Source organism: Vibrio sp., assembly GCF_050299255.1.
Lineage (GTDB): Bacteria > Pseudomonadota > Gammaproteobacteria > Enterobacterales > Vibrionaceae > Vibrio.
The window spans coordinates 115344-172318 of the sequence record NZ_JBNKVP010000002.1; the positions used below are offsets into that span (position 1 = coordinate 115344).

Annotated in this window: 58 protein-coding genes (2 of these 58 cut by a window edge); 14 read left to right on the plus strand and 44 right to left on the minus strand. The window is 52.0% G+C overall.

Going from position 1 to position 56975, the window contains the following annotated elements; genetic code table 11:
- From truA to fabB, 5 genes are all read right to left on the minus strand, one after another.
- Positions 1 to 230, minus strand: the beginning of a protein-coding gene (truA, locus tag ACQY6F_RS01405; protein WP_428771855.1) for a tRNA pseudouridine(38-40) synthase TruA. It extends 565 nt beyond the left edge of the window; only the first 230 of its 795 coding nucleotides appear in the window; it begins with the start codon at positions 228 to 230; the stop codon falls past the left edge of the window.
- A gap of 111 nt (positions 231 to 341) precedes the next feature.
- Positions 342 to 4502: a FimV/HubP family polar landmark protein gene (locus tag ACQY6F_RS01410; protein ID WP_428771715.1), complete on the minus strand. Its 4161-nt coding sequence runs from the start codon at positions 4500 to 4502 to the stop codon at positions 342 to 344.
- A 216-nt stretch (positions 4503 to 4718) separates the two neighbouring features.
- Positions 4719 to 5732 carry an aspartate-semialdehyde dehydrogenase gene (locus ACQY6F_RS01415; RefSeq protein ID WP_428771717.1) on the minus strand — a complete coding sequence of 338 codons (1014 nt, stop codon included), beginning with the start codon at positions 5730 to 5732 and terminating at the stop codon, positions 4719 to 4721.
- Positions 5729 to 6862: a 4-phosphoerythronate dehydrogenase gene (locus tag ACQY6F_RS01420; RefSeq protein ID WP_428771719.1), complete on the minus strand. Its 1134-nt coding sequence runs from the start codon at positions 6860 to 6862 to the stop codon at positions 5729 to 5731. The genes ACQY6F_RS01415 and ACQY6F_RS01420 overlap by 4 nt, the downstream gene beginning before the upstream one ends.
- A gap of 232 nt (positions 6863 to 7094) precedes the next feature.
- Positions 7095 to 8306, minus strand: a complete 1212-nt coding sequence (fabB, locus tag ACQY6F_RS01425; protein WP_428771721.1) for a beta-ketoacyl-ACP synthase I — start codon at positions 8304 to 8306, stop codon at positions 7095 to 7097.
- 127 nt (positions 8307 to 8433) lie between these two features.
- Between fabB and mnmC the strand changes: the two genes are divergently transcribed.
- Complete coding sequence (mnmC, locus tag ACQY6F_RS01430) at positions 8434 to 10446, plus strand: bifunctional tRNA (5-methylaminomethyl-2-thiouridine)(34)-methyltransferase MnmD/FAD-dependent 5-carboxymethylaminomethyl-2-thiouridine(34) oxidoreductase MnmC (RefSeq protein ID WP_428771723.1); 2013 nt, start codon at positions 8434 to 8436, stop codon at positions 10444 to 10446.
- Between the two features lie 125 nt (positions 10447 to 10571).
- Here the strand turns inward: mnmC and ACQY6F_RS01435 are convergent, their stop codons facing one another.
- From ACQY6F_RS01435 to prmB, 5 genes are all read right to left on the minus strand, one after another.
- Entirely contained in the window at positions 10572 to 11096 is a 525-nt protein-coding gene (locus ACQY6F_RS01435) for an NADPH-dependent FMN reductase (RefSeq protein ID WP_428771725.1), read from the minus strand.
- Positions 11097 to 11221: 125 nt separating this feature from the next.
- A complete protein-coding gene (locus tag ACQY6F_RS01440; RefSeq protein WP_428771727.1) occupies positions 11222 to 11485 on the minus strand; it encodes a YfcL family protein in 264 nt (87 codons plus the stop codon).
- A gap of 15 nt (positions 11486 to 11500) precedes the next feature.
- Positions 11501 to 12049, minus strand: coding sequence for an elongation factor P hydroxylase (locus ACQY6F_RS01445; protein ID WP_428771729.1), 549 nt, complete (start codon positions 12047 to 12049; stop codon positions 11501 to 11503).
- Between the two features lie 117 nt (positions 12050 to 12166).
- Positions 12167 to 13252, minus strand: a complete 1086-nt coding sequence (gene aroC, locus ACQY6F_RS01450) for a chorismate synthase (protein WP_428771731.1) — start codon at positions 13250 to 13252, stop codon at positions 12167 to 12169.
- Between the two features lie 221 nt (positions 13253 to 13473).
- Positions 13474 to 14406, minus strand: coding sequence for a 50S ribosomal protein L3 N(5)-glutamine methyltransferase (gene prmB / locus ACQY6F_RS01455; RefSeq protein WP_428771733.1), 933 nt, complete (start codon positions 14404 to 14406; stop codon positions 13474 to 13476).
- 62 nt (positions 14407 to 14468) lie between these two features.
- Here prmB and smrB point away from each other — a divergent pair, with 62 nt between their 5' ends.
- Positions 14469 to 14999: an endonuclease SmrB gene (gene smrB / locus ACQY6F_RS01460; RefSeq protein ID WP_428771735.1), complete on the plus strand. Its 531-nt coding sequence runs from the start codon at positions 14469 to 14471 to the stop codon at positions 14997 to 14999.
- 25 nt (positions 15000 to 15024) lie between these two features.
- On the opposite strand, the gene flhB is transcribed toward smrB, so the two are convergent.
- The 27 genes from flhB to ACQY6F_RS01595 form a co-directional block, all read right to left on the minus strand.
- Positions 15025 to 16155: a flagellar biosynthesis protein FlhB gene (flhB, locus tag ACQY6F_RS01465; RefSeq protein WP_428771737.1), complete on the minus strand. Its 1131-nt coding sequence runs from the start codon at positions 16153 to 16155 to the stop codon at positions 15025 to 15027.
- Between the two features lie 9 nt (positions 16156 to 16164).
- Positions 16165 to 16947 (minus strand): flagellar biosynthetic protein FliR, encoded by a 783-nt coding sequence (gene fliR, locus ACQY6F_RS01470; protein ID WP_428771739.1) that lies wholly within the window; start codon positions 16945 to 16947, stop codon positions 16165 to 16167.
- Positions 16948 to 16955: 8 nt separating this feature from the next.
- The gene (gene fliQ, locus ACQY6F_RS01475; RefSeq protein WP_428771741.1) at positions 16956 to 17225 is read right to left on the minus strand and encodes a flagellar biosynthesis protein FliQ; all 270 of its coding nucleotides are present in this window, start codon (positions 17223 to 17225) and stop codon (positions 16956 to 16958) included.
- Positions 17226 to 17236: 11 nt separating this feature from the next.
- A complete protein-coding gene (fliP, locus tag ACQY6F_RS01480) occupies positions 17237 to 18109 on the minus strand; it encodes a flagellar type III secretion system pore protein FliP (RefSeq protein WP_428771743.1) in 873 nt (290 codons plus the stop codon).
- Complete coding sequence (fliO, locus tag ACQY6F_RS01485; protein WP_428771745.1) at positions 18096 to 18479, minus strand: flagellar biosynthetic protein FliO; 384 nt, start codon at positions 18477 to 18479, stop codon at positions 18096 to 18098. Before fliO ends, fliP begins: the two co-directional genes overlap by 14 nt.
- A 3-nt stretch (positions 18480 to 18482) precedes the next feature.
- A complete protein-coding gene (gene fliN, locus ACQY6F_RS01490; RefSeq protein ID WP_428771747.1) occupies positions 18483 to 18893 on the minus strand; it encodes a flagellar motor switch protein FliN in 411 nt (136 codons plus the stop codon).
- Positions 18894 to 18914: 21 nt separating this feature from the next.
- The gene (gene fliM, locus ACQY6F_RS01495; RefSeq protein WP_428771749.1) at positions 18915 to 19958 is read right to left on the minus strand and encodes a flagellar motor switch protein FliM; all 1044 of its coding nucleotides are present in this window, start codon (positions 19956 to 19958) and stop codon (positions 18915 to 18917) included.
- Positions 19959 to 19965: 7 nt separating this feature from the next.
- Positions 19966 to 20460 carry a flagellar basal body-associated protein FliL gene (gene fliL / locus ACQY6F_RS01500; RefSeq protein ID WP_428771751.1) on the minus strand — a complete coding sequence of 165 codons (495 nt, stop codon included), beginning with the start codon at positions 20458 to 20460 and terminating at the stop codon, positions 19966 to 19968.
- Between the two features lie 33 nt (positions 20461 to 20493).
- Positions 20494 to 21966, minus strand: a complete 1473-nt coding sequence (locus tag ACQY6F_RS01505) for a flagellar hook-length control protein FliK (RefSeq protein ID WP_428771753.1) — start codon at positions 21964 to 21966, stop codon at positions 20494 to 20496.
- Positions 21967 to 22103: 137 nt separating this feature from the next.
- Entirely contained in the window at positions 22104 to 22547 is a 444-nt protein-coding gene (fliJ, locus tag ACQY6F_RS01510) for a flagellar export protein FliJ (protein WP_428771755.1), read from the minus strand.
- Positions 22548 to 22554: 7 nt separating this feature from the next.
- On the minus strand, positions 22555 to 23877 hold the full coding sequence (gene fliI, locus ACQY6F_RS01515; RefSeq protein ID WP_428771757.1) for a flagellar protein export ATPase FliI: 1323 nt from the start codon (positions 23875 to 23877) through the stop codon (positions 22555 to 22557).
- Positions 23871 to 24677: a flagellar assembly protein FliH gene (fliH, locus tag ACQY6F_RS01520; RefSeq protein ID WP_428771759.1), complete on the minus strand. Its 807-nt coding sequence runs from the start codon at positions 24675 to 24677 to the stop codon at positions 23871 to 23873. Before fliH ends, fliI begins: the two co-directional genes overlap by 7 nt.
- 35 nt (positions 24678 to 24712) lie before the next feature.
- Positions 24713 to 25771, minus strand: a complete 1059-nt coding sequence (gene fliG / locus ACQY6F_RS01525) for a flagellar motor switch protein FliG (protein WP_428771761.1) — start codon at positions 25769 to 25771, stop codon at positions 24713 to 24715.
- Positions 25764 to 27509, minus strand: a complete 1746-nt coding sequence (gene fliF / locus ACQY6F_RS01530; protein WP_428771763.1) for a flagellar basal-body MS-ring/collar protein FliF — start codon at positions 27507 to 27509, stop codon at positions 25764 to 25766. The genes fliG and fliF overlap by 8 nt, the downstream gene beginning before the upstream one ends.
- 14 nt (positions 27510 to 27523) lie before the next feature.
- The gene (gene fliE, locus ACQY6F_RS01535) at positions 27524 to 27835 is read right to left on the minus strand and encodes a flagellar hook-basal body complex protein FliE (RefSeq protein ID WP_428771765.1); all 312 of its coding nucleotides are present in this window, start codon (positions 27833 to 27835) and stop codon (positions 27524 to 27526) included.
- Positions 27836 to 27927: 92 nt separating this feature from the next.
- Entirely contained in the window at positions 27928 to 29331 is a 1404-nt protein-coding gene (locus tag ACQY6F_RS01540; protein WP_428771767.1) for a sigma-54-dependent transcriptional regulator, read from the minus strand.
- The gene (locus ACQY6F_RS01545) at positions 29331 to 30386 is read right to left on the minus strand and encodes a sensor histidine kinase (protein ID WP_428771769.1); all 1056 of its coding nucleotides are present in this window, start codon (positions 30384 to 30386) and stop codon (positions 29331 to 29333) included. Before ACQY6F_RS01545 ends, ACQY6F_RS01540 begins: the two co-directional genes overlap by 1 nt.
- Positions 30387 to 30508: 122 nt before the next feature.
- Positions 30509 to 31975, minus strand: coding sequence for a sigma-54 dependent transcriptional regulator (locus ACQY6F_RS01550; protein ID WP_428771771.1), 1467 nt, complete (start codon positions 31973 to 31975; stop codon positions 30509 to 30511).
- 293 nt (positions 31976 to 32268) lie between these two features.
- Entirely contained in the window at positions 32269 to 32679 is a 411-nt protein-coding gene (fliS, locus tag ACQY6F_RS01555) for a flagellar export chaperone FliS (RefSeq protein WP_428771773.1), read from the minus strand.
- A gap of 13 nt (positions 32680 to 32692) precedes the next feature.
- The gene (locus ACQY6F_RS01560; RefSeq protein ID WP_428771775.1) at positions 32693 to 33016 is read right to left on the minus strand and encodes a flagellar protein FliT; all 324 of its coding nucleotides are present in this window, start codon (positions 33014 to 33016) and stop codon (positions 32693 to 32695) included.
- Positions 33003 to 35003 (minus strand): flagellar filament capping protein FliD, encoded by a 2001-nt coding sequence (fliD, locus tag ACQY6F_RS01565; protein ID WP_428771777.1) that lies wholly within the window; start codon positions 35001 to 35003, stop codon positions 33003 to 33005. Before fliD ends, ACQY6F_RS01560 begins: the two co-directional genes overlap by 14 nt.
- Before the next feature lie 22 nt (positions 35004 to 35025).
- On the minus strand, positions 35026 to 35454 hold the full coding sequence (flaG, locus tag ACQY6F_RS01570; RefSeq protein WP_428771779.1) for a flagellar protein FlaG: 429 nt from the start codon (positions 35452 to 35454) through the stop codon (positions 35026 to 35028).
- 82 nt (positions 35455 to 35536) lie between these two features.
- A complete protein-coding gene (locus ACQY6F_RS01575) occupies positions 35537 to 36670 on the minus strand; it encodes a flagellin (protein ID WP_428771781.1) in 1134 nt (377 codons plus the stop codon).
- Positions 36671 to 36924: 254 nt separating this feature from the next.
- On the minus strand, positions 36925 to 38058 hold the full coding sequence (locus ACQY6F_RS01580) for a flagellin (RefSeq protein ID WP_428771783.1): 1134 nt from the start codon (positions 38056 to 38058) through the stop codon (positions 36925 to 36927).
- Between the two features lie 241 nt (positions 38059 to 38299).
- The gene (locus ACQY6F_RS01585; RefSeq protein ID WP_428771785.1) at positions 38300 to 39433 is read right to left on the minus strand and encodes a flagellin; all 1134 of its coding nucleotides are present in this window, start codon (positions 39431 to 39433) and stop codon (positions 38300 to 38302) included.
- 107 nt (positions 39434 to 39540) lie between these two features.
- Positions 39541 to 40443 (minus strand): Dyp-type peroxidase, encoded by a 903-nt coding sequence (locus ACQY6F_RS01590; protein ID WP_428771787.1) that lies wholly within the window; start codon positions 40441 to 40443, stop codon positions 39541 to 39543.
- 90 nt (positions 40444 to 40533) lie between these two features.
- A complete protein-coding gene (locus ACQY6F_RS01595) occupies positions 40534 to 40992 on the minus strand; it encodes a DUF2919 domain-containing protein (RefSeq protein WP_428771857.1) in 459 nt (152 codons plus the stop codon).
- Positions 40993 to 41193: 201 nt separating this feature from the next.
- Between ACQY6F_RS01595 and ACQY6F_RS01600 the strand changes: the two genes are divergently transcribed.
- Positions 41194 to 41541, plus strand: coding sequence for a DUF2956 domain-containing protein (locus ACQY6F_RS01600; RefSeq protein ID WP_428771789.1), 348 nt, complete (start codon positions 41194 to 41196; stop codon positions 41539 to 41541).
- 87 nt (positions 41542 to 41628) lie between these two features.
- Here the strand turns inward: ACQY6F_RS01600 and ACQY6F_RS01605 are convergent, their stop codons facing one another.
- Positions 41629 to 41916, minus strand: coding sequence for a winged helix-turn-helix domain-containing protein (locus ACQY6F_RS01605; RefSeq protein WP_428771791.1), 288 nt, complete (start codon positions 41914 to 41916; stop codon positions 41629 to 41631).
- A gap of 199 nt (positions 41917 to 42115) precedes the next feature.
- On the opposite strand from ACQY6F_RS01605, the gene ACQY6F_RS01610 reads away from it, so the two are divergent.
- Genes ACQY6F_RS01610 through ACQY6F_RS01625 form a run of 4 tightly spaced genes read left to right on the plus strand, consistent with a single transcriptional unit; the run spans position 42116 to position 44480 of the window.
- Positions 42116 to 42463 (plus strand): ArsC family reductase, encoded by a 348-nt coding sequence (locus ACQY6F_RS01610; RefSeq protein WP_428771793.1) that lies wholly within the window; start codon positions 42116 to 42118, stop codon positions 42461 to 42463.
- 18 nt (positions 42464 to 42481) lie between these two features.
- Positions 42482 to 43615 (plus strand): succinyl-diaminopimelate desuccinylase, encoded by a 1134-nt coding sequence (gene dapE, locus ACQY6F_RS01615; protein WP_428771795.1) that lies wholly within the window; start codon positions 42482 to 42484, stop codon positions 43613 to 43615.
- 2 nt (positions 43616 to 43617) lie between these two features.
- Positions 43618 to 44301 carry a M15 family metallopeptidase gene (locus ACQY6F_RS01620; protein ID WP_428771859.1) on the plus strand — a complete coding sequence of 228 codons (684 nt, stop codon included), beginning with the start codon at positions 43618 to 43620 and terminating at the stop codon, positions 44299 to 44301.
- A complete protein-coding gene (locus ACQY6F_RS01625) occupies positions 44301 to 44480 on the plus strand; it encodes a DUF2897 family protein (RefSeq protein ID WP_428771861.1) in 180 nt (59 codons plus the stop codon). Before ACQY6F_RS01620 ends, ACQY6F_RS01625 begins: the two co-directional genes overlap by 1 nt.
- Positions 44481 to 44535: 55 nt before the next feature.
- Here ACQY6F_RS01625 and bamC read toward each other — a convergent pair whose 3' ends face one another.
- Positions 44536 to 45576, minus strand: a complete 1041-nt coding sequence (gene bamC, locus ACQY6F_RS01630; RefSeq protein ID WP_428771797.1) for an outer membrane protein assembly factor BamC — start codon at positions 45574 to 45576, stop codon at positions 44536 to 44538.
- Positions 45577 to 45623: 47 nt separating this feature from the next.
- Positions 45624 to 46502: a 4-hydroxy-tetrahydrodipicolinate synthase gene (gene dapA, locus ACQY6F_RS01635; RefSeq protein WP_428771799.1), complete on the minus strand. Its 879-nt coding sequence runs from the start codon at positions 46500 to 46502 to the stop codon at positions 45624 to 45626.
- Positions 46503 to 46787: 285 nt separating this feature from the next.
- Here dapA and ACQY6F_RS01640 point away from each other — a divergent pair, with 285 nt between their 5' ends.
- Positions 46788 to 47330 carry a glycine cleavage system protein R gene (locus ACQY6F_RS01640; RefSeq protein WP_428771801.1) on the plus strand — a complete coding sequence of 181 codons (543 nt, stop codon included), beginning with the start codon at positions 46788 to 46790 and terminating at the stop codon, positions 47328 to 47330.
- Between the two features lie 10 nt (positions 47331 to 47340).
- Positions 47341 to 47811 carry a thioredoxin-dependent thiol peroxidase gene (gene bcp / locus ACQY6F_RS01645; protein WP_428771803.1) on the plus strand — a complete coding sequence of 157 codons (471 nt, stop codon included), beginning with the start codon at positions 47341 to 47343 and terminating at the stop codon, positions 47809 to 47811.
- A gap of 55 nt (positions 47812 to 47866) precedes the next feature.
- Here bcp and ACQY6F_RS01650 read toward each other — a convergent pair whose 3' ends face one another.
- The 3 genes from ACQY6F_RS01650 to ACQY6F_RS01660 form a co-directional block, all read right to left on the minus strand.
- Positions 47867 to 49738 carry a methyl-accepting chemotaxis protein gene (locus tag ACQY6F_RS01650; RefSeq protein WP_428771805.1) on the minus strand — a complete coding sequence of 624 codons (1872 nt, stop codon included), beginning with the start codon at positions 49736 to 49738 and terminating at the stop codon, positions 47867 to 47869.
- Positions 49739 to 49964: 226 nt separating this feature from the next.
- Entirely contained in the window at positions 49965 to 51041 is a 1077-nt protein-coding gene (locus tag ACQY6F_RS01655; protein WP_428771807.1) for an AI-2E family transporter, read from the minus strand.
- Positions 51042 to 51269 (minus strand): sulfurtransferase TusA family protein, encoded by a 228-nt coding sequence (locus ACQY6F_RS01660; protein WP_428771809.1) that lies wholly within the window; start codon positions 51267 to 51269, stop codon positions 51042 to 51044.
- Between the two features lie 234 nt (positions 51270 to 51503).
- Between ACQY6F_RS01660 and ACQY6F_RS01665 the strand changes: the two genes are divergently transcribed.
- Genes ACQY6F_RS01665 through ACQY6F_RS01680 form a run of 4 tightly spaced genes read left to right on the plus strand, consistent with a single transcriptional unit; the run spans position 51504 to position 54380 of the window.
- A complete protein-coding gene (locus ACQY6F_RS01665) occupies positions 51504 to 52958 on the plus strand; it encodes a M48 family metalloprotease (RefSeq protein ID WP_428771811.1) in 1455 nt (484 codons plus the stop codon).
- Between the two features lie 21 nt (positions 52959 to 52979).
- Positions 52980 to 53324: an arsenate reductase (glutaredoxin) gene (gene arsC, locus ACQY6F_RS01670; RefSeq protein WP_428771813.1), complete on the plus strand. Its 345-nt coding sequence runs from the start codon at positions 52980 to 52982 to the stop codon at positions 53322 to 53324.
- The gene (gene wrbA / locus ACQY6F_RS01675; protein ID WP_428771863.1) at positions 53324 to 53902 is read left to right on the plus strand and encodes an NAD(P)H:quinone oxidoreductase; all 579 of its coding nucleotides are present in this window, start codon (positions 53324 to 53326) and stop codon (positions 53900 to 53902) included. Before arsC ends, wrbA begins: the two co-directional genes overlap by 1 nt.
- 52 nt (positions 53903 to 53954) lie before the next feature.
- Positions 53955 to 54380 (plus strand): DUF2069 domain-containing protein, encoded by a 426-nt coding sequence (locus ACQY6F_RS01680; RefSeq protein ID WP_428771815.1) that lies wholly within the window; start codon positions 53955 to 53957, stop codon positions 54378 to 54380.
- Between the two features lie 63 nt (positions 54381 to 54443).
- Here the strand turns inward: ACQY6F_RS01680 and ACQY6F_RS01685 are convergent, their stop codons facing one another.
- The gene (locus ACQY6F_RS01685; RefSeq protein WP_428771817.1) at positions 54444 to 55718 is read right to left on the minus strand and encodes a DUF2066 domain-containing protein; all 1275 of its coding nucleotides are present in this window, start codon (positions 55716 to 55718) and stop codon (positions 54444 to 54446) included.
- Positions 55719 to 55944: 226 nt separating this feature from the next.
- Between ACQY6F_RS01685 and ACQY6F_RS01690 the strand changes: the two genes are divergently transcribed.
- Positions 55945 to 56975 carry the 5' portion of a uracil-xanthine permease family protein gene (locus tag ACQY6F_RS01690; RefSeq protein WP_428771819.1) on the plus strand. 220 nt of this gene lie beyond the right edge of the window, so 1031 of the gene's 1251 nt are visible here — the first part of the coding sequence; the start codon lies at positions 55945 to 55947; its stop codon lies beyond the right edge, outside the window.

Here is a 56975-nt window from a genome sequence, read left to right on the forward strand (position 1 = left end):
CCCATGGTCCAGGCGACCGGTTTGCGGATCGCATCGGTATCAAAATGCACTACCTGCCCGGTACCGTGTACGCCGGCGTCGGTCCGCCCGGCACAGGCAACTTCGACAGGGTGATTGGCGACAGTGGACAGTGCTTGCTCCAGTTTGGCCTGGACGCTCACCACTTCACGCTGTCGTTGCCAGCCAAAGTAGTGGCTGCCGTTATACTCAATACCCAGTGCAATTCTCATCATCTACTCTCAAGGGGAAATCAAGCCGCGCAGTATAATATCAATTGGACCAAATGATAAGGGGAACCCTGACGAGTTCCCCCCTCTGTATGCTGCGAATAACCGCGTCAACTAATTGGCATTTATCTCATCAATCAGACGCTTGGCCTGGCGGCGGATGTCATCGCTGCCATCCACGATGGCCGATTCCAGCAATTTTTTTGCCCCGTCTGAATCGTTCATTTCCATATAGATTTTGGCCAGATCCAGCTTTCCGGCGGCCTCTGCGTTGGCGTCCACGTCGGTTTCCCCCACCTGACCAATCACATCAGGAAACTCATTTAACCCTACGTCCAGGTTAAGAATCTCCTGCTCTTCGTGATCCAAATCCTGCCCTTCCATCTCCGCCATTAGCTCTTCAATGGTACGTAGCTGATTGGACTTAGGGTCAAAATCGGCCAACAGTTCCTGATCCGCCCAGTTTTCATCCATCGCTGCCGCAATCGGATTACTTTCATCCCAGACTTTGGCTTCTTCTGCCGGAATCTCGTCTGGAATTTGCGCCTGTTGCTCCGGAGACAGAGTAAAACCGTTCCAGTCTTCCCCGCCCACATCTAACATCGCATCCAGGTCCATACCCGCACTGTCGGCGATGGTCTGGTCTAACTGGCCTTGAATATCAATGGCCGGTTTTGCATCTTCGGCCTCCTCAAGCATCGAATCAATACTCTGTTCATCAAAGCCCGAAGGTTTATCCGTATCTGCTGCAAACTGGAACGCGGCGTGCAGCGCATCCTGCTCGCTGCTCAGATCTTCCGTACCGAAGGTTTCTTCCATGGTCGGAATGTCTACAGGGCTTAGGTTAAAATCTTGCAGCTCCCCGGTTTCGGATGGCATGTCCGCCTGAGCGTCTTCTTCACCATATTCCGGCAGGTCATCAATGTCGTAGTCCAGATCATCGGACGATGCTGGCAACGCTTCACTATCCGTTGTGGCAGGCTCATTCGCCATCGCGGCTAGCGCTTCCTGCTCGTCGTATTCCGGCAACTCGGACAGGTCTATCTCTAGCTCGTCATCAGCCGCTTCTGCTGGTGAGGCCGATTGCGCTTGTGGCTCAACTTCCTCGGGTAGCTTATCGTCAACTGACTCCAACCCCATATCCGCCAGCGCATCCTGCTCGCCGTACTCCGGTAACTCGGACAGGTCTATCTCTAACTCGTCATCAGCCACTTCTGCCTGTGGCCCGGCGACCTCAACCGGTTCATTGTCTACTTCTACTGGCTCTCGTGCCAAATCCGCCAGCGCGTCCTGTTCGCTGTATTCCGGCAGCTGTGACAGATCGATATCCAGCTCATCGTCGCTCTGTTCGGCTGATACACTGGCTGCCACTGCAGCTTCATCAAGTGAAAGTTCGCTGGATTCGGCGGTTTCCGCACCGAAATCATTGCTTACCGATGCTTCACCATCGAGTAGCTGGTTAATTTGCTGTAACTGATCGTCGTCAACCAGCCAGTCGTCGTCCAGAGGCGTACCAAATTCATTTGCCGCCGGTTCAGGTTTGTTTTCCGTTGCCGGAGCCTCGTGAGCGGAATGCAGAGAATCGCTCTGCTGCTCGTCAGCCAGATCTGCAACCGTTTCCGCTGGACTCGCTCCTGTGCTGACTTCCGGATCAGACGCGAATGCATCAGCCAGGTCGGTCTCCACATCAGCGTCAGCGAAATCCTGTTCGGCGCCTTCAACCTGAGGGGCGAAGTCGAACCGCTCGTCAGACAGTTCATCTGGCTCTTGCACTGCTTGTTGAACCGAGTCTTCTGGCGACTCTTCAAACAGGCTCGTTTCATCAGCTTGTTCGATTTGAGCGATCGCCTCACTTAACCAGTCGTCATCAGACTCCTGCGCATCTGCTACTGTCTCGACATTGCCCTGCTCTGCGGACGATTCGGGTTGTGACTCACTCTGGGCTTGATCCGGCAGCGAATCACTTTCTGGAACCGAGTTGATCAGGTCATCGATAAATGCCTGACTGGAGTAAGCCTGCTGTTCATCGTCAGCTTGATCGAGCGGACTGTCAGTAGCCGCCAGCGGCTGGTCTTGTGCTTCTTCGCTGTCGATACTGAGCAACTCATCAAACAGCGCCAGACTGTCATCATCGAGCGGCTCCTGATCAAGTTGATCCGTTTCGCTAGCGTGCTGCGAATCGAACAACTCATCCAGTGACTGGGCAAACAAATCTTCGCCGTCTTGCTCTGGTTCATCGTCATCCAGCAGTTCATCCAACAACTCGGTACTATTCTCATCAACCAGCGGTTGCTCATCAAACAGCGAGTCATCAATCGACAGCTTGTCGGCGTTTTCGGTCGTGGCAGCTTGCGGCTCTTCGGCCTGAGTATCATCCAGCCCGATCAACTGTTCAAATTCATCTTCTAGCGACGCTGGCTCCCGATCGGTTTGCGTTAACTCGCGATCGATCCATTCATCCAGTAGGTCGGTACTGTTTTCATCTGGCAGCGGTTCGTCGTCCAGCATATCATCCAGCAGCGTTTCGCTTTCTGATTGCGGTTGCGTCGGTTGAGCAAATTGCTCGAACAGGTCATCGATATCCGTATTGTCGAGTTCTGATGCATTGTCCTGATCTACCGAAGCGACACTCGGTTCATTATCTGACTCATCGCTCAGGTCAAAATCAAACTCATCCAGCTCATCGGCAGCGGAAGACAAATCCAGTTCTGAGACTTGTTCAGCCGCCTGCTGGTCTTCTGCCAGCGGCTCTGAGTCTTCAAATTCACCGGCCAGTAAGCTCTCGATATCTTCCTGCGACAAAGCACCTTCATCGGACAAATCAAAATCGCCGCCGTCACTGTCATCTTCAGACACCGCCTGCTCAAGCGCCCGCTCCATTTCTTCCAGACCGAGGGCTTTCTCATCACCACTGACGCTGATATCAGTGGTTGACGTATCAAGTTCAGTTAAATCGGCTCCCAACTCGGCCAGATCAGTGTCCAAATCTCCGTCGTCACCGATACTGGCAAAAGGATCGTCTCCATTTTCGTCTTCGAGGTTGAAATCCAGTTCGCTGCTATCGAGATCGGCAAAAATATCATTCTGGTCCGCTGCTGGTTCATCATCTTCGAGATCAATCAGCTCATCGGATTCGTCATCCAGTTCACCAAACAAGTCATCATCCAGCAGCAGGTCGTCTTCGATATCGTCATCGATGGCGTGAGCCAAACCTGCCGCCATCATCGGATCGGCAACGCTCTGGGTTTCTGCTTGCGGCGCCTCTGCCGTCTCTTGCTCGCTCTTACGTGAACGGCGGCTAAATAGCCACAGACCCAATGCCACAATAAACAGACCCGGAATGCTCGCCAGTGCAGCCAGAGACCAGCCATTAGACAATATTTTATCCAGGGTGGTTGGCGCCAGTTGCTGCTCCTGAACTTGCCGCGCCCGCTCTTCGGCCAGCAGTTTTTCTACTTCGCTGCGAATACGGTTTTCGTCGCTCAGTTCACCTTTCAGAACTTCAACTTCAGACTGCACCTCTGACAACATCAGGCGTAATTTATGGTTTTTTTCTTCCAGCGCCAGTAGTTCCGTTTCCGAGTTATTCTGTGGCTCGGCCAGTTTCGGCACTTGGTTGGCCGCGTTTTCCTGCGCAGCAGGAGCGACTGGAACTGGTTTGGCAGACGGTTTGTCAGCAGTGGGCTGACTGGCTGAGCTTGCCTGGCTGTCCGCTGTTTGAGCGTCATCGACTTTAACACTTTGGCGGTTGCTTTCGACTTTCTCCGCCGTGAGCGGCTTAACTGGCGTTGCCGGCTGTAGTTTGGCAACCGGTTCTACCGGCTGCGGAGTGGCTGGCGCTTGTTGCTGATTTAGCCGCGCCTGATGCGCTTCCATGATGCGCACCGCTTCCTGGGTCGAGACGCCTCTGACCTGAGCCAGTGACGGAATACGCAGTACACTTCCCGGGATCAGGCTGTGAATATTCTGCTCTTCAAAAGCCTTAGGATTTAGGCGATAGATTGCCAGCAGGGTCTGCTGCACGGAAAGGTTGGCTGCGGGGCGTAATCGGCTGGCGATACTCCAGAGTGTATCGTTATCACTGGTTGGTCCGTAAAATCTTGAAGGCTCGGACGATTCACTGGCAGAGCGGTTGATTGGCTCAGCAAACTGTGGCGAGGTCTGTACTTCACCATTAGGGCCAATCAGGCGAATACTTTCTGCATTAACCAGTGAGGTTTGAGTCATAGCGACCATTGCTAGTGGCAACAGCAACCGTTTTAAAATTCGAAGCATAGGAGACTCAGCGAGTTGTGTTCTCGGTTTGAAGACAAAGATCCGTTAAATATATCGGATATCGTGGGCAAAACTATAGCCCGTAGGGTAAAAAATGTGTGGCAAGCATGATAATCGCAGTAAGCTCACACAAATTGCCGCCTGAGATGAGCATTTAATTAAAAGCCCCGAAAAACGGGGCTTTCTATACCGGTTAACCAGGCTAACAGGTGAACCTTAGTAGTAATCGCGGATCAGCACTTCGGCGATTTGCACGGCATTGGTCGCCGCCCCTTTGCGCACGTTGTCCGCCACCACCCACAGGTTGATACCGCTTGGGTGGCTGATGTCATTGCGAATACGCCCTACCATCACATGGTCCTTACCGCCGGCATCGCGTACCTGGGTCGGAAAATCTTCGCCGTGGAAGACTTCCACACCCTCGGTGTGTTCCAGCAGCTCTACCACCTGTTGCGCGTCAATCGGTGCGCGGGTTTCCAGGTGAATTGCCTCAGCATGACCATAGAACACCGGTACCCGAACACAGGTAGGGTTGACGGCAATGGTCTGGTCATTAAAGATTTTCTGGGTTTCCCAGACCATCTTCATCTCTTCTTTGGTGTAACCGTTGTCCATAAACTGGTCGATTTGCGGAATACAGTTAAACGCGATCTGCTGGCTAAACTGGCTCGGCTCAGCCGGAAGACCATTCAGCAGCTTAGCCGTTTGACCGGCCAGCTCATCAATACCCGATTTGCCCGCGCCGGAGACAGACTGATAAGTGGACACATTAATCCGCTCGATACCCACCGCGTCATGGATAGGTTTGAGCGCCACCAGCATCTGAATGGTTGAACAGTTTGGATTGGCAATAATATTGCGGTTACGAAACTCAGCAATCGCTTCCGGGTTCACTTCCGGTACTACCAGCGGAATGTCGTAGTCGTAACGGAAGTGTGAGGTGTTATCGATCACCACCACACCGGCATCGGCGGCGATTGGTGCCCACTGTTCCGACAATGCTCCCCCCGCTGAAAACAGGCCAATATGCGCTTGCGACCAGTCGAATTCTTCGACATTTTGTACCCGAACTGTTTTACCATTAAAGCGGTATGTTTTACCTTCACTGCGTTCACTGGCCAGCAGGAATAATTCGCCTACCGGAAACTTTCGCTCCTGCAGTACTTCTAAGATGGTTTCACCCACCGCACCGGTCGCGCCCAGCACGGCGACATTATATTGTTGGCTCATTGAGTTACCTCTACTTTAAAACCTAGTTTAGCCAGGGGAGCGAGCTGACAGTGAGCATCACCCACCAGAGTTATTGCGCTGTACTCGCGGCGATCCCAATACTGTTTACGCATCTGATCGAAGGCTCCCGGTCTGGCTATTTCACGCCGGAATAAGGCGTCATCTTTGCGCACATCATAGATGATTTGAGTCAGATTGTGCAGCGTTGCTTCATCCCAGGCACGGTCCAATAACACTCTGGGCAGCGGCGCAGTCGGCAACAGATCACTGGCCTGGGCCGAGAGGGAAATGCCCAGAAATTCGCAGTAACTATTGAAAATCATCGTCGTTCCGCGCGCCTTACCTTCCAAGCCATAACCGGCGACATGAGGAGTGGCAAAGGCCAGCAGCGGCAATAGTTCCATATCCACTTCGGGTTCAAACTCAAACACATCCAGCGCTGCACTAAAACCGTCATTCCGGGCCAGGCGCTGTTTTAATGCCTGGTTATCCACCACCGGGCCACGGGCAGCATTGATCAGAATCTGGTCAGGGCGCAGTGCAGCGAGTTCATCGGCGCCAATCAGGTGGTGGGTCGGATGCTCACCCGCACGGGTCAGCGGTGTGTGCAGGGTAATGATATCCGATTGTTCCAGCAGCGTATTCAGCGGGGTAAACTCGCGGCTGTCACCTCCGGCCTGCTTAGGTGGATCGTTAAGCAACACCCGAATACCGATCCCTGCCAGGCAGTCGGCCAGATAGCTGCCAACCTGACCGGCACCAATGATACCGACGGTTTTATCAAACACCGAAAAGCCCTGTTGCTGCGCCAGCACCATCATGACGCTGAACACGTATTCGGCCACGCCGACTTTGTTGCATCCTGGCGCTGCGGTGAAATAGATGCCCCGTTCGGCCAGCAATGGCTGGTCAACGTGGTCCATGCCTGCGGTCGCGCTGCCGACAAATTTTAGCCGGTTGGCTTTAGCGATCAACGCCTGGTCAACTTTGGTTACCGAGCGGATCATCAGCGCATCAACATCAACCAGATCATCTGCAGTCAGATTGCGCCCCGGTTTTAAGATCACTTCGCCAAGTTGGCTGAACAGCTGCTCGGCATAAGGCATATTTTCATCAATCAGAATTCTCATAGCGACAGGTAATCAAATGGTTGGTGGATTAGGGGCTAGATTGTGCAAGAAAGGGCTGGCGCTGTCGAGGGATTCCGGCTGTCCCGGCAGCAGAAAATAAAAGGCCCGGCCGAAGCCGGGCAAATATCCAGAACCTAATGGTTTTACCCCGCTCTCCATGGGATAAAACCGGCGTCTGTTCGGTCAGTAGTACTGACCCGCTCTGGAAACTGGTCGCTTAACCGCTTGGGGATTAAGCTTGATACTTTTTGATCACCAGAGTGGCGTTAGTGCCACCGAAACCAAAGCTGTTAGACATAACCGTGGTCAGCTCGGCTTCGCGAGTTTCAGTCACGATATCCAGGCCAGCAGCCGCTTCGTCAAGATTGTCCACGTTGATGCTTGGCGCGATAAAGTTGTTGTCCAGCATCAGGGTTGAGTAGATGGCTTCGTGCACACCTGCCGCACCCAGCGCGTGACCGGTCATGGCTTTAGTCGCTGAAATCGCCGGGCTGTTACCACCGAATACGTCTTGAATTGCACCCAGTTCTTTTACATCACCAACCGGTGTAGAAGTACCGTGAGTGTTAACGTAATCGACGCTGTCGACGTCCTGCATCGCCATCTTCATACAACGAATTGCGCCTTCACCTGAAGGAGCCACCATATCGTAGCCGTCAGAAGTCGCGCCGTAACCGACGATTTCGCCGTAGATTTTGGCACCGCGAGCCAGAGCGTGCTCCAGTTCTTCAACCACAACCATACCGCCGCCACCAGAGATCACGAATCCGTCACGGTCAGCGTCATAAGTACGGGAAGCTTTGTCTGGAGTGTCATTGTATTTGGTCGACAGGGCACCCATCGCATCAAACATCATAGTCAGTGACCAATCCAGTTCTTCACCGCCACCGGCGAAAACGATGTCCTGTTTACCCAGTTGGATCAGTTCCATCGCGTGGCCGATACAGTGAGCAGAAGTGGCACATGCCGAGCTCATTGAGTAGTTCACCCCACGGATTTTGAACGGCGTTGCCAGACAAGCTGAAACGGTTGACGACATGGTACGAGGCACCATGTAAGGACCAACGCGCTTAACGCCTTTTTCACGTAGGATATCGACTGCAGCAACTTGGTTCGCAGAAGAAGCGCCGCCTGAACCGGCCACAATACCGGTACGCTCGTTAGAGACCTGGTCTTCAGACAGGCCCGCATCCGCGATAGCTTGTTCCATTGACAGGTAAGCAAACGCCGCCGCATCACCCATAAAGCGCATTTTTTTACGATCAATATGGTCAGCTGGGTTCATTTTCAGATTACCCCAGACTTGAGAACGCAGACCAACTTCCTTGAACTGCTCTGAGGCTGTGATACCTGATTTCCCCGCCTTCAAAGACGCTAGAACTTCTTCGACGTTGTTACCGATACTTGAAACAATACCCATACCGGTGATTACGACTCGTTTCATGAGACCTTCCTAATAATTCACAAATCCGCTAGATAATAGCGAAGATACATTACAAAAGTGGTCAGCTTTCCCTTAAATTCGTACAATCCGTTCCAATTTATCGTCCTGAAGACAAGATACAGCCAATATGACTATTATCCGCAATGCACATCTGGACTGGAATGAAGCCGGTACCCCGGTCTCCGACCAGTTTGACGACGTCTATTTTTCCAATGTAAACGGCCTGGAGGAAACCCGTTATGTGTTCCTGACCCAAAACCAGTTGCCCGAGCGTTGGCAACAGTTTGACCAGCGTCGATTTGTGATTGCCGAAACCGGGTTTGGCACCGGCCTCAATTTTCTCGCCGCCTGGCAATGGTTTGACCATTTCCGTCAGCAGAATCCCGAGGCTACCATGCAGGAACTGCACTTTATCAGTTTCGAAAAATACCCCATCAGCCAGTCTGACCTGGTGAAAGCTCACCAGGCCTGGCCCGAATTAGCCCGCTACGCGGAAAAGCTGCAACGCCATTATCCAATAGCCGTACCTGAATGTCACCGCATAGTTCTGGACGACGGTGCCGTCACGCTGGACTTGTGGTTTGGCGATATTAAAGACTGCCTGCCCCAGGTACCTACCCAAGCTCCAGGCCTGGTCGATGCCTGGTTTTTGGACGGTTTTGCCCCGAGCAAAAACCCCGAGATGTGGAACCAGACTCTGTTTGATGGCATGGCCAGGCTGGCGAAGCCGGATTGTACCTGCGCCACTTTTACCGCCGCCGGTTTTGTGCGCCGGGGGCTGATTGACGCCGGCTTTGCGATGAAAAAAGTCAAAGGTTTTGGCACTAAGCGGGAAATGATCAGCGGCAGCTACCAAGGCGACGGAACAGCCGGGAATTTGCTTCCCTGGTATCAGCGTACTGGCAGCGCAACCTGCGATGACATTGCCATTATTGGCGGCGGGGTGGCCAGTGCGACTCTGGCCCAGAGTCTGGTCCGGCGCGGTAAAAAAGTGACCCTGTATTGCCGTGACGGTAAACCGGCCCAGGGGGCATCGGGCAACCGTCAGGGCGCGGTTTATCCGCTGCTCAATGGCAGCCACAGCGGCGTGTCGCGGGTCTTTGCACCGGCATTTCTGTTCGCCCGCCAGTTCTACCAGCAGGTAAGCCAGTCGGTTAAGTTTGACCATGACTGGTGCGGCGTCACTCAGCTGATGTGGGATGATAAATCCCAGGCCAAGCTGGAGAAAATGCTCCAGGGCGGTTTCCCTGCTGAGCTGGTTGTTGCGCTTAACCCACAACAGACCAGCGACACCATCGGCCTGCCGGTGGATATGGCCAGCGTCAGCTATCCGCTTGGTGGCTGGCTCTGCCCGGCGCAGCTTACCGAGGGCGTGCTTACCGCCCTTGCCGAGGCAGGCAAGATAAAACTTAAGTTAAACCACAGCATCGACCAGCTCGACTGGGATGAAGAACAGCAGTTGTGGATCTTGACCAGCGGTCAGGGCCAGCATCAGCACCATGCGGTGGTGGTCGCCAATGGCCATCAGTTCAGCCAGTGGCAACAGACCCAATCGATTCCATTGGGGCAAGTCAAAGGCCAGGTGAGCCATATCCCGACCACCGACACTCTGCAGCAACTGAAAACGGTCCTCTGCTATGACGGCTATATGACCCCGCATAATCCAGCGAACATGCATCACTGCATTGGCGCCAGTTACGACCGTGAGCACCTGGATACCGAGTTTGACCCGTTCGCCCAGCAAAGCAACGGTGACAAACTGGCTCACTGCGTGCCGAATCAATCCTGGCCAGGAGAAGTGGATACCAGCGGTAACCTATCACGGCAGGGGATCCGCTGCGTCAGTCGCGACCACCTGCCGTTCGTTGGCAATATCGGCGATTTCGAGCAGATTCTTCAGCAGTACGCCAACTTGCAGTCCATGACGGCCGAACAGGCGCCTCCAGTCGCCCACTACCCTAACCTGTATGCCCTATTAGGCTTGGGCTCACGCGGGCTGAGCTCAGCACCGCTGCTGGCCGAAACGCTGGCCTCACAGATTTGCGGCGATCCTCTGCCTTTACCGGTAGAGGTGTTAAACGAACTGCACCCCAGCCGGATGTGGATTCGCCGGCTGCGCAAAGGCAAGGCAATTGTCTGAGCCCAAGTGACTGGTAATATCTAGCGTCAATATTATCCGCGGCTGACAGCACGGAAATGCAGACAATAAAAAACGCCTTATCGTAATGTAAGGCGTTTTTTTAATGCTAGCGAATGAGCGGCAGATTACCCCAGTTGGCTAACCGCCTGTTTGAGCTGCTGAGCAATCTCTTGGTTGGTCACGGTGCCGGAGGCCAGGTCGAAATTGTCATAAAAGTTGGGTACCGAAAGCGACGCTTTGACGTTGCCGCCAAAAAACGATGCGGAATTCACCGCAGCAGACAGTACTGACGTCGCGCCGCCCGGGCCGGGAGAGGTCGCCAGGTAAACAGCCGGTTTATCCTGAAATACCGAACGCTCAATCCGGGTCGCCCAGTCAAACAGGTTTTTATACGCTGCCGGGTAGTGACCATTATGTTCAGCGAACGAGATCACATACGCATCCGCATCTGCCAGATCACGCAGAAAACCCTGCGCCCCTTCGGCGTGGCCGATCTCTTTTTCAGTGTCTTCACTGAACATAGGTACGTGGTAGTTGTTGATGTCCAACACCGTTACTTCAGCATTTTCGACTAAGTTCGCGGTGTAACTTGCCAACGCTTTATTGATCGACGTAGAACTGGTAGATGCACCAAAAGCGACAATTTTCATAACCTTACTCCTTACCCTTAAGTATTAACAACTAGAATAAAGATCCAGGCTAATCTCAACAACCAGAATTTTTGTACGAATTCGTTCCAAAAATTCGAACAATAATTGTACGAGATATGGAACGATTACAGTTGATTTTGCAGCTCCAGCCACAAATCCTGCACAATAGTGCGGTCCGCCGGGGTCAGTTCGCTACGGGCTTTTTCCAGGCTGGCATTCACAAGCTGTTTCAACTGAGCCACATCGTTAATGCCCTGCTCTTCACATTCCGCGGCAGAGAGGGATATATGCCCGCGCAGATAGCCTCCGGCAAACAGTTCATCATCCGAAGCGGCATGGATGCGCGCATCGATCAGCTCCAGCAATTGCTCTTCATATTCTGTAATCATAATTAACTCTGTAGGTTATCGTACGATGAAATCATCAGCCACCAGCGGGGCGGTGTGATAAAACGAACGCAGTGCATCGGACAGCTGCTGCACTCTGGGGGGAAGCCCTCGACGCAAAATGGTCAGCACTTCCTGCTGAACTTTTGTCATAAAGCCGAGCCTGTCCGGTTCAAAATCGCCGTGTAGATTGTCACAACTGACACTAAAAGGAAACCCGGCGCTGCGCGACAGGATCCATTCGTAAGCCTGAGGACGGATTTCCACCTGCTCAAATTCAGCCTGAACCGTTTCACTGCGACCGTCCGGGTGATACCAGTAACCGAAATCTTCCAGCAAACGCCGCTCTGGCCCGGCCACACACCAGTGGGCAATCTCGTGCAGTGCCGACGCATAGAAGCCACGCGCAAAAACGATCCTGTGGTACGGAACCTGGTCGTTGGCCGGTAAGTAGATCGGCTCCTCGCCGCCTAACACCAGCTCGGTGTTATAAGTGGTAAAGAACGTCTGATGGAAAATGTCGATCAGATCCTGATAGTGGTGATTGGCAATGGTGGTCTCTGTCATAACGTCAATAGGCTTCAAACTAACGCGGCATTTTCGCTTTTTTTCATCGCCGGGTAAACGGCAGCCAACAAAAAGGCCCACAGAATGTGAGCCTTGATTAACACACTGAAACCCGATTTATATGATCGGCGTTTCGGTACTGACGCCCTGGTTCTGACCACGGTGGCGCAGCAGATGATCCATCAGCACGATCGCCAGCATGGCTTCGGCTATCGGCACGGCTCGAATGCCGACACAAGGGTCATGACGACCTTTTGTGATCAACTGGGTCGCTTCACCCTGCCGGTTGATGGTATCACCCGGTACCGTGATACTGGAGGTCGGCTTCAGAGCAATATTAGCCACGATCTCCTGGCCGGTCGAGATACCACCCAGAATACCGCCGGAGTGGTTGCTGCCAAACCCTTGCGGAGAAAGCGGATCGCGGTGCTGGCTGCCTTTCTGCTTCACGACATCAAAACCGTCGCCGATTTCGACCCCTTTCACCGCGTTGATGCTCATCAGCGCGTGGGCGATATCGGCGTCGAGGCGGTCAAATACCGGCTCTCCCAGACCGACCGGCACATTGGTGGCCACCACCTGCAGCTTGGCACCGATCGAGTCGCCCTGCTTTTTCAAGTCACGGATCAACTGGTCAAACTGCTCGACTTTATCTGCGTCCGGGCAGAAAAACGGGTTGTTTTCGATCTCGTTCCAGTCCACTTTGTCGATCGACACATCGCCCATCTGCGACAGGTAAGCACGAATTTCGACGCCAAACTGCTGCTTCAGATACTTTTTGGCGATAGCACCGGCGGCAACCCGCATTGCGGTTTCACGTGCCGACGAGCGACCGCCACCGCGGTAGTCACGAATACCGTATTTCTGATGATAGGTGTAATCAGCATGACCGGGACGGAACTTATCTTTGATCTCCGAGTAGTCTTTTGAGCGCTGATCGGTATTTTCAATCAACAGGCCAATGGAAGTGCCGGTGGTTTTGCCTTCAAAGACGCCGGAGAGGATTTTTACCTCATCGGGTTCGCGACGCTGGGTGGTATAGCGCGAAGTCCCGGGACGACGACGGTCCAGATCTGTTTGCAGATCGGCTTCTGTCAGTTCTAACCCCGGAGGGCAACCATCAACGATACATCCCAGTGCGATACCGTGACTCTCTCCGAATGTGGTTACCCGGAAGTGTTGTCCGATACTGTTTCCTGCCATTATGTCCTCAATTATTCCGACTGCGACCGCAAAGCGGCAACCATTTCCGGGCTGGCTCAGGTCGCCAATCGTTATTTATGCAATTCTTGGTGGATTCATAGTGGCGTTATTCAGATTTGAAGTAAAGCCCCAATGCCCATCAAAACTGCAATTCTTGGCGCAAATAAAAACGCCAGGTGCAATACCTGACGTTTTTCACATTGAATAGTTGGCGAATCCGCTTAGTCGCGGTAAATGGAGAACTCGTCGCGGATCTCGGCCAACTGGGCTTTGGTCAGCATAAACACCCCATGGCCACCGTGTTCAAATTCAATCCAGGTGAACGGAATATGCGGATACTGCTCGATCATATGCACCATAGAGTTGCCCACTTCGCAGATCAGTATGCCGTTGTCAGTCAAATAGTCTGCGGCGTTGGCCAGGATACGGCGCACCAGCTTCAGACCGTCGCTGCCCGCTGCCAGACCCAGTTCCGGCTCATGGGTAAATTCCTGCGGCAGGCTGTTCATGTCTTCTTCATCCACATACGGTGGGTTTGACACGATCAGGTTGTACTGCTCTTGCGGCAGATCGCGGAACAGATCGGAGCGGATTGGGAACACCTGCTGCTCCATGCCGTGATCCTGAATGTTTTGCTCAGCGACCTGTAGTGCATCCGTCGAAATATCAATCGCATCGACTTCGGCATCCGGGAATGCGTGGGCACAGGCGATAGCGATACAACCACTGCCGGTACACATGTCCATGATCCGCATGGGTTCTTCAACCAGCCATGGCTGGAAGTTGGCCTGGATCAGTTCGGCGATCGGTGAACGAGGGACCAGCACGCGCTCATCAACATAAAATTCCAGGCCACAGAACCAGGCTTTGTTGGTCAGGTAGGCCGTCGGCGTACGTTCATTAATGCGTTTCACCACCCGCTCCACCACCCGCATCCGCTCACTGCTGGTCAGACGCGAATTCAGCACATGGGATGGAATGTCGATAGGTAGATAGAGAGTCGGCAAAATCAGCTGAACCGCTTCATCCCAGGCGTTGTCAGTTCCGTGGCCAAAGAAAAGGTTGGCCGCGTTAAAACGGCTGACGGTCCAACGAATCAAATCTTGAAGTGTATGCAGTTCAGACACCGCTTCTTCTACAAAAATCTTATCCAAAATTAACTCCGAAAAGCGCTACAATACTGCCAGTAATTTTGATTTAGCTGCCAAACACCCTTATGAGCAAAAAAGACACCGATTCCGATGACGATTTCACCCTGTTTCAGCAAGCAGTACAAGGCGTAAAAAAGTTGTCACAGGATACCATAGTCCAGCAACCAAAAAGAAACAGTAAACAAAAAGAAATTCGCCGCACCAGCCGCGAGGCTGCCGACAGTGAATTCTATTTTTCTGATGAGTTCGTACCGCTGCTCAGTGAAGAGGGCCCGACCCGTTATGCCAGAGACGATGTGTCACAATATGAAGTGAAACGACTGCGACGCGGCGTCTATGTACCGGATGTGTTTCTCGATATGCACGGCATGACGCAGCTGGAAGCCAAGCGGGAGCTGGGGGCGATGATCGCCTACTGCGTCAAAAACAACGTTCACTGTGCTTGTGTTCAGCACGGTATCGGCAAACATATCTTAAAACAGAAAGCGCCGCTGTGGCTGGCACAGCACCCGGATGTAATGGCGTTCCACCAGGCACCGCTGGAATTCGGTGGCGACGGCGCGCTGCTGGTACTGCTGTCGATTCCGGAAAAATAGTAACGTGTTTTCATGACGCGTTTTTTTAATGACGATAGTCAGGCGGGATCGGCAGCTCGGACGATTTTAACTGCGGCCGCTGGCCCCCCCGGCGACGGTACTGCTTGAGCTGGAATACATAGGCCAGGACTTGAGCCACCGCAGTAAACAGGCCGTCCGGGATCTGTTGCTCCAACTCTGTGCTGTGGTAGAGCGCCCTGGCCAAAGGCGGCGCAGGCACGACATAGATATCGTGTTCGCGGGCCACTTCACGAATTTTCATCGCCATATGGTCGGTCCCTTTAGCGATCACCACCGGCGCTTTATCGCTGTCTTGCTTATAGCGCAGTGCCACGGAAAAGTGCTCCGGGTTGGTAATCACCACATCCGCTTCGGGAACCGCGGACATCATACGACGCTGCGCCGCTTCCCGCTGCAACATGCGAATGCGGCCTTTGACTTCCGGTTTCCCTTCCGTCTCCTTGTATTCGTCTTTGACTTCTTGTTTGGTCATCTTAAGCTGGTTGGCGTGCTGCCAGATCTGGAACGGAATATCGATCGCCACCACGATCAGCAGCGAGCAGCTGATCAACAATACAAAATTAAGCAGGATATCCAGCGCGTGGAAAATATTGTCGGGAAACACATCCATGCTGAGCTGGAACAGATCGGCTTTGGCAGCGTTAATCAGATAAAACGCCATCCCCGCCACCAGGGTAACCTTGAGAATCGACTTCAGCAGCTCAACCCAGCTCTGCATACCGAACATTCGCTTCAACCCACTGAGTGGGTTCATTTTCGATAGTTTAGGCCGCGCCGCTTCCGCAGAAAAATTGATGCCGCCCAGCCCGGCCGCGCCTATCATCGCGGCAACAAACAGCGTGACCAGTATCAGCGCCAACGGCCCGAGCAAATTGGTCAGGCTGCCGAGGGCGATGTCACCCAGTTTGACAAAATCGAACACCTCTTCCCGGCTGAGACTGAACAGCCGCGACATCACGGCAAACAGTGCCCGGGCCAGCGCCTCACCAAACCACATCAGCGAGATAGCCCCCACCACCAGAACCGAAACCGACGCAAGCTCTTTTGAACGGGCAACCTGCCCTTTCTCCCGAGCTTGCTGCAGCCTTCGGGGGGTGGCGTCTTCGGTGCGTTCCTGACCGTCTGATTCTGCCATCGCCGCCTCCTAACAGGTTAACCGGATAAAGTCACAGATTTGCTGCTCTCCCTGCAACCAGAATAGCTCATAGTGACTATACAGGCCGCTGATGATGTACCAGCACAGCAACAGGCCGACGATAAGGGCAAAAGCGAAGCCGAGCGAAAAGATATTCAGCTGTGGCGCTGCCCGGGTCATTACGCCAAACGACAGGTTGATGGTCAGCAAGGCAATAATGCCGGAAAGCGACATGCTCAGCGCCACCTTAAACATAATACCCAGCCAGCTCGCCAGCTCGCGGTAATCGGCTGCGGCGAGTGCACCACTGCCAATCGGCAGCGAACGAAAGCTCATCACTACCAGCTGAATCATTTTCAGGTGACCGTCGGTGGCGAGAAAAAACATGGTGGCCAGAAACATAAACAGCTGGCCAAGCAGCGGGGTATTCTGACCGTTGGCCGGGTCCACCATCGAGGCGAAACCCAGACTGGACTGCATACCGAGGATCTGGCCGAGAATGACGAAAGTCTGAATCATAAACTGGGTAATGGTGCCCATCGCGACCCCGATGACGATCTGCTCCAGCAACACCATAAAACCGGCAAACGACAGCAGCTCTATATCGGCGGGAGCGGCCGGGATCACCGGCATGGCCGCCAGGGTGATCGCCAGAGACAGATAGAGCCGGATACGGGGGGAGACAAAGCGGGCACCGGTGACCGACATCACCATCAACATGGCGCCGATCCGGGTCAATGGCCAGAAGTAACTGGCAATCCAATCGAGTACGACACTGGCTGGAAACTCCATAGCTTTACCTAGTACAGCACCTGGGGCAGGCGTTCAACCATGGAAAAGAAAAACTCCATCATCATCTGGGTCATCCAGTGGGCGAACAGCATCAAGGCTAACAGGGTAACTATCAACCTCGGTAGAAAACTCAGCGTCTGTTCGTTAATCGATGTGGCAGCCTGAAACACCGCTACCATCAGACCCACCAGCAAACTGGGCACTATGATGGCACACACCATGATCAACACCATCCACAGTGCATCTCTGAATAACTCGACGAATATTTCAGGTGTCATAAGCGACTCCGCTAGAGGGCAAAACTGCCCGCCAGTGTTGATAAGATCAGGTTCCAGCCATCCACCAGCACAAACAACATCAATTTAAATGGCAGTGATACGATCATCGGCGATAACATCATCATACCCATCGCCATCAGTACCGATGCCACCACCAGGTCGATGATCAAAAACGGCAGAAACAGCATAAAGCCTATCTGGAACGCGGTTTTCAGTTCAGAAGTAATAAATGCCGGGATCAGAACCGCCATAGAAACGTCTTCCGGGTTAGCCGCATCCGAACCGGAGATATTGACGAAGGTTTCCAAGTCTTTAACCCGGGTCTGCTTGAGCATGAACTCTTTCATCGGCACCTGAGCCACGTCAAACGCCTGGCGGGCGCTGATCTGCTCATTGATATACGGTTGAATCGCCTGATCGTTTATCCGGCTTAATACCGGCGACATAATAAAGAATGTCAAAAAGATGGCGATGCCGATAATCACCTGATTAGACGGGGTCTGCTGCAGGCCCATCGCCTGACGCAATATCGACATCACGATCACGATCCGGGTGAACGACGTCATCAGAATGACCATCGCGGGCAAAAAACCCAGCATGGTCATCAGCGCCAGTATTTGCAGGTTGATCGAATAATCTTCGCTGCCATCCGGGTTGGTCGTCATGGTAAAGGCAGGAATACCGCCACCACCGCTGACGCTGCCTGCGGCTATGGTGCGCGAATTGGCCGTCTCCTGCTCCATCGCAGTCACTGTGATATCTGATGCCCCTGCGGCATTGGCCGGAATCGGCGTATCCAGCTCCTGCTGAGCCAGTGCCAGACTGCTCAGCAGGGAAAGCAGTATTAGAACAAACCAACGGATGACGACATTATTTCGATTCATTTTTCTTGATCAGTTGGGAAAATTGGCTGGCGAACGAGTTCACTGCGACTTCATCTTGGGCTAATGGTTTATCCAGCTTGGCGATCAACTGGATGGATTGGCTGGTTACCCCGACCAGGTATTGCTCTTCGCCGGCCTGAACGATCACTACCCGCTCTTTGGTGCCGACTGACAGCTGACGGACAATGCTGAGGCCTTTCTGATTGACCAGAGCAGGTACCTGCATCCGCTTCAAGAGCCAGGCCAGGCCGAGGATAAAAACGATAACGAACAAAAGCGACCCAAAGGTGGTCGCCCAATCTAACTGGCTGGTGGGTGCTGCGCCAGCCACCGCGGGAACAAGTAACGTTCCAAGCGTCAATACGCGCATAATCTACCTTAGCTTCTTGATCCGCTCTGTCTGGCTGATCACATCGGTGAGGCGGATACCGAACTTATCGTTCACCACCACCACTTCACCGTGGGCAATCAAAGTGCCATTCACCAGTACATCCAGTGATTCGCCCGCCAGGCGTTCCAGCTCGACTACTGAACCCTGGTTGAGCTGCAACAGGTTACGAATGCTGATCTGTGAGCGACCGACTTCCATTGAGATGGTCACCGGGATATCGAGAATGGTGTCCAGTTTACGACGCTCATCGTCACTGATTGGCGTAGAGGTATCTTTCAGCTCATCGAGCTGAGCCGCCATCACTTCATCGACATCGATATCAGGCGCAGACGGGTCTTCACCCAGTGCCGCAGCCCATTCGTCCGCCAGTTTTTGATCGTCAGTTGGTTCCATTGTATTACCTACTTATTCATCTCAGTTGTCATCATCGTCATCATCCAGTGCCGATATGACGTCTTTGCCTAAAAAGGCGATATCTGTTTTTACTACGTCCGGTCGTTTGATTTTTTCTGAAATCTGCACCGCCATATTATCGCCGGAGCGGCCCATCTTGACCCTGAAGGTAGGCAGCTCTTCGACAAACATGGTCGCGTGTTCCGGCATGTTGATTGGGATGACGTCGCCAGGCTGCAACTCCATCAGGTCGCGCAGAGACAGATTCTGCTCCAGCAAATTGACCCTGAAGTTGACCGGCACATCCATGATCTCTTCACGCAGTGCCGAACTCCAGCGCACATCGGTTTCCATCTTGTCGGACTGAACACCGGCATCCAGCAGTTCGCGGATCGGTTCGACCATGGAATAAGGCATCACCATGTGGAAGTCACCACCACCGCCATCGACCTCGATATGGAATGAGCTCACCACGATCACTTCAGTCGGACTGACAATATTGGCCATACTCGGGTTAACTTCCGAGTCCAGATACTCGAATTCGACCCCCATCACCGGCGACCAGGCTTCTTTGTAATCTTCGAAGACAATTTTCAGCAGCAACTGGACAATACGCCGCTCAGTGGGAGTAAATTCCCGCCCTTCAATCCGAGCGTGAAAACGGCCGTCACCACCAAAGAAGTTTTCCACCAGGATGAACACCAGCCGGGCTTCCATGGTAATCAGCGCCGTGCCTTTTAGTGGCCGGAAGCGCACCATGTTCAGACTGGTAGGAACGTAAAGGGTGTTCTGGTATTCACCGAATTTCATCATCTGCACGCCGTTGATCGAGACCTCGGCGGTTTTGCGCAGCATGTTAAACAAGCTGATGCGCAGATGGCGGGCAAAGCGTTCGTTGATCAGCTCCAGCGTCGGCATACGACCGCGAACGATGCGGTCTTGCGATGAGAAGTCAAACGATACCGCCGCTCCCTCATCCGCGGAGTCGTTATCTTCGACTTCGTCTACGTCATCCACTCCGTGGAGTAGCGCGTCAATTTCGTCCTGGCTTAATAGATCGGTCACAAAGCACCTACTGTATTACAAAATCGGTAAACAGAACCCGTTCAATCACAGGCTCACCTACCGCGCGAATCAAGCTCGCTTTGATATCTTCCGATGCCTTATCACGCAATTCGACCCGGCCATTGACGCTGCGAAGCTGATCCACCGTAGCCGAGGCAAAAGTGCTCAGCAAAGAGCTCTCAATCAACGGCGAGTGGTACTTGGCCAGGTTTTCATTTTCGCTACCCCGTACCATCAACTGCACTTTAATCTGCACCAGCCGGTTACGTTTGTCGCCGGTAACATTAAACACAAACGGCTGAGCAATATTGACATAAGCCACCGGGGCGGCATTGGTCGCCGACTGATGGTTCGCAGATTGGCCGGAGTCAGCGCCACTGTCAGGAGCCAGTAGGAAGTAAGCGCCAGCGCCACCTGCCAGTAACACCACCAGCGCAATGACGCCGATTAGTAAAAACTTTTTTTTCCCTTGCGGAGCTTCCTGAACCTGTTCGTTAGCCATAACCTTCTCTATGGGTTTTATTTTTGGGACAGTTTAAGCGTAATAGCTGATTCCATCACGCTTTGCTGCCACATTCAAATCAAGATTGATGTCTGCTTCAAGGTTTTCTGCTCCGGACTCAGCCTCCAGATTACCTTGTGAGCCCGTGCCACTCTGCTGGCCAGAGGCAAATTGTCGCTGCTGCCCCGATGCCTGCTGCTGAACCGAGGTATCGGCCAGTTGCACCCCTTGTTGTGCCAGCATCTCTCGCAACCTGGGCATCGATTGCTCGATCACGTCACGGGCCTGAGCATTGGCAACGTTAAAATGGACGCTGGTGTTGTCACCATTGACCTGTAAGCGGATTTGCAGCCGGCCTAATTCTGGTGGATCCAAACGAATATCAACCTGCTTGAGATTTTTCGACATCAACATCTGCACTCGTTCAGCCAGTTGATCACCGGCCAGTTCACGGTTCAGCGTCAGCGGTGGCTGCACCTGTTCCGCCCGGGCCAATGCAGCAGTTTTGTTAACACCGGCAGCACTGCTCAGTTGCTGGGCAAAAGAGCTTTCCTCAATGCGGGTATCCTGGCCGTCATTCTGACTGTTTTTCAGCCCGGCCAGCGCCTGGCTGGCCAGAGTGCCTTTAAGCAGGGCCTGCTCAGAAGCCGCTGCAGCTGACGCTTGTGCCTGTGTTTGCAAGCCAGGCGCTATTGCGGCATCTCCAGCATGAACGCCAACCGCAGACAGCGATTTGTCCGGCTGGCCCGGCACGCTGGCGGTCAATGGTGTCTGCTTGTCTTGTTGAGCAATACCATCTGCGCCAGCCAGACCGGCTACTTTGGCCGTCCAGCCAATTTTGTCATTGAGCGAACTCTGGCCCTCTGCCGCCAATTTACCAGCCGGTTTGGCTTCAGCGACGGCTTGCTCGGCTTTACCCGTGAAAACGGACTCAGGTGTCTCACCGGCCGATGGGTCTACTGTTAGGTAACGATCAGCAGCCTGTTGTTCTGACTCATCGGCCAGAGGCAATGTTTTGCCGCCAGTCTGCGCGTTGCCCTGTTGAGGCTGCAGCGCTTTGCTGGACTGCTCTAATCGTCCCAGCAGTTGATCACTTGCTTCAACGACCTGGCTGGCTTCCACCGGATCCGATTCAGCCGACTGAATCCGTGAGCCATTGTCATTTTCGGCGGCAACGCTAACCGGCTGGGAATCCGCTTTGGAGTCCGAATCCTTGAGCTCACCGGCTATATCTTCAGTCGCGACAGTCAATTCTGTATTGGCATCTGCAAGCGGCACGGCCGTAGCATCCTGTGATGCGTCTCCGTCTGCTACCGCGATATTTTGTTCGCTACCGTCAGATTCACTGTTGCCTTTAACCTTGTCGGTGCCACCGCCGGAAAGCAAATTGGCCAGCTTTTGCAAAAAGCCGCCTGACTCGACCGAGTCCGGCTGTTCGCTGCTGCCCGGTAACGTCTTGTTACCGGTTTTCACTGGTTCGCTGGCAGAGGTAACGTTCACATTCATCTGTTAATACTCGTCCTGGTAGGCGATTGGGTTTCAATTCATCACGCCAGATCGGGGTTCAGACCCGGCGTTACCCAGAATTTTGCAAGATACGCGCCAATTACCTAATCGATCCCACACCCACAGGATGAAATGAACTAATAACGCGGCCTGTTGCGACCAAACTGTAACGTAGCGAATTCATCCATCTGCTTCTGTTCCCGCTTGGCCTGCAACTGCTCACGTTCAGCGCGCTTTTTGTCGATTAACCACTGATACGAGCGGCGCTGCTTACGTTGTTCGAGCCAGTGCTGTTCGCAGTTCTCCACCTGCTGGGTGAAATGCGTCTCTGCGGATTTCTGCTTGGCCAGGGTTTCATCCAACTGGGTCAGAAAGTGGTTTAAGTGACCGTATTGACTGGCGGTTAAGCCTGCCATCCCCCTGTCGACCAGTTGCTGACAATAATCCAGACGGTATTTTTCGATCTGCGCCAGTTGCTGATAGTAACTGGTCAACTCAGAGCGCGCCTGACCGAGCGCCAATACCGCTTGTTTTTCGCGCTCAGTTGCCTGATCAAGCAAAAACTCCAGTGCATTATCCATCGCTCAGTTACCCACCTTGCAGTACATTCTTCAACATGCTGATGCACATATCGTACGGCACACTCTCGCGCATACTTTGCTGCAAAAACTCGTCCAGGCGAGGTTTAAGGGTAAATGCGCTATCGATTGCCGGATCGGTACCGGGCTTGTAAGCGCCGATCGACACCAGATCCTGATTTTTGCGGCAGACCGACAGTACCTGACGCACCGCCTTAGACATCAACAGGTGTTCGTCGGTGGTGATCTGTGGCATCACCCGGCTGACCGATTTTTCAACATCGATAGCGGGGTAATGGCCGGCATCAGCCAGTTCGCGAGAAAGCACCACGTGGCCGTCCAGAATCGCCCGTGACGCATCCGCTATCGGATCCTGCAGATCGTCCCCTTCGGTCAGTACGGTAAAGAATGCGGTGATGGAGCCCTGTTCCGGCCCGCCGTTACCGGCCCGTTCTACCAGCGCCGGGAGCTTAGCAAACACTGATGGCGGATAACCTTTGGTTGCCGGCGGCTCTCCCACCGATAACGCAATTTCACGTTGTGCCTGAGCAAAACGGGTTAACGAGTCCATCAACAGCAACACGTCCAACCCCTGATCGCGAAAATACTCCGCGATAGTCAGGGCCGTCTGGCAGCCCTTAAGTCGCATCAGAGGTGAAGAGTCGGCCGGAGCCGCCACCACCACCGAGCGTTGCCGGCCGTCGACGCCGAGAATTTCTTCGATGAACTCTTTAACCTCACGGCCCCGCTCACCAATCAACCCGACCACAACCACCTGGGCGGTTGTTCCTCTGGTCATCATGCCGAGTGTGACCGATTTACCGACACCGGAACCGGCAAACAGGCCGATACGCTGGCCTTTGCCGACCGTCAGCAGGCCGTTAATGGCTTTGAGCCCGACATCCAGAGGTTCAGAGATAGGTTTACGTGCCAGAGGGTTGATCGGTTCGCTGTTAAACGCGGCTCGCTGGGCGGTGTAGATCGGCCCCAGACCGTCGAGTGGGTTACCGACACCATCGATCACCCGGCCCAATAGCTCCATTCCTACCGGCAATCCGGTTTCACTGGTCAGCGGGGTGACTTTTGCGCCTGGTAACACGCCGGTAATCTGCTCGCTCGGCATCAGAAATAGGTTGTCGCCGGAGAAACCGACCACTTCGGCTTCCATCGAGCCGCTCATGGTTTCAACCGTACACAAGCTGCCAATCGGTGCTCGGCAACCGGTGGCTTCCAGGGTTAAGCCAACTACACGCACCAGTTTTCCGGACGCAACTGGCCGGCAGCTGATGCCCTGGGTTTTGTATTGGCTGAGCCGCTCAGCTAACGCTAGCATGACTCCCCCGACTGGTGTCGGTTGGTGCCGCAGAATCGTTGCAGAACATTGCGCACCCGCTCTTCAACACGATAATTGACACTCGATTCGCCCGCTTCAATCTGTACGTCTCCCCGGTTCAGTGCCGGCTCGCTGACCAGAGTCCAGTTACGAAATACCAGTTCCTGGTCACCATAGGCTGACTGAACGAGGGCGACATCGTCAGGATTGAGATGGAGAGTAATACTGTGACCGGTGATTGGCAGAGCTTCCACTGACTGTTTGACCGTATCCAGAATCACCTGAGGGTTGGTTTGCACTTCAACATGCACCACTTCCTTAACCAGGCTGAGCACCATGTCGACTAACTGTTTTTCAACCTGCGCGTTCATCAGGTCCAGCGGCTGGGCAAACTGGTTGGCAAGATTGACAAACGTCTCGACATGTTGATTGATGATCGCCTGGCCGGCTGCCAGCCCTTCTTGCTGGCCTAATTCGAAGCCTTCCTTCTGACCGTCGCTCACGCCTTGCGCTTTGCCTTTGTCGTAGCCTTGTTTGAAACCGGCTTCCTGACCGAGCAGCTTACCTTCCTGATAGGCACCCTGCTTGATCTGCTCAATTTCTTCTTCGGTCAACTCCAGCGGTGCTTCTTCGGCCTGAGGAGTAAAATCCGGGATCCAGGCCGGGTCGTAATTCATCGCGGTTTCACGGGCTTGCTGCTTGGTTTCAGAGCCGTAATCTGGCAAGCCCCATTTCTGGGGTTTTTCCACCACTTCATCATCATCTAAACGTAAAAAACCGCGTTTCCGTTCAACTGACATTTCTCTCTCCGGCAGTAGTTAGCGATGGGCTGCTGTTAAAGGAATTCGTCCGCACCACCGGACAACATGAGCTCGCCGTTGTCAGCCATTCGTCTTGCGATGGCCAGTACTTCTTTTTGTGCCGCTTCAACATCAGATACTTTCACCGGTGGCATCGCTTCCAGGTCATCTTTCATCAGCTCAGCAGCACGTTTGGACATATTGTTAAAGATCTTGTCACGTAGCGTGTCATCGGCACCTTTAAGCGCTTTTTGCAGCACTTCCTGAGGCACGTCACGCAGCAGCTTCTGAATGCCCTGGTTGTCCACTTCGATAAGGTTTTCGAACACAAACATCAAATCCTGGATCTGGGTCGCCATATCTTCGTCCTGATCGCGAATCTGATCCATCAGGGTTCCTTCGATGTTGTTGTCCAGATAGTTCATGATCTCGGCAGCCGCTTTCAGGCCACCAATCTTGGCTGCCTGAGCACCAGCCTGACCGGCAAACTGTTTCTCCATGATCTCATTAAGTTCAGCCAGCGCAGACGGTTGTACCTCTTCCAGGTTTGCGATACGCATCATCAGGTCGAGTCTATCCCGCTCGGCAAACTGAGACAGAATTTCCGCCGACTGGTCAGGATCCAGGTAGGACAAGACGATAGTCTGAATCTGCGGGTGCTCGTTGAGGATAATGCTGGCCACCTGACGCGGGTCCATCCACTTGAGTGAATCCAGCCCTTTTGAGCCGGTGCCGAGCAGGATCTGATCGACCAGATTATTCGCTTTGTCTTCACCCAGGGCAGACACCAGCGCTTTGCGCATAAAGTCTTCGCTGCCCATACCGATGTTGGTGTATTTCTGAATATCATCCAGAAACGCCCGATGAACCGCGCTGACTTTATCCTGGCTTAAGTCTGTCGCTCTGGCCATGGCACTCCCCACGCGCTGGACCTGCTTGGGTTCCAGGTGGCGAATGATACCGGCGGCATCGTCTTCATTGAGGCTGAGCAGCAGAATAGCCGCCCGCTCTTCTCCGGGAATAGTGGCGATGTCAACGGTGGAACTCTCTACGATCTCTCCACCCGTTTCTTTAGCTACGATTTCATTAGGCATCTTGCTGCATCCAATTTTTCACTACTTGTGCGGCTAATTCTGGTTCATTGGCCACCAGCGCTCTGACGGCTTTCAGCACGTCTTCATCTTTGTGCAGGTTAGGCAGATCGATACTGGAGCCAAAGTCGAACAACTCGCCATCCAGGTCTCCGCCAATCAGGCTGGTTTCACCATCAGCGCCAATCGGCAACCCGTCGGGACCATACAGCTGCTCGTCTTCTTCACTGGTTGGATTGAGCAGTTTTTTCATTGCCGGACGAACCAGTGCCAGAACCACCACGATGATCACCAGCGCACTCACCAGCCAACGAACCCAGTCGTTGAAGTTCGGGTGTTCCCAAATCGGCACATCGGCGATCTGGTCCTGCTCCGGCTCGGCGAACTGCATGCTCAGCACGTTCAGTAAATCGCCGCGTTGGGCACTGAATCCTACTGCGCCAATCAAAACCTGACGGATGGATTCCAGCTCAGCATCCGAGACTGGCAGATAGGTGGTTTCACCGCTATCGGGATTGACCACCGCCCGGTTTTTGATCGCCACGGCCACCGTCTGACGATTCACCACGCCGGTTTGGCGGCGTTCATGGCTGATGGTCGTGTCTAGCTCAAAGTTGCGGGTCGCTTCTTTGTGTACCGACCCCTGGCCCAGCAGCGAGCCATCTTTCATTTGCGCGACATCCTGAGGGATTGAAGCATCGGCTGGCGGTTGATTACTCAAGGCGCCTGGCACTCCGGCTACCACGTTGCCGTTATTGTAATCCTCAAGGGTATATTCGCTGCGGGTAGATGGCGTATTAGGGTCAAACCGCTTGCGAGTCTGTTCTACCGCACTGAAATCCAGTTCAATATCCACCTGGGCGGTGTAGTTGCCAAGACCGAGGATCGGGATCAGCACAGAGTCGATTTTCTCCCGGAGCGCCTGTTCTTGTTTGCGCTCCAGCTCCTGCTCTTTACGCCGCGCCGACGATGCAGGATCCTGCGATCCGGAACTGAGCAGCCGGCCGAACTGGTCGGTCACGGTAATTCGGGTTGGTTTCATGCCCGGTACGGCACTGGCCACCATGTCGACCACGGAATCAACTTCTTCCTGCTTCATCACCGCACCGGTGCGCAGGGTCAGAAAAACCGAAGCTGACGCTTCCTGATTATGACGGACAAAAACACTCTGTTTTGGCAGCGCCAGCAAGACTCGGGCTTTACGAACCTGTTTCATCTGTTCGATGGCCTGGGAAAGCTGCCGTTCACGGCTCAGTTTCAGTCGCTCCTGCTCCAGGCGCTGCGACACACCAAAACCCATATCCTGCAGCAGGATATCATCCCCTGGCTGCTTCTCACGGTTCAGGCCGGCCCGTGCCAGATTGAGTTTAAGGCTGTTGTATTCACTAACAGGGACTAAAATAGTGTTGCCGTCCAGCTGGTAGGTCAGTTTCTGCTGATCCATGTAATCCAGCACCGGGATCAGTTCTTCGGTGTCATACACCCCCAGCGGACGCATTTCCGGTTCTTTTACCCAGAAAAACAGCATTACGATCAACGCGACACAGATGGAAATCGACAGCACCAGAATGACCTGGCGCAACAGGTCAAGATCACCGATCGCCATGTCAAACTTAGAGCTGCTTTTTTCATCCAGGTCAGGGTTCTGAACGTTAGTTTCAATATCGTTTTGCGCCACAAGTGCGGCGCTAGACCCCGGCTCTGTGACGGTCAAATCCGTTGTACGATTATCTTCTGCCACGAAATTTACCTAACTTATACTGGCATGTTCATGAGTTCTTTGTACGCTTCAACCAGCTTGTTACGTACCTGGAGAGTCGCTTCAAAGGCCACGCTGGATTTATTGCGCGCAATCATTACGTCAGACAGGGAGATATCTTGGTCTCCCCTATCGAAACGCATCTGCAAATCGCTGGAAGTTTGCTGCAAGCCATTGACATTGTTGATCGCCTGGCCGAGTAACTGACTGAAATCTGCTCCGACCGACTGGCCGGTCGCTGTGGGTTGAGTATTGGCAGCTTGAAACTTCATTGCCTGCATTTCTGCCTCAAATCCATTTATTTTCATTATGTCCTCTGATGTCAACTGTTTGACTGCTCGCTGATTAATGACACTTGAGCAAGTTGTGTGCCATCTATTTGTATCTCATTACGTGCGGGTTAACCTGGAATATCGATTCCCGCATCGCGCATTTTAGCTAATTTATATCTGAGTGTGCGCGGGCTAATCCCTAACTTTTCAGCCATTTCTTTGCGACGGCCGTTACACTCTGACAAGGTTTCCATGATGATGGCGTATTCCTGATCGCGTAGCTCGCCACCCAGGCCACTACCACCCATCGGCTTCATTGATTCGGTTAGTGCCATAGGTTTGACATCAGGTATCGACAGTGAGCCCTTTTCCACGACCTGTTGCAGGCTACCGGCATCCTGCCAGTCGATCCCTTCCAACAGGATATGCTCTGCACTGATATGATGGTTTTCACTCAGGATCAGCGCACGCTGAATGACATTATCCAGCTCGCGCACATTGCCCGGCCAGGGATACTGCAACAGCTTTGCCACCGCTGCCGGTTCGACCGACGGGACCGGTAAGCCCAGTTTGGTACAGTGACGCTCTATCAGGTGGCTGGCCAGCGGCTCAATATCGCCCTGACGCTCACACAAAGGTGGCCAGGCGATAGGGAAGACGTTTAACCGGTAATATAAATCCTCGCGGAAATTGCCCTCGTCGACATACTGCTTAAGGTCACGGTTACTGGTGGCAAGAACCCGGACGTCCAGCTTAATACTTTTACGGCTACCTAAACGCTCCACTTCCCGCTCCTGCAGGACACGCAGCAGTTTGGCTTGCAGATTCAGGTCCATTTCGCTGATCTCATCGAGCAAAATGGTGCCGCCCTGGGCCTGCTCAAATTTACCCGGACAAGCCTGAACCGCTCCGGTGAACGCACCTTTCTCGTAGCCGAATAGCGTCGCTTCCAGCATGTTATCGGGTATCGCGGCACAGTTGATGGCGACAAATGGCCCATCACTGCGATTTGATGCTTTGTGAATGTAGCGGGACATGACTTCCTTGCCCGAGCCACTCGGGCCTAACACCATGACATTGGCATCGGTCTTGGCCACTTTATCGGCCAACGACAGCAGCTTGAGGCTTTTTACATCGGCCACAACAGCATCACCATTATCATCGGATTTAACCGGCGCATAGCGACTGACCATGTTGAGTAACACTTCCGGTGCAAACGGTTTGGCCATGTAGTCTATCGCGCCATCTTTCATTGCCGATACTGCATCTTCAATATTGGCGTAGGCCGTCATCAGCAGTACCGGCAGATTCGGCCAATGCTGCTTAATGTTTCTCAGCAGTGCCAGACCACCCATGCCCGCCATCTGCACATCAGACACCACGATATCGATAGCGTGAGTTTTCAGTTTCACCAGCGCCTCTTCGGCACAATCCGCTTCCAGCCATTCGTAACCTGCTAAAGCAAGCGTATCGACCAGCGCTTCGCGTAGACCTTCATCATCTTCAACGATTAATACTTTGCTTTGAGCCATCACTCTTCTCCCATCGTTAGGCTTGAGTCATCAGTTACCTCACGCTGCAAAGGTATGCAGACGGTAAAACATGCCCCATCTCCCTGTTCTGAAATCAATTCTAAATGGCCGTCGTGAGCCCGACAGACCATTTGTACTACCGCCAGGCCCAAACCGGTGCCCTGAGAGCGGGTAGTAAAAAAAGGTTCCATGATTTTTGATTGCAATTCTGGCGGCACACCAGGCCCGCTGTCTTGCACCGATATTTTTAACTGACCATTCACCGGGCGGAAAAACACGTCTATCTGCGACCCTTTACCGGCGATTTGAATCGCATTCATAACCAGATTGCTTAACGCGGAAGCCACCGCATTTGCGTTACCAAACAGTACCGTTTCCGGTTGTTCAACTTCCTGACAATAATCAATCTGATTGGTTTTTAATGCGGTTTCGACCATGGGCACAAATTCCGCGACCAGGTCTGCTACTGTAAATGGTCTCACTACTTTGTTATCGCCACCTTTGGCAAACAGCAACATATCATTGACCTGTTTCTCCAGGTCATGCAGCCGGTCCATCAATTTAGTCTGGAAACGTTCTTTGGTCGCGGGTGTCAAATTTGCGGCGGCCAGATTTGACGCATACAGCATCGCACTTGATAACGGCGTTCTTACCTGGTGCGCCAGTGACGCGACCATACGTCCCAGTGACGATAAACGTTGCAGATCGCTGACCCGGGATTGCAGCAGGCGGGTTTCGGTCAGATCGGTGATCAGGATTAACTGGCCTGTAGTCGAGGCCGAAATGGCCAAACGGACTTTACGGCCATTGCGGAGCGAAATCTCATGGCCGTCGTCCTCTTTAGGTGAGAACGCCTGCTGGATAATGGAGAACCACTTTTCTCCCACCAGAGGCACTTCGAGCAGACGTCGCGCTTCCGGATTCGCCTCGCGCACAACACCCTGTGTATCGAGCAAAATCACTCCAGCTGGCATCACATCCAGTACCTGCTTATAGCGTTCAACCTGATCTTCCAGTGAGTCCAAGTGCGAGTGGTTTTGTTGTGTTGGGATCACCTGTGTGCCTGTTTTTTTACTTTTTAGAGTTTAACCTCAAGAAAGCAAAAAACGGGCCACTAAAAAACTCATATATATCAACATCTTGATACGTAGTCAGCTTTTTGACGCTGTCATGACTTCTAACGCTGCATATTGTGCTTGCGCATTTTTTCGACCAGGGTCGTTCGACGCATTCCCAGCATATCTGCCGCGCGTGCCACAACCCCACCCTGAGCTTCTAACGCCTGGCTGATCATATTGATTTCCAGTTCAGCCAACAGTTCTTTCAGGTTGACCCCTTCAGGAGGCAAAGCTTGCGGCGCGTTCAGGTTTTCCTCGAAGTCATCGGCTTCGTCCAGACTAATTTCCTCGGAGAAGATGCTGGCAAGTACGTCACGCTCCTGCTCTTCAATAGTCGCAAAGGCAGACACTTCTGGCTGAAACTCCGGTATATCGCTATATCGGTACTTAGTCGGCAGATGGTTAACATCAACCAGACTGTTGGGATAGAGAATGATCATCCGTTCAACCAGGTTAGCCAGCTCGCGTACGTTGCCGGGCCAGTTGTGCTCCATCATCGAATTGATCGCCCTCGGAGTAAAACAGATAGGCTGGGCACCCTCGGCTTCCATTCGCGTCATCAGCTCCTGCAGTAACAACGGAATGTCCTCACGGCGCTCTTGCAGGGCTGGCATTTCAATCGGGAACACGTTGATACGGTAGTACAAGTCCTCACGGAAGGAGCCATCGTCAATCATGTTTTCCAGGTTGCGGTGAGTGGCGGCCACAACGCGCACATCGGCGCGAATCGTTGTATTGCCCCCAACCCGTTCAAAACAGCGCTCCTGCAATACCCGCAGTAATTTGACCTGCATCGGCATCGGCATGTCACCAATTTCATCCAGAAACAAGGTGCCTCCCTCTGCCAGTTCAAAACGGCCTTTTCGGGCAGTGATCGCGCCGGTAAACGCGCCTTTTTCGTGGCCGAACAGTTCGCTTTCCAGTAAATCGGGAGGAATCGCACCGCAGTTGATCGGTACAAACGGACCATTGCGACGGGAAGAATGATAATGGATGTTACGGGCAACCACTTCTTTACCGGTCCCTGATTCACCCAGGATTAGCACATTCGCTTCGGTTACCGACACTTGTTCAATTAAATGACGGACATGTTTGATGCCGTTACTGTGGCCGACCAGGCTACGAAACAGGGTATTGTTGCGTTCGCTGGCCACCAGGTTAATCCCTTTGCGGCCCAGGAAATCTTTGCAGTGACGCAGAGCATCACTTAATTGAGGATAGTTGAGCGGATATTCTAGCTCTCCCACATATTGGGGAAAATCGTCCAGCACATAGCTCTGCTTGTCGGCAACCAATAAAGGAATATGGTGCGCCTGGGTCATTTTTTCCACCAGCGCCTCAGGTAGCTTGTCACCCAGCAGGCTTCCTACAATGCAGCCTGCCCACAAGCCAGACCAATTCACCTGCTCAACCTGATCGGATGAAATGGCCAGACACTGCTCGCCGACAAATTCCAGAATGTTGCTTAAATTGGTACGAGCCTGGGCATCGTCTTCAATTAACAGTAGTTTTGCTAAACCTTGCATAGGTGAGAATAGTCGCCTTTATTCGAATAACTTGTGGCTGCTAAGTAGTTTGCCAACGGACTTGCCTAAAGATAACACTGTATCTTCGAGCGTGAGCCTAAATATAGAACTGCGTTCCATATTTAACAATTAATAAGCTTCAGCTACAAAAAAAAAGCCACTAGGCTTCATAGTGGCTTTTATTCTAATTATTAAAATTAATAAGGCAACCAAGGTTACAGCTAGTATGACTTTAGCCTCAAAACCGTGTGAAGATTAAACCTAATTGAACAGTAATTAAGCGTTATTAGACTTTATGCGCCAACGTCCGGTGACGTCAAATGGTGAAATTCACCCGGAATCTGATCCCAGGCTGATTTTATCTCGCGTAAAATCTCAATCACATCATCTAACGGCTGCGGATCGTTTTTATGGTTGGCCTCAGCAATCTGAGTAATCATAAATTCATACAGCTGGTCGAGGTTTTTGGCAACGTCCCCGCCCTCTTCCATCGAAAGGCAACTGCGTAAGCTGATAATAATGTCCAGGGCTTTGCCAAGGCGCTCACCTTTAACCGGAATGTTGCCCTGCTCCATAGACGCCTTACCCTGAATCAGACGTTCAATCGCACCTGCCATCAGCATCTGCACAATTTTGTGCGGTGAGGCAGCGCTAAGTTGGCTGTCTACTGAAACTTTCTTGTATGCCTGCAAAGAACCACGCATAACTTTCCTCTTACTATAAAAACTTTTTGTATTGCTGAATCGACTTCGAGCCGTGGCGATATTTTTTTAACTGCTGACCAAGTTCGCTGGTTTTGCTGACCATGGCCTGCGCGATATACCGGGTTTCTTCGACTGCCTTTTGCCACTGTTCACTGTCGGCCAGTTCAGGGTGTTGCCTGACTGAGCCTAGCAAAAGTTGCAATATCTGTTCCCTGTTATCGACACACTGGGCAATTTCTGCAGTATCCAGCTCATTTTGGCTCAATTGGTTGCTGATAGTGCGATTTAGCTCACCAAGTTGAGCTAACTGTTCACGAAAGCCGTTATCCAAGTGCATTCATCATCCCCGCTAATTGCGACTGCATTTTGCGGGTCGCATCCTGCATGGCGACAAATTTGTCATGGGTGCGTTGTTCCAGGCTCCCCATCCGTCTGTCCAGCGCGGCTTGATCGTCCTGCAGGCGATAGTTGCGCTCCACCAGACTTTTCTCCCTGGTACGAATCGAACCTGTCACACCCGTCATCGACTGAATCGCGTCTTCCACTTTTCTGGCAAAGCCTTTATTGCCGCCAAAAAAGTCCGCTAATTTATTGAAATTATTGTTAAGTTGTCGATCAAGCATATCATAGTTGATCTCCAACGTACCCTGCCTTGTGGTAGTAATGCCAAATTCAGTCAGCGATTTCAGTTCGGGTGGGGCCTGCTCGATGGCGGAAGAAAACACCGATTTCAAACGTGAGTCCGCGCTGCGGACAATACTGTCACCGGCCAGCGGGCCCGCTTGCCCGGTCCTTGGGTCCACCCCAGCCATCTCTTGAGAAATTTGATAGAACTGATTGTATGCGGCGACAAACTGTTCAATATTGTCACGCACGCCCTGGCGATCATATTCAATATTAATTTCTGAAGACGGTTTACCCAGTTCAGATTTACCCTTTAAGGTCAGATCCACCCCATCGATCGCATCTTCGATAATATTGTTATGACTGGACAGGCGTGCCACCCCATCAAGCAACACTTCTGAGTCCTGTGCGGCCTGCACCTGTGTCATACCGCGATAGCCGTCAAATGCCTGCTGTGCCTGCGCGAGCTCAGCCTGAGTTTGCTCCAGTTTTTCGATGTAACTGCGCTCTTCCGGGCTAAGCTTTTCTCTTACCTGCTGCTTGGCTTCCGCTTCGCTCAGGGTACCAGCAGCCACCGCCGCATCTATTTCCGCCTGTTCCTGGGCCAGTTGTTGTTGCAGCTTTTGCTGCGCTTCTTTCGGCGTAACATAGGAGTCGGTTAACGTGCCGGAAGCGGTGTTGGTCCAGCCCGGGACTTCACCGGACTTATTGATCGCCGTCTGATCCAATTCCGGGTCAGCTTCCCAGTATGAATCCAGTAACGTGCCCGAGGCGGTTTCAGTCCAGCCCGGTATCCTATCCTGAGGTTTTATGTATTTATTGGCGGCCACGCCAGCTGCAGCCGCCGCAGCAGCGGCATCATCTGACAGTTCATTGCCGGCTGTGCCGGCCTTTTCGGCGGCTGGGTCGACAACTTTTGCCGCCTCAGCCGCAGATTGTGCGATTTCCTGGTCTACCGTTTTTGCCGCATCGATATTACGCTGAGCGATCTTATCAGCCTGCTGTTTTTCCACTGGCGTCAGTGGTGCCAGGATATCCTGCGCCGCCGCCCGGGCCTGCTCCAGATCGCGCACCCGCTCTTCCAGCGTTTTGTATTCGAGTTTTTTGAGGGGATCGCCCGACGCGGCATCTGCGCTGATTTTGACGGCGTTTTGAGCGCCTGACAAATTGGAGGCGACAATTAAGCGCGGACCGGCAACATCGTTGATGATAGAAGCCCGAACACCAGGGTTGCCTTTTTGGTTGTTGATACCCCTTACGATATCAACCAGTTTGGAATTCTGTTGTACCTCTAGAGTAAATTGTTTTTTACCCAGAGAAATATGCAGCTTACCCGGACCAAATTTCGCTTTTTCGTCCAGAACGTCCGAGGCCACTTTATGGCTTTGGGCAAGCTGCAACACATCGACAGCATATCTACCTGCGATAGCGTCAGTCGTTGCGGTCGCTGAGATGACAGAATCGTTATTGGAATCTACTTTGCGCGCAGCAAATGCTTTTTCCTGTCGAAACCTTGTCATCAGGTTTTTCATTGTATCCAGGGACTCTCTGAGCCGCCCATAGGCACTGATACTGGTGTCAATTTTGGTCCGCTCATTGTCGATGCTTTGCTGCTTGGGCAGACGTTCCGCATCGACAATTTTGCTGACCATGGAATTGATATCCATGCCAGTATTCATCCCCACAGGGCCAAGACTCATTCAATCACCTCAAACACGACGATTACACCTTTTCGATCACCAATCCCGATGAATATCGGCTAGCTTGTGCTCTTAGGCGCCGCAACACCTCAAGCATTTCCTCGTCAGGTATCTGACGAATGATATCGCCAGTACTTGCTTCAAAAATAGTGACGACATCTCTGCCGGACTGTTCATCAACCCGAAACGATAAGCCGGTATTGATAGATGAGACGAACTCGTTCATCTGCTCAACCATTTTCTGTCGCTCTTCCCGATTGAGTTGCTCTCGTTCTTTCGCCAGTTCGATCGCAGACTCTACCGATTGGGATTGACCCGAATTTAGCTCAGATGTTTTGCTATTTTCCGCTTGCGAGGCAACACTTGCTGCACCAAGATTTTCTGAAGCAATTTTGGTGCCACTTTGTGAGCCGTAAGGCTGGATGTTCGATGTGTAGGATGATATTTCCATAACAATCTCCCTTCCACCTTATAGGTCTGTAACCATTGTCATCAGACAGTCACTTTCCGGTAAGCTGGTAATGTGCCACCGGTTAACCTAATAAGCTTAGAGCTGCCGCCGGAGACTGCTTCGCTTGTGCCAGGACCGAGGTACTCGCGTTCTGCAGAATCTGAGACTTGGTCATCTGGGTGGTTTCTTTAGCGTAGTCAGTATCTCGAATGCGGCTACGAGAGGCATTAACGTTTTCATTGATGTTATCTAAGTTACTGATCGCATGGCTAAACCGGTTCTGGAAGGCACCGAGAGATGCACGTTGGCTATCCACCGATTTTAGTGCCCCGTCGATCACAGAGATCGCCAGTTGCGAACCGGCAACACTAGAGACATCAACATCCGCAACACTCAGCTGTTTTGCATCGCCAAAACCGATTTCTGAACCCAGACCACCGCCGACAGTTACCTCGCCACTAACACGCTGGGAAGACGCAAACAGTTGCAGCTTACCACCTTCACCAACCGAGGCTTTGATGTCATCGCTCTGGCCATTGATGTAAGTGGCCAGTTCTTCGATATCGTCACCCGCTTTCGCGTTGATAGTGAGCTCTTTTGCCTGGCCGTTTTGATCGTTGTAGTTCAGGGTCAGATCAGTGGCATCAGCCGCTACGCGCCAATCCGGCGCTTTACCTTCAATGGCGGTGTAAGCCTGGCCACCCATCGCAGGGGTGTCTGAACGCATATCGGCCATCGTCAACTTAACGGCTTCACCCGAACCGGCACCGATCTGGAACGACTGACTGCCAAAACTGCCGTTAAGCAGCTTATTGCCACCAAATGATGTGGTTTCAGCAATGCGGTTCAGCTCATCATTCAGCGCCGAGACTTCTTCCTGAATTGCCACGCGCTCCGCCCGGGAGTTGGAACCGTTGGAAGACTGCAGCGACAAATCACGCATCCGTTGCAGAATGTTGGTGGTTTCGTTCATGGCGCCTTCGGCTGTCTGAGCGATAGAAATACCATCGTTGGCATTTTTGACCGCCATATCCAGGCCACGGCTCTGGGAGGTCAAACGGTTTGAGATTTGCAGGCCAGCTGCGTCATCACGGGCGCTGTTTATCTTATACCCGGAAGACAGACGTTCCATCGACTTTTGCATACCGTCAGCAGCACCATTGAGGTAGCGCTGCGCGGTCATCGCCGACACGTTAGTGTTTACGTTAATTGCCATATGCGATCTCCTTTGGCATTTAAGGTTGACGCGCCATCGTGTCTCTCACCTCACTTTGACGCATCTCATTTCTCTCAGTCCTGTAACGGCGTTCAAAACCTAAGCTTTAGACTTTTTTAAAAAAATCGGGCTTTAAGGCAACATTAAACAGAAAAACGTGACCATACAGACAATTGAGAATGTATCGGATAAATGCCGAAACAAAAAAATCCAGCCGAAGCTGGATTTTTTAGAGCAAGTTTCTACCGGTTTAATTAGCCAAGCAGACTTAATGCAGCGTTTGGCGTTTGTTTAGCTTGTGCCAGAACCGAGCTGGAAGCCTGAGACAAAATCTGTGCTTTGGTCAGTGCCGTTGTCTCTTTGGCAAAATCGGTATCTTTAATGCGGCTCTTAGACGCGTTCACATTCTCATTGATGTTGTCTAAGTTATTGATCGCATGGCTGAATCGGTTCTGGAATGCACCCAATTCTGCACGGTGGCTGTCAACAAATTTCAGCGCTGAATCAATAATCGCTACCGCTTCCTGAGCGCCGCCTACTGATGTGACGTCCACGGTGTTGACGGTTACATCCTGACCTTTCTCGATACCCAGTTCACCCGCCAGGCTGCCGCCGAAGGCGACCTCACCAGATACTTTGTTATTGCCGGCAAACATCTGCAGTTGACCGTTTTCATTCACAGAAGCCTTAACCATATCGGTCTGGCCGTTGATGTAAGTCGCCAGTTCTTCAATGTCATCACCGGCTTTAGCATTGATATTGATGGTTTGTTCATTGCCATCGACATCGTTGAGAGTAATAGTCAAATCATTGGCGCCGTCCTGCACCGTCCAGCTTTTATCCTGACCGTTAGTCGCCTGGTAGCTGGTACCGCCCATCTGAGCGTTATCGGAGCGCATGTTGTTCAGGCTCAGCATTACCGCTTCACCATTGTCCGCACCAATCTGGAATGACTTGGTTGAGAAGGTACCGTTAAGCAGTTTGTTACCACCGAAAGATGTGGTTTCTGCGATACGGTTCAGCTCGTCATTCAATGCATTGACTTCTTCCTGAATCGCGACGCGCTCCGATTTGGAGTTAGAACCGTTAGCCGACTGCAGCGACAGGTCACGCATACGTTGCAGAATGTTGGTGGTCTCATTCATCGCACCTTCCGCGGTCTGCGCAATAGAGATACCATCATTAGCATTACGGACAGCAACATCAAGACCACGGCTTTGTACGTTCAGACGGTTAGAGATTTGCAGGCCCGCTGCGTCATCTTTAGCACTGTTGATCTTAAAGCCAGAAGACAGACGTTCCATAGATGATTGCTGAGCATTGCTCGCACTATTTAGGTAACGTTGTGCTGTCATTGCTGATACGTTGGTGTTTACGTTTACTGCCATGGTGATTTCTCCAATTGATTTTCCGATGTTCCCGGTTTCCGACGTCTCGGAAAACCAAATAGTTCTCTCAAAGTTATTTCTATTAACGGCGCAAGCTGGCAAAGCTTGAGCTTTTTTTTTCGATTTTTTATCTGAAAAATGCTGTTTGAGTAAAAATTACTCACCTAAGCTATAAAAGTACAATATTCTGTTTTTTTGGCTAAAGGTGTGACATCAGGTGCCGATAATGTGGGGTTGCTGATTAACCCAGCAGGGTTAAAGCTAGGTTTGGCTGGCGTTTGGCCTGAGCGAGAATCGCCGTGCTGACTTGTTGTAGGATCTGTTGCTTGACCATTTGAGTGGTTTCTCTGGCGTAATCTGTATCCTTAATACGGCTATTAGAGGCCGCCAGATTTTCATGCACGTTATCCAGGTTATTGATCGCGTGATCAAAGCGGTTTTGCATCGCGCCCAGTTCGGCGCGGTGACTGTCGACAAACTGCAGCGCAGTGTCCAGAACCGAGACCGCTCGCTGCGCGCCGCCAACGGTTCGGATATCCAACGAGTCGACCGTCTCATAGCCTGTAGTCTCCAGCTGTAGCTGGTCGGCCAGGTTGCCAGAAAACGCCACAGTGCCGGACGTCTGTTTACCGGACATGTACAGCTGCAGTTGCCCATTTTCGTTTACCGAGGCAGAGACTTGGTCGGTCTGGCCATTGATATAAGTTGCTAGCTGCTCAATATCATCGCCAGCTTTGGCTTTTATTTCAATGAGTTGTTCCTGACCAGCGGCGTCTGTATAAGCCATCTTCAACATCTGGTTGCCAGGCCCCACCTGCCAGTCACTGTCAGCCGGCTGGTTTGCAACGTAACTGAATCCGCCCATATCAATGGTGTCTGTACGCAGATTTTTCAGGCCAATTTGCACCGCTTCTCCGGCACTTGCGCCAATCTGGAATGACGCCTTGGCAAAACGGCCGTTGAGCAGTTTTTTACCACCAAAAGAGGTAGTTTCGGCAATTCTGTTTAATTCGTCGTTTAAAGCGCTGATTTCTTCATGTAACGCCTGCCGTTCGGCGCCACTGTTCGACCCATTGGCGGACTGAAGCGACAGATCGCGCATACGCTGCAGGAGCTGACTGGTTTCCTGCATCGCCCCTTCGGCAGTCTGCATAATCGATATGCCGTCGTTGGCGTTTCGTACCGCCACATCCAGACCGCTCATCTGGGCGGTCAACCGGTTAGAAATCTGTAACCCGGCGGCATCATCTTTGGCACTGTTGATCCGGCTACCAGAAGACAAACGCTCTAAAGACTGATTCAACAGATCAGTCGCGTTAGTCAGGTGGCGCTGCGCCGTCATGGCCGACACATTGGTATTAACCGTAATGCTCATTGATAGATGCTGAATTTGTGGATAGTTAATTCTCTATCGACCTGACATGCGGAGACTTTAACGAAAAAAACCGGGCAGATGACCCGGTTTAGCAATGACAGGCTGTGCTATCTCAGGCTCAGAGACTCCAGCATCTGCTGGGAAGGCGCAAAGAAATAAGCGCCGGTCACAGCGCGGGTAAAGCGCAGTAACTGGTCCGTTTTGCCGTCAGTAACTCCGTACATGCTGTCGAGCATGGCGGTAAAATTATTCAAGGTGTTGCAATAGGCGATAAACAGCAGACCATGATCGCCGCTGACGCTGCCATAAGGCAGGCTATGGCGAACAATTTTCAGCCCTTTACCTTGCTGCTTGATATCAACCCGGCCAACGTGGGATTGAGCGGGGACATCATCCAGTTCAATGGAATCCGGCTTGGTACGGCCGATGACTTTCTCCTGGGCGGCGACGTTCAAGCGGTTCCAGGCCGGCAGGTTGTGGACAAAGCGCTGCAGCATGACATAGCTGCCGCCGGCAAACTCGCCCTCTGGAATCAGCGCCACTTCGGCGCGCTGACCCTGTTTCGGGTTTTCGGTGCCGTCGACAAAATCGGTCAGATCCCGAGAGTCGAGGTAGCGGAACCCTGCCGTTTCATCGACCACGGTCACATCTTGCTCGATATCGGCCAGCAGACGACGCAGTAGGTAGAAATTGATATCGTGGCGGCCACTGTGCGTATGCACCAGAATATCGACATCAGTGCTCGGCGCGCTGATATCGCCGTCACCCAGGGTAGGAAACTGGATAAGCTCAGGTGGTGTTGGCCCGGCTAAGCGCTGGTAGAATGACTGGCTAAACGCCACCGAACAGCGCAGATTCGCTCCCGGTTGATTGTGGTTAATTTCCTCTACCAGATTGGTGAGGTTTTGCAGCCGGAGCAATACATTTTCCGCATCACCCACCACTTTCAGCAGCGTGTAATGAGCAAAGGCCCCCGCCTCTGGCAGGATAGCGCCTTGAGGTTGTTGCATTGAAGATCCCTCAGTTAAATTCTTATGCTTCAGTGTATTCAATATACATCCTTGCACATTGATAACGATCAGTCCACAGCGCTACCAGGACTATTCGGCCGGCGGAGCTTTGAGGCAATCGCGTACCGTTTTACTCTTGACCAGATAGAGAACGAACCAGCCTAAAAGCAACAAACTCAATGCATTAGGCCAGCTAAAAGCGCCATGATGCAACCCTATCTGGTACAGAACCTGCAGCATCTGACCGAGCACCGTCACCAGGGTGATCATTCGGCCCAGGCTGACCAGGCGATTCGCCCAACGCCGCTCCGGTTTGCGTAACCCGATTAACCACATCAGACAGAGGGCAGGCAAGCCCATCACGAGCCCCGAATAGAACAGTCGGTTATCCGGATAGATATAAAGCAGAATCTGGTTGCCGCTGTCTCTGCTGGCTCCCGCGACAACAAATAGCAGCCAGGCTTTAGCCAGAAACAGCCATCCCAGCCATAACCAGATTGGCGCTTTGAGGAAGCCATGCTGGTCGTAGTGTTCAATTGGGTAACGCAAGTGAATCAATTTGGTCGGAGATACAATGGTGACACTGTACCAACTTCGGTACAAATTGCGACTGTTGCTCCACGGATTTACGATTCACCCGTCTTTAGCGCTAACGCTTAGCAACGGCAAATGACCTCGCAGCCACTCAACATCGCGACATACAACGTGATAAGCTACAGAGAATTCAGATCAACATAGTGCGTAGACGTTATGAATAAAGCCGTTGTCCCTTCAGTACAGACCCAGCAAGAAGCGATGAAAATAGCCAAAGCCACCCAGAAACCCGGCCAGACCAAAGAGCAGACTAAGCTGGTTTCCCAGGGCATAGAGAAAGGCATCGCACTGTATAAGAAACAGCAGAAAGAGAAAGCTCGCCTCGCAGACAAGGCGAAGAAAAAAGCCATTAAGCAGAAACAGGCCACCAATGCGGAACCGAGCGACGTTACCCCAGCGGCGATCACGTCTGTACCCAGCCAGTCCAGGCCATCCCTGCTACCCTGGGGGCTGCTAGTGGTCAGTTGGGCTGGCTTTGCCGCCTATTTGGTACTGGCTGGATAAGCGCGCAGCTAATATCGACGGCAAACAGGTGAATCGGGATTTAGTGACAGAAACATCAAGATAAGAAAAAAGCCAGCAAAAGCTGGCTTACGCACTAAATCCAAGGGTTGCGGCGATATCGCCTTTTCTCTCTATCACCCACTGACTATCAAATGGTCCCCAATCAGAGAGCTGATAATAACCATCATTGTGCCGGCGTCCATCTTGAACAAACATAAGTTCTATCCCTATTCCAGGCAGCGCCTTGATGACATCTTGAATTGTCCTTCTAGGCCACCCGGTTTGTTCGATGAGTTTGGGTACGTTGGGCCTATCAAGGCTTTCAACTAACAGAGCTAAATACAAGCGCCTTGCAAAAACAGGACTCAGTTCCATTGACACCTCCTTTATCGTGCTCTGACATTATTTCGGTATCAAGCTTGAAGTTTGTTGCGTTCGATCAATAAGTTTTCATTCGTCACCTTTTGCAACAAATTTTTTTCATCATGCGAAATTAATAAGGAAGCGTTTGGTCTCATGTCCCGCTTCCTGTTAGGATTTGAATCACAGTTTGAGCGTATTTTAAAGGACACCTATGACCATCACGCTATATGGCATCGCCAATTGCGACACGATTAAGAAAGCCAAGAAATGGCTCGAGGCACAAGGGATAGAGTATCAGTTCCACGATTACCGAAAAAACGGCATCGACCAGGTACTGGTGAACACTTTCTGCCAGCAGTTAGGCTGGGAGAACGTGCTGAACAAACGCGGAACTACCTACCGTCAGCTCAGTGAGAAACAGAAAGCCTCAATTAATGAGCAGAGCGTTGTCGACCTGCTGGTCGAATACCCCGCGATGATTAAACGGCCTATTCTTAACAAACAAGGCCAATACACACTCGGCTTTAAAGCTGAACAATACCAAACCATATTTGAATAATAGAAAAGGACTGCAAGGATGAGTGACAGCCCAGTATTGGCGCTTGCGAAAGATTTGATTGGCCGGGAATCGGTCACACCTGAAGACGCAGGATGTCAGCAGGTGATGATAGACAGACTACAGGCGCTAGGTTTTGAAGTCGAAGTGATGGTATTTGAAGATACCACAAACTTCTGGGCTAGAAGGGGCACTCAAGCGCCACTGTTTGCCTTTGCCGGACACACCGATGTCGTGCCTGCCGGACCTCTGCAACAATGGCATACCCCTCCTTTTGAACCAACCATTATTGAAGACCATCTACACGGCCGCGGCGCTGCCGATATGAAAGGTTCGCTGGCCTGCATGCTGGTTGCGGTAGAGCGTTTTGTTGCCAATCACCCTGACCATAGCGGTTCCATCGGCTTTCTGATCACTTCCGATGAAGAAGGCCCGTTTATTAATGGTACTACCCGAGTGGTAGATACACTGATGGCGCGCGATGAAAAAATCGACATGTGTATCGTGGGCGAACCGTCCAGTACCCACTTTGTGGGTGATGTGGTTAAAAATGGCCGTCGTGGTTCGATCACCGGCGACCTGACGATCAAAGGTATCCAGGGGCATGTGGCGTACCCGCATCTGGCCAACAACCCGGTGCACCAGGCACTGCCGGCTTTGACTGAACTGGCAACTACTCAATGGGATGAAGGCAACGAATTTTTCCCGCCAACCAGTTTTCAGATCCCAAATCTTCACTCAGGAACCGGCGCCTCAAACGTCATTCCGGGCGAATTTACCGTTCAGTTCAATTTCCGCTTTAGCACTGAACTGACCGATGAGGAAATTAAACGCCGGGTTCACTCCACATTGGATGCTCACGGGCTGGAATACCAGCTGGACTGGACGTTAAGCGGCCAGCCATTCCTGACCGACACCGGTCGTTTGCTCGATGCGGTGGTGGATGCGGTCAGCGAAGTCAATCATAAAGCGCCGCAACTACTGACCACCGGCGGGACGTCAGACGGTCGCTTTATCGCCCAGATGGGCGCCCAGGTGGTGGAACTGGGGCCGGTTAATGCCACCATTCACAAAGTTAACGAGTGCGTCAGCATCAGCGATCTGGAGAAGCTGACCGACATGTACGAAAAAACGCTGGAAAACCTGTTGGCCTGATGATGACACCTGAACAACTGACCGGTCTATCCGATAACCATCTGACCCAGTTTATGCTGGGAGAGAAGTCGTTTGCCGTCCATCCAGCGGTGACTGAGGATTTAGCCGCCTTGTCCCTGGCGGCACAAAAGGCCGGTTTTCAGTTGTCCATTGCCAGTGGCTATCGCGGCTTTGCGCGTCAGAGCCAAATCTGGAACAACAAGATGCTGGGACAAACCCCGATTCTGGATGCTGACAGCCAGCCTCTTGACTGCGCAACCCTGTCTGCCGAGGAGAAAATCCGGGCGATATTACGCTGGTCAGCGTTACCGGGAGCCAGTCGTCATCACTGGGGTAGTGATTTTGACGTCTATGACCGGCTAGCGCTGCCAGACAACCAGAGGTTAAAACTGGAACCCTGGGAGTACCTGACTGGTCACCAGCAGCCGTTTTACCGCTGGCTTTGCAACAATATCGGCCGGTTTGGTTTTTATTTCCCGTATGATAAAGACCGCGGAGGCGTCGCTGCTGAACCCTGGCATATCAGTCATTACCAGACAGGCCAGAGTTGTCTGCAGCAGCTGAGTTGCCGGGTGTTGGCATCGCAGCTAAAACAGCAACCCGTTGAGGGGAAACAGAGTGTGCTGAACCTGCTTGAAAGCATCTACACTCAATTTATCACCAATGTAAATTCGGAACCGCTATGATTGATTTTCTGACTAACCCCTGGGTGATAACTCTTATCGTTGTCAGCGTGATTATTGGTAACATCGCGCTGCTCAAGTACACCGCGAATATGAAGTTTGGTGACAGCGAACGGAAAGCGTTAGACCGGTTAAATGAGTTGGATAAGAAGCGTCACGGTAATCCAGATAACAAAGATTAAAAAAGGGCCATCGGCCCTTTTTGTTTATGCGTGATTACCATACCAACGCAGCTTATCATTTGGTTGCTGCAGCGCTTTCACCGTCACTGGCGATGGCGGCTATTACCGGCACCAGGTCTTTGAGCAACAGTTCTTCTACCGGCTTGCCATCTTTGTCTGTCATGTTAATGGATGTCCGGTTGCCCAAGTCACCCAGTTGGAACGTGTAGCTACCAGGCGTTAACGCTATCGGTTTCAGCCCGACGGACTGCCAGAAGTCATCATCTGGTGCCGCATATTTGGCTTTCACTGTCCCTTGGGATTGATTCAACTCCTCAAGAGTGAAGCCAATGGCCGGCAGTAACTCCGGCACTCGCCGCCAGAACACATTGTATGGAGCCCGCGCAATGATCACCGGGAACCCACTACGGTCGCTACCCATGGCGATTTGAATATGCTTGACTAACTGCTCAGCTTTACGTGCGGCTTCTTCACGCAGCTCAGTATCGTACCGAGCGGTGACCAGGTTGGTCATCAATACGTTATAACGCTCGCGGTTGGTTCGAGATACCGGCTTCACCTCGCCGTCTTCTCGCCAGTCGATCAGGCTGATTTTAAACCCGTAGCGATTGTTTTCATTGGCCCGCACCATCTCATAACGGCTACCAATATCATGCTCTTCATCTTCAGAAGACCAACTGACCCAATCGGTGACAATGCGGCTGTCGGTCTGCTCGCGTATACCTATGCTCTGCTCTTGTAACATGGTCTGTGCAACTTGCCACACTTTGTCCAGCTCTTGCTCTTGCAATAGCCACATGGCCACTTCACCGTCGATGAGTTCTTTACGGGCCCCAGGGATCAATTCGAGAACTTGCTGTGGTGGGCGGATATCGACCTGCTTGCCGATTTGGCCATGATAATCACCTTGCGGGATATCGTAGTTAGGGTAAAACTCAGGTTCAGCACCTTCAGGCATTTTCCAATCACGCAAAGGCGGTGTACTCAAGTAATCGAAATCGTTTTTTGCCTGACGACGCTGGGCAGGATCACCGGAACAAGCTGCTAGAACAACTACAGCCAGTGAACTGACCACCAGCTGACGAGAAAATTTCATTGAAACTCCTAAACAGGCTGGAGTCTCTGCTCCAGCCATGATTCAAATTAGTAGATGCAAGCTTCCGTCATCGCTTGGGCTACAATTGGACGCGCTTGTTCGGATAGCTCGGTCAGCGGCAAACGCAGTCCGCCATGAGCAATCAAACCTAACTTATGTGCAGCCCATTTCACTGGAATCGGGCTTGATTCAACAAACAGGTTTTTATGCAGTGGCATCAATCTTTGGTTGATCTCTTCAGCTTGTTCAAACTTACCTTCTGCAGCCAGACGAAGCATTGTAGCCATATCCGCCGCCGCAATATTATTGGTCACCGAAATCACACCTTGACCACCGCGCTTAACAAATTCCAGCCCGGTTGCGTCATCGCCACTTAGTAAGATGAAATCTTCGCCACAAAGTTCACGGTGAATTGCAATTCGGCTTAAATCACCGGTAGCATCTTTCAGTGCCACGATACTGTCAATTTCCGCCAGGCGAGCCACGGTTTCCGGCTGCAGGTCAACGGCAGTACGCCCTGGAACATTGTATAGAATCTGCGGTACATCGCTCTCTTCGGCGATCGCTTTGTAGTGCAGGTACAGGCCTTCCTGAGTCGGCTTATTGTAATATGGAGTGACACTCAGACAACCGGCAATGCCGGAATTGTTCAGCAAGCGGCTGAAAGTGACCGATTCATGAGTGGCATTTGCTCCGGTACCCGCAATAACCGGAATACGCCCTTCAGCGAACTCAACGGTCTTCAGGACGACTTTAACATGCTCTTCAACGGTCAGCGTCGCGGATTCGCCTGTGGTCCCCACAGCCACAATACCGTCGCTACCGGATTCCACGTGGTAATCCACCAGCTTTTTCAGGCTGATGTAATCTACTTCACCATCTTGGTTAAACGGCGTAATTAACGCTACGATACTTCCTGAAAACATGTCTATCTCCCTAAGTTATTTATGACAGCATGGTACTGTAATGCGCTTGAAAAAGACAAGGGATTAACCACGCTTAAGTCAGCTATTTTGGTGAATATTTATCAGATGTTAGAGTTGTGGCAGAAACCAGCCTGGTTATATGGGAATTGCTCACAAGGATTGTCAGCTCTGGGTGAAGCTAAAGATGAAGTTACAAAAATTGCTGAATTCCGCATATTTATCAAATTTAACTGTGCTAAGCTATCGCTTAGTAAGCGAAATGTTAACTTAATTCAGAGTGATATTATGACTCAGCATTTGGTGATCACTGCAGTGGGTACTGACCGTGCAGGCGTGTGTAATCAAGTGGTGCATTTGGTAACTCAATCCGGATGTAACATTATTGACAGCCGTATTGCCCTGTTTGGCAATGAATTTACGCTACTGATGCTGGTGTCCGGCAATGCCAACAATATAAGCAAAGTCGAAACCACCTTGCCGCTTTTAGGTCAGGAGCACGACCTGATTACCATGATGAAGCGGACTTCGCCTCATGCACCGCAAAATATTGCGTATACACTGGAAGTGTTTATTGAATCGGACGACCGCCCAGGGCTGACCGAACAGTTCACCCAATTTTTCGCCGATCGCCAAATCGGGCTCTCATCTCTCAGTGCCCAGACCATCAATAAAGATAAAGTCCACTCACAGAAGGACCAGTTCCACATTGCTCTGACCGCTACCGTCGACGGTGACTGTAACCTGATGCAATTACAAGAAGAGTTTGATGACCTGTGCAAAGCACTGGAAGTCCAAGGCTCACTAAATTTTCTAAAAAACAGCCAATAAAGGAAATCGAATGAATACCTTAACCGCAGGTACGCCGGCTCCGGCATTTTCATTGCCTGACGAAAACGGCAATCAGGTCGCGCTCAACGACCTGGCCGGCAAAAAAGTACTGCTCTACTTTTATCCCAAAGCCATGACACCGGGCTGTACAGTGCAGGCTCAGGGGCTACGTGATATCAAGAACGAACTGGACCAGCACAACGTGGTGGTACTGGGTGTCAGTATCGATCCAGTCAAAAGGCTGGGCAAATTTATTGAACGCGATTCGCTCAACTTTACCCTGCTGTCTGATGAAGACCACGCGGTGGCGGAGCAGTTTGGCGTCTGGGGACTGAAAAAGTTCATGGGTCGTGAGTATGATGGCCTGCACCGCATCAGCTTCCTGATTGATGAGCAGGGTGTCATTGAACAGGTATTTAACAAGTTCAAAACCAAAGATCACCACCAGGTGGTGCTCGACTACTTAAATCAAGCTGGTTAAGCACGATTAAAAAAAACGCCAGAATACTCTGGCGTTTTTTTGTCTCCATCGGTTGTTAAACGATGAATTTGTTCAGCAACGCATTCTGCTCACGGACGTTTTCAGTTTGCGCCTGCATCGCAATGTTTGCACCCGCAGCAGAATCCGCCACCTGAGTCGACAGGTCTTTAATCTTAACCGTGTTGCTGTTGATCTCTTCCGCCACCAGGCTCTGCTCTTCCGCCGCAGAGGCGATCTGAATGTTCATATCCGAGATTTGCTGGATAGAATCACGAATACGCTCAAGAGCACTGTTGGCCGCCTGCGCTTTTTCAACCGCATCGACTGCCGTGGTCTTGCTTTCGTTCATTGCCACAGAGACCGCGCTGGCTCCCGCTTGCAGCTGTTCGATCATGTTGCGGATTTCAGTGGTTGATTGCTGAGTACGCTGGGCCAGAGTGCGAACTTCGTCGGCCACCACGGCAAAACCGCGACCGGACTCACCGGCACGTGCCGCCTCAATTGCCGCATTCAGTGCCAGCAGGTTGGTTTGGTCCGCAATGTCATTGATCACTTTCAGAATGGTTTCGATATTGGCCGTGGCGGATTCCAGTCCGAGCACTTCTTCCACTGCCTGATCAATCCGGGCTGACAAGGCATCGATGGAGACGGTGGTATCACTTACTACCACAGAACCGTCCTGTGTCGCTTCATCCGCAACTTTAGCCGCCGAGGCTGCCCCTTGGGCGTTGTTGGCAACTTCAGTCGCCGTCACCGACATCTCATGCATCGCCGTCGCCAGTTGCTCCAGTTCTTGCAGCTGGCTTTGCATCGCCTGTGCCGATTCTTGAGCCCCCTGCACCGTCATTTCAGTGCCATGCAAAATTTCGGCACTGATCGCTTTCGACTGAGTGATTTGCTGTTGCAGTGTTGCGGTAAAGGTATTGAACCCCTCAGCCAGTTGGGCAAACTCCTGATCAGTATTGGTATCCAACCGTTTGGTCAAATCCCCTTGCCCGGAGGCGACATCCTGAATCGCGCTATTCAGTACACCCAGCGGGCGCATCAAAAAACGCAGCAGCAGAGTCAATACGGTAATCGTGATAATCAGGCCGATCACAGAGAAAATCATCGAGTTACGAGCCAGGTTATCCACCGATGCAAAGGCGATCTCTTTATCGACAATGGCACCGACATACCAGTTCTCTCCCGGTACAGAGGCAAAGTGGATCAGATATGATTTACCGTCGATCGTGAGCTGCTCAGAGCCCGGTTTGATCTGGATACCCGGCAGATACTCCGTGACGATCTTGCCATTGAGTTTACTATCCGGATGGGCAATGGTGGTGCCATCTTCCGTCACGATAAACAGGTAGCCCGCATCAAACAGATTGACGCTGTTGACTAGATCGGCCAGGCCGGTCAGCTGAACGTCATAAAACATCGCCGCGGTAAACTGACGCCCGTCACGTACCGGTGTGCCGATAGAGATAATCACATTGCCACTGGACGCATCCACATAGGGCTCGGTTACCACCAGCTTCCCTTGAGATTTAGCATCGATATACCAAGGACGTTTACGCGGATCGTAACTGGAGTCTGCTTCCCAGGCATCATCGTTTTCGATCAGCTTACCATTGGACTCAAACCCATACCCCACCGCCAGGAAGCTGCCTTTCAGCTTAGGGTTCTCCAGCACTTTCTTGATGAAATCTGGATTGGTCGCGTCCAGTTCAATGACTTCTGTGGTCGACTGAGCCAGAGATTTTTTACTCTCCATTTCAGCGCTTACGGTTTTCTGCACCCCTTTCACCAGTTCACTGAGACTGTTATCCACCAAATCTTCCACCGCAGAAGACATAGTCAGCATCTGCTGCACTGACAGCAGAGATAGAATCACGAACAGCAAGCCGGCCGAAGCGGCAACTACTTTATGGCCAAATTTCATAATTTCCCTCAACGCAAAATCGCATGACTAGTTAACTCGTTATGTTGTTATTGAATAACCTAGCTTTATTTATAATTTTAATAATAAACATTGATGTACAACGTGCGATTAATCCACTCGAAAATACTGTGGTGTGACATCGACGCATAAAAAAACCGTGGTCGAGGCTGACTCAACACACGGCTTTAATCGAAATGCTTACAGCATCACAATTTGTCGATACTGCTCACGACTGTTCCGATTCGACGTTGTCTTCGTCATGACTGGGTAATGCATTCCATACTGCTTTGACCAGCGTGGCCAAAGGTATGGCGAAAAACACCCCCCAAAATCCCCACAAACCACCAAACACCAATACAGAGACAATGATCGCCACGGGATGTAAATTGACCGCTTCTGAGAACAGTACCGGTACCAAAACATTTCCGTCCAGCGCCTGAATGATGCCGTAGGCCAGCAGCAACCAGTAGAACGGTGGTGTGACTCCCCACTGAAACAGAGCGACAATCGCGACCGGCACCGTTACCGCTGCCGCACCGATATAAGGGATCAGCACCGACAGGCCAACTGCGACGGCCAGCAACACCGAGTAGCGAAGATCCAGTATCGCGAAAGTGACATAGCTCACGCCACCGACGATAAGAATTTCCAGTACCTTGCCGCGAATGTAGTTGGAGATCTGCTCATTCATTTCATGCCAGACTTTATTGGCCAACTTACGGTTACGCGGCAAAATGCCACTCGCCATGGATATCATCTCTTGTTTATCTTTAAGCAAGAAGAATACCAATAGTGGCACAAGAATTAAGTACACCCCTAAAGTAGCCAGGCTGACCAACGAGGCAAGTGACCCTTTCACGACACTTTCACCAACCGTCAGCACTTCGTTTTTGGCTTTACTGACAATCGTTTCAACAATTTGCAGGTTTGCCAGTTCCGGGTAGCGCTCTGGCAAGGTAGCAATAAAGGTTTGTAGCCCGTTGTACATGTTGGGTATGTCATTGATTAAGTTGCCAACCTGCGTCCAAATCGTCGGTACCAGACCAAAAATCGCCAACATCATCAGAGTCACAAACGACATGATCACCAACACCACCGCCAATGTGCGCGGTACGCCCCAATGAGAAAGCTTATTTACTGGCCATTCAAGCAGATAGGCCAGCACGATCGCCACCAGCAGCGGAGCGATCAGGTTGCCGAAAAAATAGATGGTGATAAAACCGATCAGAAGGATAAGAACCAAACTGACCGCGTGCGGGTCGGAAAAGCGTCGGTTGTACCAGCGAGTTAACATTTCAAGCATTTAATCTGCTTCCTTTGTGACCGCGATGGAGAGATGCCCGGCATTTGCTTGCCGCTTCACTTCAAATCCATGACGCGAAAGATAGAGTTCGATATCATTTGCTGAGCTGATATCTTGTATCAGCATGGTTAAGCTTTGCCCCACTGTCATCTCAGAGGCATGTCGCTTGGCGAGTAATAACGCCATTGGGCAGCGCTGTGCTCTTAAATCAACAATATAGGGTTCCATTCTTCACGGCTATGCTTATTATAGAGCCGTCATTGTAGCTTGTTTTGCCCTGAGCGTCAGCGGAAAAACTATCGTGACTCACGGTATACCGTCTGGTCTCAGCCGAATGGAGCTACATATTAAGCGTTTGAAATTTAAAGCCAAAACAGTTTGAAGGTAAACTTGCACTGTTAGGGAACCCATCACTGATAAACAGTGTCAAACAGACATTGAAAGAGGAGTTACAACCTGAATATGTTGAAAAACACCCGTTCGATCGTCTGTCTCTGTATTGCCGCTATTCTCCATTCCCCAGCTAACGTCCTGGCTAATCCATCGGATTTACCGGAAATGGGCACCGCAGCCAGCAGTACGTTGACCATAGACCAAGAGCTGATCTACGGAGATGCGTACATGAGGATGTTGCGTAGCAGCCAACCTGTGGTCAGCGATCCGGTACTTAATAGCTATATCGATACACTTGGACACAGGTTGGTGGCCAATGCCAACGATGTCAAAACACCGTTTACCTTTATCATGATTCAGGACCGGAACATCAACGCCTTCGCCTTTTTCGGCGGTTACGTTGCGTTACACTCCGGTCTATTCCTGCACGCTCAATCCGAAAGTGAACTGGCATCGGTTGTTGCCCACGAAATTGCCCACGTGACCCAGCGCCATCTGGCCCGTAGCATGGAAGATCAGGCACGCCGATCTCCGGCCACACTGGCCGCCTTAGCCGGTTCACTGTTGCTGGCGATTGCCGCCCCTCAGGCGGGCATTGCCGCGATGACCGCCACCACGGCCGGCAGTGTGCAAAGCCAGATTAACTATACCCGCAGCAATGAAAAAGAAGCTGACCGGTTCGGAATTGCTACACTGGCCAAAGCCGGTTTCGAAGCCAAAGATATGCCAAAGTTTTTTGGTCGCCTGGCGGATGAATATCGCTATGCCACCAAGCCACCACCGATGTTACTGACTCACCCGCTGCCAGAAGATCGAATCACCGATAGCCGCGCCAGAGCCCAGAATTACCCGCTGAGGAGGCTGGAGCCGTCGCTCAACTATCATTTAGCGAGAGCCCGTGTTGTCGCGCGATATGCCGGCATCGACAGCAAGGCGGCAAAGGACTGGCTGACTCGGACTGAGAATAAAGTCTCAGAGTCGATTAAACCCGCTTTTCGCTACGGACTGGCCCTGGTTGATTTAGATAACCGCCGTTATCCAGAAGCCAAAGCGGCGCTGGAAGCTTTGGCGAAGAAGGATCCGTACAATGAATTTTATCTGGATGCCCTGACAGACCTCTATATCGGTCAGAACCAGGCGGACAAATCAGTGCAGATGCTGGCCGATGCTCTTAAAGTCAAGCCGAATAACCCTGTGCTGACCATTAACTATGCCAACGCACTGATTGAAAACAACCAGGCCCAGCAGGCAGTGCGGGTACTGCAGCGTTACACGCACGACAATCCCAACGATACCAATGGCTGGCACCTGCTGTCTGAGGCCAATATTCGGCTTGGCAATAGTGATGAGGATCTGGCAGCACGAGCTGAAGTGCTCGCCCTGCAAGCCAATTGGGACAAAGCCATTCAGTATTATTCGCAAGCGAGTCAGTTGGCCCAACTGGGTAGCCTGGAGCAGGCCCGTTTTGACGCCCGAATCGACCAGTTAATCGTATTACGAGAAAGATTTCTATCCCTCCAATAATCACAATTTCAGGAGAAGTTTATGTCAGTCGTGATTTATCACAATCCACGTTGTTCCAAGAGCCGTCAGACCCTCGCACTGCTCGAAGAGCGCGATATCCAGCCAGAAGTGATCAAGTATCTTGAGACGCCACCAAGCGTTGAACAGCTCAAGGCCCTGTACCAACAGCTCGGCTTGTCCGATGTCCGTGCCATGATGCGTACCAAAGAGGACGAATATGCCCAGCTGGAGCTGAAAGATGCCAGTGATGAGCAGCTGTTTGAAGCCATGGCGTCCCATCCGAAACTGATTGAACGTCCTATCGTGGTCGCCAATGGTCAGGCTCGTCATGGCCGGCCGCCAGAGCAGGTACTGGATATTCTATGATCTGTCAGATTGTCGTGCTGTACTACAGCCGCCATGGTTCAACACTTGCGTTAGCACGACAAATTGCCCGCGGCGTGGAATCGGTAGCGGAATGTGAAGCGCTGCTGCGCACGGTTGAGGAGATCACTCCGTCGCAGCCAGCGGTGGATCCTGTACTCAGTCTGGACGAACTCAAAGCGTGCGATGGCCTAGCGATGGGAAGCCCGACCTGGTTTGGCAATATGGCCGCACCACTAAAACACTTTTGGGATCAAACCACCCCCCTGTGGGTCTCCGGCGCATTAATCGACAAACCTGCTGCAGTGTTCACGTCCGGTTCGTCCATGCATGGCGGGCAAGAGAGTACCCTGCACAGTATGATGCTGCCACTGATGCACCACGGTATGGTGATCCTGGGCCTCCCCTATTCACATCCTGAGCTACACACCACGGCTAAAGGCGGTTCCCCATACGGAGCCAGTCGTGTCAAGCGGAACCAAACCGAGGGTTTGGCAGAATCTGAATCCGAGCTGGCCCGGCAATTAGGTAAACGAATTGCCACCATCGCCAAAACACTAAAAGGCGGCTTGGTACAATAGTGCTGCGTCGCGTCGTTGTCCGTTCGCCATTAATAGTAAGGAATCTATTCTAATGAGCGCCGAAATGTCACCACAAACCAAACAATTCCGCTGGCTCGCGCTGGCAGGCAACCTGTCACTACTGGGCTGGGTGGTATTGTGGCAACTGAGCCTTTCGCCCCATCCGCACATCAATCCGGTTACACTGGCTTTGGCCTGGTCCATTCCGTTGCTGCTGCCTCTGCCCGGTATCCTGGCCGGTAAACCGTATACCCATGCCTGGGCGAACTTTGTCCTGATGCTCTATTTCCTGCATGCCCTGACACTGATTTACGTGGATGGCGGTGAGCGTTGGCTGGCGGCGGTTGAATTGCTGTTAACCTGTCTCGGGTTTGCCGGCAACATTCTCTATGCCAGAGCCAGAGGCAAAGAACTGGGACTGAAGCTGAAAAAACTGTCTGAAGTGGAGAAGCAGGAAAAATCCCGCTTCGAAAAATAACTGCGGTTAAACCAGACCGTTTGCCAATAAAAAAAAGAAGCCCGAGAGCTTCTTTTTTTATTCTTATTCTAATTCGTCGTCGCTGCTATCAGGCAATTCGCCAGACCGATCAGAGATGGCTGCTCTTGGCCGGGTTAACCAGTTAAAGGCCAGCACGGTTTCTGTCGGCAGCGGGGCCGTCTCTACAGCTTGCTGAACAGATCCCTGAACAGATTCCAGCTCAGACTCGGCCAGAACCGGCTCGGCCAGAATCGGCTGAATGGTACTGGCATCGTTGTTAAACGCACGATCGATTTGAACTGGCTGCTGCGGTTCGCCCATCTCCTCCAGTAACCACTCACTGGTTTCGATAGACTGCAGCTGCTCAACACCACGGATACGTCCGACTTCCCCGACAAAATCCTGCTCCGGTGCTAATAACTCCACATTGAAAGTCACCGTGTTACCCTGAATTTTCAGAATATCTAAGCCGGCGACAGAACTCAGCTGCTTCATCTCCCCTTCCAGCAGGAAAAAGTCGAATGCGTTATTGATCTGGTTGAACTGCACTTTGACTGACTCAGAGGACTCACTGGCCACCAGCACGGCACTCTTCTTCGCATAGTAATCACTGATTTGATCCACCATGTCGCTCATGGCATCGCTGCCACGGCTGCTGCCGGCGAGCGGCGCCTGAGTGGAGCGAGTCAGGTTGGCCGGCGCCTGATCATATAACGCCCACTGTAACTGTTGGCCCTGCCCTTTCACGACCAGAATCGCGTCGGCTGGATAACGTTCACTCGCCTGGGCGACTGGCGACATAAATCCACCCCAGACATCCGATACGGTCAGGCCGGTAATATCATCAAAATCACCGACTGGAATTGTCACGGGCAAACCGCGTAATGATGCCTGCGCACGTAAGTCATTCAGCAGCTCAGAATCCGATGTTTCCCAGACGATATTGCGATCCATATTAGACTCTTCCACCATCCAGACCAGCAGGTTTGCCCGTTTTTCCGGCCAGAAAGGTAACTGGGCCTGACTGAGCAGAGCGCGGATTTGCGCACCGTTGAAGTTCATCTTCAGGGTTTCCTGGCCGGCAAACTGACCATAACTCAGTTGAGACAGATACTGGCTGTTTTGTCGTAGCGCTTTACGAACCACGTCGTTCGCAGGCGCGTTTTGGTCACCGGTGGCGCGAACAATGACCTGTTTCATACCGGTAATCCGGGCATCAGACTCTGCATTGGCCTGGCTCTGATCCAGAATGACTTCGGATCGAAACAGATCGACATTGGTTAATGCCTGCACTGGCAGAGCGATCAGTCCAACGACTAATAAAGCTAACTTGCGCATAAATTTCCTACGTTTTGCGTGGCGAATGATGATGATAAATAACTATCCGTTTCGGAGCAAGGCAAGCCACCAATAGCGCACCAAAACATCAGCCAACGCAATCGATTGCGAAAATTGCATCTAATTTAGCAATAATTGATCAAATCGAGCTGGATAGCTGCGCTCAAAGTGATAGAATCCTGCGAATTTTATCTGCCACCCTAAACCAACCCTGGGAAATCGTATTATGAAAAACATTATACTTGGCTCGCAAATGCTGTTTGTTGCGTTTGGCGCCCTGGTGTTAGTACCACTACTTACCGGGCTTGATCCCAGTGTCGCACTATTTGGTGCCGGTGTGGGAACCTTGTTATTCCAACTGGTTACCCGTCGAAGCGTGCCGATCTTTCTCGCCTCTTCTTTTGCTTTTATCGCTCCTATCATGTTTGGCGTGCAAACCTGGGGTATCGAAGCCACTATGGGCGGTTTGATGGCCGCAGGCCTGGTCTATGTCTGCCTGGGTGCGCTGATCAAAGTGCGCGGGGTGGCGATTATTCACAAACTGCTACCGCCGGTAGTGGTTGGTCCGGTGATTATGGTGATCGGTCTGGGCCTGGCTCCGGTTGCGGTGAACATGGCACTGGGTAAAACCGGCGACGGCTCGGTTCAGCTGGTGGATGGTGACATCGCGCTTTGGATCAGTTCTGCATCGCTGCTGACCACCATCGCCCTGAGCGTTTTTGCCAAAGGCTTTATGAAACTGATCCCCATCTTTGGTGGTATCGTAGTCGGCTTCAGCTTGAGTCTGGTATTTGGCGTGGTGGACTTTGCACCGGTCAGCCAGGCGGCCTGGCTGGCGTTACCGAACTTTACTTTCCCGGAATTCAACATCAATGCTGTCCTGTTCATGATTCCGGTTGCCATTGCCCCTGCGGTTGAGCACGTCGGCGACATGTTGGCGATCTCCAACGTTACCGGCAAAGATTACCTGAAAAAACCAGGTCTGCACCGTACCCTGACCGGTGACGGTATTGCCACCATGGCCGCTTCTTTGGTGGGCGCGCCGCCAAACACCACCTACAGTGAAGTGACCGGTGCGGTTATGCTGACCAAAGCCTTCAACCCTGTGATCATGACCTGGGCTGCGGTCACCGCTGTTGTTCTGGCTCTGGTAGGTAAATTAGGTGCGTTGCTACAGACTATTCCGGTACCGGTCATGGGCGGCATTATGATTCTGCTGTTTGGCTCTATTGCGACTGTGGGTCTGAATACCCTGGT

What these genes read in the sequence shown, in the direction of transcription:
- smrB (WP_428771735.1), top strand. Translation starts at nt 14,469, where the DNA reads ATGAGCAAAAAAGACACCGATTCCGATGACGATTTCACCCTGTTTCAG.
- ACQY6F_RS01685 (WP_428771817.1), bottom strand. Translation starts at nt 55,718, where the DNA reads ATGCGCAAGTTAGCTTTATTAGTCGTTGGACTGATCGCTCTGCCAGTG.
- fliD (WP_428771777.1), bottom strand. Translation starts at nt 35,003, where the DNA reads ATGAGTCTTGGCCCTGTGGGGATGAATACTGGCATGGATATCAATTCC.
- fliP (WP_428771743.1), bottom strand. Translation starts at nt 18,109, where the DNA reads ATGAATCGAAATAATGTCGTCATCCGTTGGTTTGTTCTAATACTGCTT.
- ACQY6F_RS01505 (WP_428771753.1), bottom strand. Translation starts at nt 21,966, where the DNA reads ATGAATGTGAACGTTACCTCTGCCAGCGAACCAGTGAAAACCGGTAAC.
- ACQY6F_RS01440 (WP_428771727.1), bottom strand. Translation starts at nt 11,485, where the DNA reads ATGATTACAGAATATGAAGAGCAATTGCTGGAGCTGATCGATGCGCGC.
- ACQY6F_RS01650 (WP_428771805.1), bottom strand. Translation starts at nt 49,738, where the DNA reads ATGAAATTTGGCCATAAAGTAGTTGCCGCTTCGGCCGGCTTGCTGTTC.
- ACQY6F_RS01680 (WP_428771815.1), top strand. Translation starts at nt 53,955, where the DNA reads ATGAGCGCCGAAATGTCACCACAAACCAAACAATTCCGCTGGCTCGCG.
- bamC (WP_428771797.1), bottom strand. Translation starts at nt 45,576, where the DNA reads ATGAAATTTTCTCGTCAGCTGGTGGTCAGTTCACTGGCTGTAGTTGTT.
- ACQY6F_RS01600 (WP_428771789.1), top strand. Translation starts at nt 41,194, where the DNA reads ATGAATAAAGCCGTTGTCCCTTCAGTACAGACCCAGCAAGAAGCGATG.
- ACQY6F_RS01665 (WP_428771811.1), top strand. Translation starts at nt 51,504, where the DNA reads ATGTTGAAAAACACCCGTTCGATCGTCTGTCTCTGTATTGCCGCTATT.
- mnmC (WP_428771723.1), top strand. Translation starts at nt 8,434, where the DNA reads ATGACTATTATCCGCAATGCACATCTGGACTGGAATGAAGCCGGTACC.
- fliJ (WP_428771755.1), bottom strand. Translation starts at nt 22,547, where the DNA reads ATGGATAATGCACTGGAGTTTTTGCTTGATCAGGCAACTGAGCGCGAA.
- bcp (WP_428771803.1), top strand. Translation starts at nt 47,341, where the DNA reads ATGAATACCTTAACCGCAGGTACGCCGGCTCCGGCATTTTCATTGCCT.
- fliR (WP_428771739.1), bottom strand. Translation starts at nt 16,947, where the DNA reads ATGGAGTTTCCAGCCAGTGTCGTACTCGATTGGATTGCCAGTTACTTC.
- ACQY6F_RS01655 (WP_428771807.1), bottom strand. Translation starts at nt 51,041, where the DNA reads ATGCTTGAAATGTTAACTCGCTGGTACAACCGACGCTTTTCCGACCCG.
- fliL (WP_428771751.1), bottom strand. Translation starts at nt 20,460, where the DNA reads ATGGCTAACGAACAGGTTCAGGAAGCTCCGCAAGGGAAAAAAAAGTTT.
- aroC (WP_428771731.1), bottom strand. Translation starts at nt 13,252, where the DNA reads ATGGCAGGAAACAGTATCGGACAACACTTCCGGGTAACCACATTCGGA.
- ACQY6F_RS01445 (WP_428771729.1), bottom strand. Translation starts at nt 12,049, where the DNA reads ATGACAGAGACCACCATTGCCAATCACCACTATCAGGATCTGATCGAC.
- ACQY6F_RS01590 (WP_428771787.1), bottom strand. Translation starts at nt 40,443, where the DNA reads ATGCAACAACCTCAAGGCGCTATCCTGCCAGAGGCGGGGGCCTTTGCT.
- ACQY6F_RS01560 (WP_428771775.1), bottom strand. Translation starts at nt 33,016, where the DNA reads ATGCACTTGGATAACGGCTTTCGTGAACAGTTAGCTCAACTTGGTGAG.
- ACQY6F_RS01435 (WP_428771725.1), bottom strand. Translation starts at nt 11,096, where the DNA reads ATGAAAATTGTCGCTTTTGGTGCATCTACCAGTTCTACGTCGATCAAT.
- ACQY6F_RS01660 (WP_428771809.1), bottom strand. Translation starts at nt 51,269, where the DNA reads ATGGAACCCTATATTGTTGATTTAAGAGCACAGCGCTGCCCAATGGCG.
- arsC (WP_428771813.1), top strand. Translation starts at nt 52,980, where the DNA reads ATGTCAGTCGTGATTTATCACAATCCACGTTGTTCCAAGAGCCGTCAG.
- fliG (WP_428771761.1), bottom strand. Translation starts at nt 25,771, where the DNA reads ATGCCTAATGAAATCGTAGCTAAAGAAACGGGTGGAGAGATCGTAGAG.
- fliQ (WP_428771741.1), bottom strand. Translation starts at nt 17,225, where the DNA reads ATGACACCTGAAATATTCGTCGAGTTATTCAGAGATGCACTGTGGATG.
- ACQY6F_RS01580 (WP_428771783.1), bottom strand. Translation starts at nt 38,058, where the DNA reads ATGGCAGTAAACGTAAACACCAACGTATCAGCAATGACAGCACAACGT.
- ACQY6F_RS01540 (WP_428771767.1), bottom strand. Translation starts at nt 29,331, where the DNA reads ATGGCTCAAAGCAAAGTATTAATCGTTGAAGATGATGAAGGTCTACGC.
- ACQY6F_RS01415 (WP_428771717.1), bottom strand. Translation starts at nt 5,732, where the DNA reads ATGAGCCAACAATATAATGTCGCCGTGCTGGGCGCGACCGGTGCGGTG.
- ACQY6F_RS01575 (WP_428771781.1), bottom strand. Translation starts at nt 36,670, where the DNA reads ATGGCAATTAACGTAAACACTAACGTGTCGGCGATGACCGCGCAGCGC.
- ACQY6F_RS01410 (WP_428771715.1), bottom strand. Translation starts at nt 4,502, where the DNA reads ATGCTTCGAATTTTAAAACGGTTGCTGTTGCCACTAGCAATGGTCGCT.
- fabB (WP_428771721.1), bottom strand. Translation starts at nt 8,306, where the DNA reads ATGAAACGAGTCGTAATCACCGGTATGGGTATTGTTTCAAGTATCGGT.
- ACQY6F_RS01550 (WP_428771771.1), bottom strand. Translation starts at nt 31,975, where the DNA reads ATGCAAGGTTTAGCAAAACTACTGTTAATTGAAGACGATGCCCAGGCT.
- dapE (WP_428771795.1), top strand. Translation starts at nt 42,482, where the DNA reads ATGAGTGACAGCCCAGTATTGGCGCTTGCGAAAGATTTGATTGGCCGG.
- fliO (WP_428771745.1), bottom strand. Translation starts at nt 18,479, where the DNA reads ATGCGCGTATTGACGCTTGGAACGTTACTTGTTCCCGCGGTGGCTGGC.
- fliN (WP_428771747.1), bottom strand. Translation starts at nt 18,893, where the DNA reads ATGGAACCAACTGACGATCAAAAACTGGCGGACGAATGGGCTGCGGCA.
- flhB (WP_428771737.1), bottom strand. Translation starts at nt 16,155, where the DNA reads ATGGCAGAATCAGACGGTCAGGAACGCACCGAAGACGCCACCCCCCGA.
- fliH (WP_428771759.1), bottom strand. Translation starts at nt 24,677, where the DNA reads ATGTCAGTTGAACGGAAACGCGGTTTTTTACGTTTAGATGATGATGAA.
- fliI (WP_428771757.1), bottom strand. Translation starts at nt 23,877, where the DNA reads ATGCTAGCGTTAGCTGAGCGGCTCAGCCAATACAAAACCCAGGGCATC.
- ACQY6F_RS01640 (WP_428771801.1), top strand. Translation starts at nt 46,788, where the DNA reads ATGACTCAGCATTTGGTGATCACTGCAGTGGGTACTGACCGTGCAGGC.
- ACQY6F_RS01585 (WP_428771785.1), bottom strand. Translation starts at nt 39,433, where the DNA reads ATGAGCATTACGGTTAATACCAATGTGTCGGCCATGACGGCGCAGCGC.
- ACQY6F_RS01605 (WP_428771791.1), bottom strand. Translation starts at nt 41,916, where the DNA reads ATGGAACTGAGTCCTGTTTTTGCAAGGCGCTTGTATTTAGCTCTGTTA.
- flaG (WP_428771779.1), bottom strand. Translation starts at nt 35,454, where the DNA reads ATGGAAATATCATCCTACACATCGAACATCCAGCCTTACGGCTCACAA.
- ACQY6F_RS01620 (WP_428771859.1), top strand. Translation starts at nt 43,618, where the DNA reads ATGACACCTGAACAACTGACCGGTCTATCCGATAACCATCTGACCCAG.
- ACQY6F_RS01610 (WP_428771793.1), top strand. Translation starts at nt 42,116, where the DNA reads ATGACCATCACGCTATATGGCATCGCCAATTGCGACACGATTAAGAAA.
- fliE (WP_428771765.1), bottom strand. Translation starts at nt 27,835, where the DNA reads ATGAAAATAAATGGATTTGAGGCAGAAATGCAGGCAATGAAGTTTCAA.
- dapA (WP_428771799.1), bottom strand. Translation starts at nt 46,502, where the DNA reads ATGTTTTCAGGAAGTATCGTAGCGTTAATTACGCCGTTTAACCAAGAT.
- fliS (WP_428771773.1), bottom strand. Translation starts at nt 32,679, where the DNA reads ATGCGTGGTTCTTTGCAGGCATACAAGAAAGTTTCAGTAGACAGCCAA.
- ACQY6F_RS01420 (WP_428771719.1), bottom strand. Translation starts at nt 6,862, where the DNA reads ATGAGAATTCTGATTGATGAAAATATGCCTTATGCCGAGCAGCTGTTC.